At 72.9% G+C, this 56,648-nt stretch carries 51 protein-coding genes (1 of these 51 running past the window's edge); 21 read left to right on the top strand and 30 right to left on the bottom strand.

The features are described from left to right. Window positions 1–436: 436 nt before the first annotated feature. The 4 genes from ACIBAD_RS31800 (at window position 437) to ACIBAD_RS31815 (ending at window position 3,928) form a co-directional block, all read left to right on the top strand. Window positions 437–1,423, top strand: coding sequence for a hypothetical protein (locus ACIBAD_RS31800; protein WP_398910148.1), 987 nt, complete (start codon window positions 437–439; stop codon window positions 1,421–1,423). A gap of 23 nt (window positions 1,424–1,446) precedes the next feature. Beyond that, the gene (locus tag ACIBAD_RS31805) at window positions 1,447–2,634 is read left to right on the top strand and encodes a CHAT domain-containing protein (protein ID WP_398910150.1); all 1,188 of its coding nucleotides are present in this window, start codon (window positions 1,447–1,449) and stop codon (window positions 2,632–2,634) included. 116 nt (window positions 2,635–2,750) lie between these two features. Then, window positions 2,751–3,293, top strand: a complete 543-nt coding sequence (locus tag ACIBAD_RS31810; protein WP_398910152.1) for a DUF4232 domain-containing protein — start codon at window positions 2,751–2,753, stop codon at window positions 3,291–3,293. 101 nt (window positions 3,294–3,394) lie between these two features. Then, window positions 3,395–3,928 (top strand): hypothetical protein, encoded by a 534-nt coding sequence (locus tag ACIBAD_RS31815; protein ID WP_134067902.1) that lies wholly within the window; start codon window positions 3,395–3,397, stop codon window positions 3,926–3,928. A gap of 460 nt (window positions 3,929–4,388) precedes the next feature. On the opposite strand, the gene ACIBAD_RS31820 is transcribed toward ACIBAD_RS31815, so the two are convergent. Beyond that, window positions 4,389–5,039, bottom strand: a complete 651-nt coding sequence (locus ACIBAD_RS31820) for a hypothetical protein (RefSeq protein WP_398910155.1) — start codon at window positions 5,037–5,039, stop codon at window positions 4,389–4,391. A gap of 104 nt (window positions 5,040–5,143) precedes the next feature. Continuing rightward, window positions 5,144–5,389 carry a hypothetical protein gene (locus ACIBAD_RS31825; protein WP_134067900.1) on the bottom strand — a complete coding sequence of 82 codons (246 nt, stop codon included), beginning with the start codon at window positions 5,387–5,389 and terminating at the stop codon, window positions 5,144–5,146. A 40-nt stretch (window positions 5,390–5,429) separates the two neighbouring features. Here ACIBAD_RS31825 and ACIBAD_RS31830 point away from each other — a divergent pair, with 40 nt between their 5' ends. Further along, window positions 5,430–5,711 (top strand): hypothetical protein, encoded by a 282-nt coding sequence (locus ACIBAD_RS31830; protein WP_398910157.1) that lies wholly within the window; start codon window positions 5,430–5,432, stop codon window positions 5,709–5,711. On the opposite strand, the gene ACIBAD_RS31835 is transcribed toward ACIBAD_RS31830, so the two are convergent. From ACIBAD_RS31835 to nadE, 4 genes are all read right to left on the bottom strand, one after another. Continuing rightward, entirely contained in the window at window positions 5,705–6,184 is a 480-nt protein-coding gene (locus ACIBAD_RS31835) for a hypothetical protein (protein WP_208328876.1), read from the bottom strand. The two genes, ACIBAD_RS31830 and ACIBAD_RS31835, sit on opposite strands and share 7 nt — an antisense overlap. A gap of 155 nt (window positions 6,185–6,339) precedes the next feature. Continuing rightward, window positions 6,340–7,059 (bottom strand): hypothetical protein, encoded by a 720-nt coding sequence (locus ACIBAD_RS31840; protein ID WP_134067898.1) that lies wholly within the window; start codon window positions 7,057–7,059, stop codon window positions 6,340–6,342. Between the two features lie 124 nt (window positions 7,060–7,183). Continuing rightward, the gene (locus tag ACIBAD_RS31845) at window positions 7,184–8,218 is read right to left on the bottom strand and encodes a serine hydrolase domain-containing protein (protein WP_398910160.1); all 1,035 of its coding nucleotides are present in this window, start codon (window positions 8,216–8,218) and stop codon (window positions 7,184–7,186) included. A gap of 460 nt (window positions 8,219–8,678) precedes the next feature. Next, a complete protein-coding gene (gene nadE, locus ACIBAD_RS31850) occupies window positions 8,679–9,509 on the bottom strand; it encodes an ammonia-dependent NAD(+) synthetase (protein ID WP_398910161.1) in 831 nt (276 codons plus the stop codon). 170 nt (window positions 9,510–9,679) lie between these two features. Here nadE and ACIBAD_RS31855 point away from each other — a divergent pair, with 170 nt between their 5' ends. Further along, window positions 9,680–10,102 carry a hypothetical protein gene (locus ACIBAD_RS31855; RefSeq protein ID WP_134067896.1) on the top strand — a complete coding sequence of 141 codons (423 nt, stop codon included), beginning with the start codon at window positions 9,680–9,682 and terminating at the stop codon, window positions 10,100–10,102. Window positions 10,103–10,131: 29 nt separating this feature from the next. Here the strand turns inward: ACIBAD_RS31855 and ACIBAD_RS31860 are convergent, their stop codons facing one another. Continuing rightward, on the bottom strand, window positions 10,132–10,770 hold the full coding sequence (locus ACIBAD_RS31860; RefSeq protein WP_398910163.1) for a TetR/AcrR family transcriptional regulator: 639 nt from the start codon (window positions 10,768–10,770) through the stop codon (window positions 10,132–10,134). 123 nt (window positions 10,771–10,893) lie between these two features. On the opposite strand from ACIBAD_RS31860, the gene ACIBAD_RS31865 reads away from it, so the two are divergent. Together ACIBAD_RS31865 and ACIBAD_RS31870 are read left to right on the top strand one after the other, a co-directional pair. After that, complete coding sequence (locus ACIBAD_RS31865; protein WP_398910165.1) at window positions 10,894–13,137, top strand: MMPL family transporter; 2,244 nt, start codon at window positions 10,894–10,896, stop codon at window positions 13,135–13,137. Then, window positions 13,134–13,931, top strand: a complete 798-nt coding sequence (locus ACIBAD_RS31870; protein ID WP_134067893.1) for a DUF2993 domain-containing protein — start codon at window positions 13,134–13,136, stop codon at window positions 13,929–13,931. The genes ACIBAD_RS31865 and ACIBAD_RS31870 overlap by 4 nt, the downstream gene beginning before the upstream one ends. A 76-nt stretch (window positions 13,932–14,007) precedes the next feature. Here ACIBAD_RS31870 and ACIBAD_RS31875 read toward each other — a convergent pair whose 3' ends face one another. Further along, complete coding sequence (locus tag ACIBAD_RS31875) at window positions 14,008–14,799, bottom strand: SDR family NAD(P)-dependent oxidoreductase (protein WP_398910168.1); 792 nt, start codon at window positions 14,797–14,799, stop codon at window positions 14,008–14,010. Window positions 14,800–14,900: 101 nt separating this feature from the next. After that, on the bottom strand, window positions 14,901–15,482 hold the full coding sequence (locus tag ACIBAD_RS31880; RefSeq protein WP_398910170.1) for a TetR/AcrR family transcriptional regulator: 582 nt from the start codon (window positions 15,480–15,482) through the stop codon (window positions 14,901–14,903). A gap of 58 nt (window positions 15,483–15,540) precedes the next feature. Here ACIBAD_RS31880 and ACIBAD_RS31885 point away from each other — a divergent pair, with 58 nt between their 5' ends. Continuing rightward, window positions 15,541–16,482 (top strand): NAD-dependent epimerase/dehydratase family protein, encoded by a 942-nt coding sequence (locus ACIBAD_RS31885; protein WP_398910172.1) that lies wholly within the window; start codon window positions 15,541–15,543, stop codon window positions 16,480–16,482. A 24-nt stretch (window positions 16,483–16,506) separates the two neighbouring features. On the opposite strand, the gene ACIBAD_RS31890 is transcribed toward ACIBAD_RS31885, so the two are convergent. Beyond that, window positions 16,507–16,974 carry a helix-turn-helix domain-containing protein gene (locus tag ACIBAD_RS31890; protein ID WP_134067890.1) on the bottom strand — a complete coding sequence of 156 codons (468 nt, stop codon included), beginning with the start codon at window positions 16,972–16,974 and terminating at the stop codon, window positions 16,507–16,509. Between the two features lie 493 nt (window positions 16,975–17,467). Between ACIBAD_RS31890 and argG the strand changes: the two genes are divergently transcribed. The 3 genes from argG to ACIBAD_RS31905 all read left to right on the top strand — a co-directional run bounded on the left by argG (window position 17,468) and on the right by ACIBAD_RS31905 (window position 22,068). After that, complete coding sequence (argG, locus tag ACIBAD_RS31895; protein ID WP_134067889.1) at window positions 17,468–18,916, top strand: argininosuccinate synthase; 1,449 nt, start codon at window positions 17,468–17,470, stop codon at window positions 18,914–18,916. A 147-nt stretch (window positions 18,917–19,063) separates the two neighbouring features. Beyond that, the gene (locus tag ACIBAD_RS31900) at window positions 19,064–20,797 is read left to right on the top strand and encodes a protein kinase (protein ID WP_398910175.1); all 1,734 of its coding nucleotides are present in this window, start codon (window positions 19,064–19,066) and stop codon (window positions 20,795–20,797) included. 83 nt (window positions 20,798–20,880) lie between these two features. After that, the gene (locus tag ACIBAD_RS31905) at window positions 20,881–22,068 is read left to right on the top strand and encodes an epoxide hydrolase family protein (protein ID WP_398910176.1); all 1,188 of its coding nucleotides are present in this window, start codon (window positions 20,881–20,883) and stop codon (window positions 22,066–22,068) included. Here the strand turns inward: ACIBAD_RS31905 and ACIBAD_RS31910 are convergent. After that, window positions 22,035–22,982 (bottom strand): helix-turn-helix domain-containing protein, encoded by a 948-nt coding sequence (locus ACIBAD_RS31910; RefSeq protein ID WP_398910178.1) that lies wholly within the window; start codon window positions 22,980–22,982, stop codon window positions 22,035–22,037. The genes ACIBAD_RS31905 and ACIBAD_RS31910 overlap by 34 nt on opposite strands. Window positions 22,983–23,079: 97 nt before the next feature. Between ACIBAD_RS31910 and ACIBAD_RS31915 the strand changes: the two genes are divergently transcribed. Beyond that, window positions 23,080–24,141, top strand: a complete 1,062-nt coding sequence (locus tag ACIBAD_RS31915) for a saccharopine dehydrogenase family protein (protein ID WP_398910180.1) — start codon at window positions 23,080–23,082, stop codon at window positions 24,139–24,141. A 71-nt stretch (window positions 24,142–24,212) separates the two neighbouring features. Here the strand turns inward: ACIBAD_RS31915 and ACIBAD_RS31920 are convergent, their stop codons facing one another. From ACIBAD_RS31920 to ACIBAD_RS31945, 6 genes are all read right to left on the bottom strand, one after another. Continuing rightward, window positions 24,213–25,625: a M1 family metallopeptidase gene (locus ACIBAD_RS31920; RefSeq protein WP_398910182.1), complete on the bottom strand. Its 1,413-nt coding sequence runs from the start codon at window positions 25,623–25,625 to the stop codon at window positions 24,213–24,215. 37 nt (window positions 25,626–25,662) lie between these two features. Beyond that, window positions 25,663–29,571 (bottom strand): Pls/PosA family non-ribosomal peptide synthetase, encoded by a 3,909-nt coding sequence (locus tag ACIBAD_RS31925; RefSeq protein WP_398910184.1) that lies wholly within the window; start codon window positions 29,569–29,571, stop codon window positions 25,663–25,665. A gap of 536 nt (window positions 29,572–30,107) precedes the next feature. Continuing rightward, window positions 30,108–30,656, bottom strand: coding sequence for a DinB family protein (locus ACIBAD_RS31930; RefSeq protein ID WP_134067882.1), 549 nt, complete (start codon window positions 30,654–30,656; stop codon window positions 30,108–30,110). Window positions 30,657–30,771: 115 nt separating this feature from the next. Further along, window positions 30,772–31,248: a C40 family peptidase gene (locus tag ACIBAD_RS31935; RefSeq protein ID WP_134073995.1), complete on the bottom strand. Its 477-nt coding sequence runs from the start codon at window positions 31,246–31,248 to the stop codon at window positions 30,772–30,774. Window positions 31,249–31,511: 263 nt separating this feature from the next. After that, complete coding sequence (gene thpR / locus ACIBAD_RS31940) at window positions 31,512–32,108, bottom strand: RNA 2',3'-cyclic phosphodiesterase (RefSeq protein ID WP_398910186.1); 597 nt, start codon at window positions 32,106–32,108, stop codon at window positions 31,512–31,514. Window positions 32,109–32,813: 705 nt separating this feature from the next. Then, a complete protein-coding gene (locus ACIBAD_RS31945; protein ID WP_398910188.1) occupies window positions 32,814–33,611 on the bottom strand; it encodes a hypothetical protein in 798 nt (265 codons plus the stop codon). 96 nt (window positions 33,612–33,707) lie between these two features. Here ACIBAD_RS31945 and ACIBAD_RS31950 point away from each other — a divergent pair, with 96 nt between their 5' ends. Next, window positions 33,708–34,133, top strand: coding sequence for a VOC family protein (locus ACIBAD_RS31950; RefSeq protein ID WP_134067878.1), 426 nt, complete (start codon window positions 33,708–33,710; stop codon window positions 34,131–34,133). Between the two features lie 106 nt (window positions 34,134–34,239). On the opposite strand, the gene ACIBAD_RS31955 is transcribed toward ACIBAD_RS31950, so the two are convergent. Further along, window positions 34,240–34,914: a class F sortase gene (locus ACIBAD_RS31955; protein ID WP_398910190.1), complete on the bottom strand. Its 675-nt coding sequence runs from the start codon at window positions 34,912–34,914 to the stop codon at window positions 34,240–34,242. After that, window positions 34,911–35,744, bottom strand: a complete 834-nt coding sequence (locus ACIBAD_RS31960; protein ID WP_134067876.1) for a hypothetical protein — start codon at window positions 35,742–35,744, stop codon at window positions 34,911–34,913. Before ACIBAD_RS31960 ends, ACIBAD_RS31955 begins: the two co-directional genes overlap by 4 nt. 456 nt (window positions 35,745–36,200) lie before the next feature. Between ACIBAD_RS31960 and ACIBAD_RS31965 the strand changes: the two genes are divergently transcribed. From ACIBAD_RS31965 to ACIBAD_RS31980, 4 genes are all read left to right on the top strand, one after another. After that, window positions 36,201–38,768: a discoidin domain-containing protein gene (locus ACIBAD_RS31965; protein WP_398910193.1), complete on the top strand. Its 2,568-nt coding sequence runs from the start codon at window positions 36,201–36,203 to the stop codon at window positions 38,766–38,768. A gap of 134 nt (window positions 38,769–38,902) precedes the next feature. Continuing rightward, entirely contained in the window at window positions 38,903–40,519 is a 1,617-nt protein-coding gene (locus tag ACIBAD_RS31970; protein ID WP_398910195.1) for a serine/threonine-protein kinase, read from the top strand. A 62-nt stretch (window positions 40,520–40,581) separates the two neighbouring features. After that, a complete protein-coding gene (locus ACIBAD_RS31975) occupies window positions 40,582–41,202 on the top strand; it encodes a GNAT family N-acetyltransferase (RefSeq protein ID WP_398910197.1) in 621 nt (206 codons plus the stop codon). A 256-nt stretch (window positions 41,203–41,458) separates the two neighbouring features. After that, window positions 41,459–42,574, top strand: coding sequence for a substrate-binding domain-containing protein (locus ACIBAD_RS31980; RefSeq protein ID WP_134067873.1), 1,116 nt, complete (start codon window positions 41,459–41,461; stop codon window positions 42,572–42,574). Window positions 42,575–42,611: 37 nt separating this feature from the next. Here ACIBAD_RS31980 and ACIBAD_RS31985 read toward each other — a convergent pair whose 3' ends face one another. Genes ACIBAD_RS31985 through ACIBAD_RS32010 form a run of 6 tightly spaced genes read right to left on the bottom strand, consistent with a single transcriptional unit; the run spans window position 42,612 to window position 49,022 of the window. Next, window positions 42,612–44,084: a sensor histidine kinase gene (locus ACIBAD_RS31985; protein ID WP_398910199.1), complete on the bottom strand. Its 1,473-nt coding sequence runs from the start codon at window positions 44,082–44,084 to the stop codon at window positions 42,612–42,614. Next, window positions 44,084–44,818: a response regulator transcription factor gene (locus ACIBAD_RS31990; RefSeq protein ID WP_134067871.1), complete on the bottom strand. Its 735-nt coding sequence runs from the start codon at window positions 44,816–44,818 to the stop codon at window positions 44,084–44,086. Before ACIBAD_RS31990 ends, ACIBAD_RS31985 begins: the two co-directional genes overlap by 1 nt. A 19-nt stretch (window positions 44,819–44,837) precedes the next feature. Next, entirely contained in the window at window positions 44,838–45,659 is an 822-nt protein-coding gene (locus tag ACIBAD_RS31995) for a hypothetical protein (protein WP_398910202.1), read from the bottom strand. Between the two features lie 32 nt (window positions 45,660–45,691). Further along, a complete protein-coding gene (locus tag ACIBAD_RS32000) occupies window positions 45,692–46,915 on the bottom strand; it encodes an ABC transporter permease (protein ID WP_398910204.1) in 1,224 nt (407 codons plus the stop codon). After that, window positions 46,912–47,700, bottom strand: a complete 789-nt coding sequence (locus ACIBAD_RS32005) for an ABC transporter ATP-binding protein (RefSeq protein WP_398910206.1) — start codon at window positions 47,698–47,700, stop codon at window positions 46,912–46,914. The genes ACIBAD_RS32000 and ACIBAD_RS32005 overlap by 4 nt, the downstream gene beginning before the upstream one ends. Then, window positions 47,697–49,022, bottom strand: coding sequence for an efflux RND transporter periplasmic adaptor subunit (locus ACIBAD_RS32010; protein ID WP_398910208.1), 1,326 nt, complete (start codon window positions 49,020–49,022; stop codon window positions 47,697–47,699). The genes ACIBAD_RS32005 and ACIBAD_RS32010 overlap by 4 nt, the downstream gene beginning before the upstream one ends. Window positions 49,023–49,286: 264 nt before the next feature. Here ACIBAD_RS32010 and ACIBAD_RS32015 point away from each other — a divergent pair, with 264 nt between their 5' ends. Beyond that, window positions 49,287–49,874, top strand: a complete 588-nt coding sequence (locus ACIBAD_RS32015) for a hypothetical protein (RefSeq protein WP_398910210.1) — start codon at window positions 49,287–49,289, stop codon at window positions 49,872–49,874. Window positions 49,875–49,983: 109 nt separating this feature from the next. Here the strand turns inward: ACIBAD_RS32015 and ACIBAD_RS32020 are convergent, their stop codons facing one another. The 4 genes from ACIBAD_RS32020 to ACIBAD_RS32035 form a co-directional block, all read right to left on the bottom strand. Continuing rightward, complete coding sequence (locus ACIBAD_RS32020) at window positions 49,984–50,469, bottom strand: lamin tail domain-containing protein (protein ID WP_398910212.1); 486 nt, start codon at window positions 50,467–50,469, stop codon at window positions 49,984–49,986. 339 nt (window positions 50,470–50,808) lie between these two features. Continuing rightward, complete coding sequence (locus ACIBAD_RS32025; protein WP_398910214.1) at window positions 50,809–52,251, bottom strand: MFS transporter; 1,443 nt, start codon at window positions 52,249–52,251, stop codon at window positions 50,809–50,811. Window positions 52,252–52,392: 141 nt separating this feature from the next. Then, a complete protein-coding gene (locus ACIBAD_RS32030) occupies window positions 52,393–52,758 on the bottom strand; it encodes a VOC family protein (RefSeq protein ID WP_134067865.1) in 366 nt (121 codons plus the stop codon). A 73-nt stretch (window positions 52,759–52,831) separates the two neighbouring features. Continuing rightward, window positions 52,832–53,227 (bottom strand): hypothetical protein, encoded by a 396-nt coding sequence (locus ACIBAD_RS32035; RefSeq protein WP_134067864.1) that lies wholly within the window; start codon window positions 53,225–53,227, stop codon window positions 52,832–52,834. Window positions 53,228–53,532: 305 nt separating this feature from the next. Here ACIBAD_RS32035 and ACIBAD_RS32040 point away from each other — a divergent pair, with 305 nt between their 5' ends. Together ACIBAD_RS32040 and ACIBAD_RS32045 are read left to right on the top strand one after the other, a co-directional pair. Then, a complete protein-coding gene (locus ACIBAD_RS32040; RefSeq protein WP_398910217.1) occupies window positions 53,533–54,321 on the top strand; it encodes an ATP-grasp domain-containing protein in 789 nt (262 codons plus the stop codon). A 12-nt stretch (window positions 54,322–54,333) separates the two neighbouring features. Continuing rightward, entirely contained in the window at window positions 54,334–54,849 is a 516-nt protein-coding gene (locus ACIBAD_RS32045) for a GNAT family N-acetyltransferase (RefSeq protein ID WP_398910219.1), read from the top strand. A 74-nt stretch (window positions 54,850–54,923) separates the two neighbouring features. On the opposite strand, the gene helR is transcribed toward ACIBAD_RS32045, so the two are convergent. Beyond that, window positions 54,924–56,648: the 3' portion of an RNA polymerase recycling motor ATPase HelR gene (gene helR, locus ACIBAD_RS32050; RefSeq protein WP_398910260.1), read on the bottom strand. The gene runs 447 nt beyond the window's last position; only the last 1,725 of its 2,172 coding nucleotides appear in the window; its start codon lies beyond the right edge, outside the window; the stop codon is at window positions 54,924–54,926.

Raw genomic sequence — 56,648 nt, forward strand, 5'->3', positions numbered from 1 at the left:
TGCACACCTACAATCACCACCGCGGACACACCGCGCTCGCAGGCAAACCACCCGCCAGCCGCGTCCCCAACCTCACTGGGCAATACACCTAGGGCGGCGCCGGCCTCCCGCGTCAGCGGGCCGGTCGGGTCCAGCCCGGGGGCCCGCGAGCTCGCGGTGCACGTCTTCCAGTACGGCGTCGTCACCGGTCGGACCGCGGCGCGGGCGCCCGCGGACCGCGTCCGCGTTCGCACGCCCGACCCCCAGCTCGCACGCCGTCTCCTCGGCCTCCGCCCTGTCCTCCCCGGCTCGGTGTCCCGGTGTCGCGTCGCTGCCGCTGTCGCGGAGGGTATCCGGGGAACTACCCGCCGGTGCGGGGATCGTAGGACTAGCATCACCCGACGTGAGTCATCCGGGGGACCCAGCGCACACCGTACGGCCGGCCGCAGAGACGGCGATGGACGCAATGGCGGCGCGGCTGCGGCGTGTTGCCGAACTGCACGACATGACACCGGTATTGGAGGCCGAGGCCCTGCGCGAAGCGCGGCGGCTGGCGGAGCTGCTGTCCGGTGGCGACGACATCGCCGTCCGCCATCTGCTCGGCTGGTTCCACTGGTTCCGCCACCAGGCGTTGGCCGTACGGACGGACCGGGTACCGGACCAGGAGCCGAGACAGGAGCGGGGCCGAGGCCTGGGGCAGGGACAGGACCGGGACCGGGACCGGCCGGACCTGCGGATCGCCGTGCAGGCGCTCACCGCGTGTTTCCTGGCCGGCGACGACAACCTGCCGGAACCGCTCGTGCCCGTCCTCGCGGAGCACGCGGCCGGGTACGCCGTGCAACTTCTCGCGGACCTGGGCGAGTCGGACGACCAGGCCCGCCTCTTCGGCATGGCGAACCTGTGGCAGCGCATCGCGGAGGCCGTGCCCGTCGGGCATCCCCACCGCGCCGTCCACCTGACCGCCCTCGGCAACGTGCTGCGGATCAAATGGCGGCGGGGCGGCCCCCCGGCCGATCTCGACGCCGCGATCGAGCATTTCCGGGAAGCCTTGTCGGCGGTCTCCGGGGAGCCCGGCCGCGCCATGTACCTCTACAACCTCGGAGACGCACTGGGCGCGCGGTTCGACCGGTCGGGAGCGACGGAGGACCTCGACAGCGCCATCGCCCTGCTCGAGGAGGCGGTGCGGGAGGCCCCCGACGACGGCCTCTACCGCGCGCTGGTCCTGACCGGGCTAGGCAGTGCGCTGCGCGCCCGCTACGAGCGGGCCGGCACGCTGCCGGATCTGGACGGCGCCATAGACAGGTACCGGGAAGCGGCGTCCGTGTTCCCCGTGGACCAGCCCGGCAGCGCCGAGATCCTGTCCGGCCTGGGGAACGTCCTGCGGCTCCGCTTCGAACACACGCATGTCACCGGGGACTTGGACGCGGCCGTGGACGCGGGCTGACAAGCCGTGGACACGGCCGCGCCGTGTTCCTGTCGAACCTCGGCATCGCGCTCGACGAACTCCGCGCCGAGGCGGCCCACGGGCCGATCGTGGTGTGCAACGTCAGCGGCTACCGCAGCGACTCGCTGCTGCTCACGGCTGAGGGCATCACCAGCCTCCCGCTGCCCCGGCTCGACCGGGCCACCGTGATCGACCGGATCAACGCCTTCCGCCTGGTACAGAACACGGCGCTCGCGGGGACCGACCCGGCCGAGCGGGAGCAGGCGCAGGTCGTACTCGTCGACGCCCTCGCGTGGTTGTGGGACGCCGCAGCCGGCCCCGGTACTTGGAGGCGCTGGGGCACAAGGGCCCGCCTCTGCCCGACGCGAGGGTGCCCAGGTCCTGCCCCGTGTGTGGTGGGCGCCGGGCGGACTGCTGGGACTCCTGCCGCTGCATGCCGCCGGCCATCACACGGACGCGCCGCAGGACCGTACCGGCGCACCGTGATGGACCGGGTCGTCTCCTCCCACACCCCGACCGTACGCGCGCTGCGCCGCGCCCGCGAACGCGGTCGGTCCCTCGGCGCGGGCGCGGGCGCCGGCGCCGGCGCCACGGCGACCGCCGCTGCCGGGCGGGAGCTGATCGTGGCCATGCCGACCACGCCCGGCCTGCCCGGGGGAGGCCGGCTGCGCTTCGCCGACGCCGAGGCCGCCGTGCTGGAGGACCGGTTCGCGCACCGCGTCGTCCTCGGGGAGCGGGACCGGGCGGGGGAAGACGCCGCACCCACGAAGGCCAACGTACCGGCGCACCTGCCCCGCTGCGCGATCGCGCACTTCGCCTGCCACGGGACCGGCGATCCCGCCGACCCCTCGCAGAGCCGGCTCCTGCTCCGCGACCACGCGGAGGACCCGCTCACCGTCAAGAGCCTGGACGCGGTCGCCCTCGACCATGCGAGGCTGGCCTACCTCTCCGCCTGCCGTACGGCGGCCGGCGACACCGCCGCTCTGTCCGACGAGGCCATCCACCTCACGTCCGCGTTCCAGCTCGCCGGCTTCCCCCATGTCATCGGCACGCTGTGGGAGATCGACGACCAGACCGCCGTACACATCGCCCGGGCCTTCTACGACGGACTCGCGACGGATTCGGGGGCCGTCGACCCGGACCGGGCCGGGCGCCCTGCACGCCGCCGTACGCCGGATCCGGGACGGCGACGGCCTGCCGCCCGGCCATGACCGCAGGCGGGCCCCGCTCCTGTGGGCCGCCCATCTCCACGCGGGGGCGTGAGCCGCCCGCGCCGACGGCGCGGGTTGGTGGGACGCTGGGAGGGGCGAACCGTGGAGGACAACCCATGAAACGCGCAACGCGATGCGTCGCGATCAAGGCCTCTTCCGTATTCCTGCTGGCAGGCTTCGCATCCGGAACCCTGATGGCCGGTTCCGGGGCCGCTGTCGGCGCGGACGAGCCGCGCCGGGCGGCGGCGGCCCCGTGCACGGGCACCCAGGTCGTCGCGAACAGCGCACAGCCGACCGGGTCCGCCCAGGTACGGATCACGGTGACCAACAAGGGGAAGAAGCCGTGCGTACTGAACGGCTTCCCGACGGTGGCGCTCGCGGGCCAGGGCTCGCCGGACAAGAACAAGCCGCTCCAGGTGGTCCGGGTCGGCAAGTCGGGTCCGGTGCAGCTGGCGGCCGGAGGCAGGGCCTCGTCTCAGCTCACCTTCACGCCCGTGCTGGGCGAGGCGGACGGCTACTGCGCCTCCGGCGCGGATCCCTTCGTCGCGCCGTCGATCGTGGTGGGCGTGGCGGGCGGGCGCTACCAGCTGGCGCCCAGCGACGGCAGTGAGTTCGCACTCTGCGGCAACACCGTTCGCGCGACCGCCTTCCGGGCGTAGCGCCCCGGACGCCCGAGCAGGATGCGGCCGGTGTCGGTGCGTTGATATAGCGTGCGCACGTCAAACAATGTACAGTGCACACGCTCACGGGGGATTCCCGCATGACCTACCCGCCCCAGCCGGGCCCCGGCCCCTACGGCCAGCCCGCCCCGCACGCCCAGCAGCCGCCGCAGGGCTACCCGCCTCAGCCGGGGTACGGACAGCCCCAGCAGCCGGGCCAGCCGCCGTACGGGGCCCCGCCGCAGCAGTACCCCTACCCGCAGCAGCAGTTCGCCGCCCCGCCCGCGCCGCCGCGCAAGCGCATGGGGGTCATGAAGATCCTGAAGATCATCGTCGCCGTGGTCGTCGTCATCGCCGCCGCGGTGGGCTACTACGCCAGCCGCGACGACGCCGACAAGGCGAAGGTCGGAGACTGCCTGACGAACAAGGGCAACACCGTGAGCCCCGACCTCCAGGTGGTGAAGTGCGGTGGCGCGACCGCCCAGTACAAGGTGGTCAAGGTGATTCCCGACAGCCTCGACACGAACCAGTGCAAGGGTGTGTCGGACATCGGATACGAGGAGCAGATGCGGGGCTCCCGGCGCAGCTCGGGCAAGCAGTTCGTCCTGTGCATAGACGAGCTCAAGAAGAGCTGACCCCACGCCACCCCCGAGCCGCGGCCTTCCGACAGGCCGCGGCTCGCGCTCGCGCTCATGCCCCGTTGAGCTCGCCGCCAGGGTCGGGCGGGCTTCCTCGGCCGCGTTGGGCCGGCGGTTCGGGCAGAAGCCGACCAGCAGGACCACCACGCCGATCAGGGCGCATCCCGCCGTCCAGAGTGCGCCGACGTGCGTGGCATGGATGAAGGCGGCGTCGGCCGCCCGGGCGAGTCGCGGATCGTGTGTCGCGGCCGCGACGTGGCGGGCGAGCTCCGCCGAGACCCGGGCCTGGTCCCGCACCGGATCCGGAAGGCCCGGCAGAGAGCCCCCGATCGCGCGCCGGTAGACGATCGACGTGATCGTGCAGCCCGCCGCGATCCCCAGCACGCTGCCGGTCTGGCGCTGACCGCGCCGGCCCGCTCCAGGGGCAGGGAACCCAGTACGGCACCGGTGACCGACGCTAGTGACCCGTCGTGCGGAGCCACTGCATCGTGGTGACGAGCTCTTCGCCGAAGTCCTCGCAGAGCGCGAGCAACTCGCGGCCCGTGGATGAGTCGAGCAGCCCTGCGGAATCGGGGAGAACCCCGAGAGCACCGTGGCAGGCGGTCTCGACAGCGCAGTGGCGCGACGCGAAATAGCCCTCGCTCGCCCGGTCCGGCAGGTCGGCGAGGTACTGACGGTGGGCTTTCTCCGAGGGGTGAGAAGAGAAGGAGCCCTCGACGAGACCGTCGAGGTAGTTCGCCAGGCCGGCCGAGGCTTCCACCACTCGCTCGACTTCGTCCACGCCAGCCTTCTCCAGCAGTTCGCCAAAGGTCAGCAGGCTGCTGATGGTCTCCAACTGGAAGAGCTGGACCGTGTCCGGGTCGACCTCAGACGTGAAGAGCGGGGCCGTGCACAGCTCGGCGATCGCTCGCCGGTATGCGCGATCCGACTGTTCACCAGCGGGTGATGCTGCCAGTCGGAACAGCGACTCCAGCACAGACTGGTCGACGCCCCACTCCGCATCCCATTCGAACGCGAGTATCGGGGCGCGCCACCGCCACAGGGCGAGGGCGGCCGCCTGACGCTGGTGGAGGGGCTTCAGGTCCGCCAACCGCTCGATCCGCACCACGTTCTTGGTCAGCCCTTCTGATGTACGGTCCCCGCCGCCCGCTTCACCTCGGGACACTGTAGAAGCCGCCGATGGACCACGTGACCGCCAGGACGTTGCCTGGCCTAATCGAGGCGGTGGACCTGCGGGCTGCGGAAGTTCGGAACGTACCGCGCGCTGGAGTCGAGGCCGTGCACGACCACCCGGTGCACCAGTGTGTACGCGCCGGTGGCCCACTGGACGCGCTCCCGGCCGTGCGGCGGCGGGAGGCCGAGCCGGAGGCCGGACTGGCCCCGGAGCAGCGCGATGCGGTCACCGCCTGCCAGGCGCCGGGGGAGGGCCGCTGAGCCGGTCGGGGGAGCGGCAGTCACGGTGGGGGCGGCCCGTCGTTTCCCGGATATGACTGATTTGATGGTCCAGATTCCGGCCGACTGGCTGGCCCGGGTGTTCCTCTCGCTCCGCCGCGGCTCGTCGCAGGACGCGCAGGTCTCGGCGGCGGAGCTCCAGCCGTTCACCGAGAAGCCCGGGCAGCGGATTCCGGTGCCGCGGGCGACCGTACTGCGCACCGAGCTGGCGCTGAGGGAAGAGCTCGAACGCGCCCAGGAGGCCGAGCGGCGGGCCAGGCTGTCGGAGGAGGCCGACTACCTGATCAGCGCCCGCCTCGGCGGACAGGCCGGTCGCGCCGGTCAGTAGACCAGCTTGTACGTCACGTCCTTGGGTACCGGGGGCGGAGCGGTGTCGGTGTAGAGGAGCCGGATGCTGGTGTAGCGCTGCACGTCCGGGTGGTCGGGCCAGGGCCTCGGGTTGCTCAGGGTCACCTTGACCGGGTACGCCCGGAAGCGGCCCGCCGCGCAGTACGGGGTGCAGTCGTTCACCATGTCGGTGCCGGTGGCCCTCGCGGTCCGCTGCCCCCAGGTGTCCCAGCGCAGCCGGATGAGGCGGTTGTTCCCGTCGCCGCAGGCCAGCAGGTACTCCCGGGGGCGCACCTGGCCCTTCGAGAAGCAGTCGACGACCACGACCGGATTCGGGTCCATGACGGCCCGGGTCGGCTGCGCGGAAGCGGGTACGGCGCCTGCCGCGAGGGCCGCGGCCGCGCACAGCAGGGTGGCCGTCCGCGCCCGGGTTCGGGTGGCGGGAGCGGTCCCGGCGACTCGTGAAGCGTCCACGCAGCCCTCCTCGCATCGGCGGCGGGGTTCTGGTGCCGCCTCGTGGCTACAACCGTCCCCAGCTTCGCTCATCCGGCCGAACCCCGCACCCGCTGAGCCGGGGCCGCCGGGGTCAGGGGCGCGCTTCTCCGCCGGTTCGGGTGCGCCGGTCCGGCTCAGGAGATGGCGTACCACTGGCTGGCCCAGCCGGTGTTGATGGTGCTGGTGGACTGCTCGCCGAGGTTCACGGTGGCAGGCAGGGAGGTCTGGCCGGTCAGGACGGTGCTGTAGCGGAGGTTCGGCGGGGTCAGGCCCGCGTTCACCGAGATCCCGGCGCCCGTGGACTTGAGGGTGAGGGCGTTGGTGGCCCAGGTGCCGTTGAGGAGCAGGGCGATGAAGTAGGTTCCCGGGGCTGCGGTGAAGGGCTTGGCGAGGGGGAACGGCTTGGCGATGGCGTCGGTCATCAGCAGCGGGGAGATGTCCGCGGTGGACGCGCGCAGGGTGCCGTTCGCGTCGTAGACGCCGAGGTAGTTCTGGGAGAGCTGGGCGCCCGGGTCGATGCCGGCGAGCCCGAGCCAGATGTTGGACCAGGTGATCTGCTCGCGCAGCACGATCCGTACGAGGGTGACCCGTCCGGCGACCCCGGCGGCGGACTGGGCGGTGACGTGCCCGGCGTCGTTGGGGTCGCCCGTCCAGGCGAGGAGGTTCTGGTCCTGCGGCCGGGGGCCCTCGAACGCCGGTCCGCCGCCCGGCGTGACGGGAGCGGGCGCCGCGGCGCTGCTGCCGCCGCCCTTGCCCTCCGGGGTACCGCCGGACGCCGTGCAGCCGGTCAGGAGGAGCACCGCCACGAGCGCGGCGGCGAGGCCGGCGGAGACGGTGGTGGTACGGGTGCGCATGGTCCCCCCATGAAATGCGGAAATTCGGAAATGCGGATTCAGCAATGCGGATGTGCCGAAGGAGGCCATGGTCACACGGACCCCTCCCACCCCTCGCGCGAGCCCCCGTGCCGGCGCCCGGGGACTACGGCGGGGGCTGCTTCGCCTCGGTGCCCACCGGAGCGGGCCAGAGGTGGCCCGGGGTCACGATGGAGGTGACCGCGTGCCCGATCATGCTGGACAGGTTCTTGCCCCGGTAGTCGATGTCGCTATTGACGAGCGCCACCGGGGTGGCCTTTTCGGCGGGGAGTTGGGCGGTGATCGTCTCGTAGCCGGGCAGTTCCCCGTTGTGGCCGAGCCGGCCGTCCGCCAGCGCGGGGGCCCAGGTGTGCAGGTCGTCGAGGTCGGAGACGATCGCGCCGGCGGCCCGGGCCCAGGAGGGGTTCCAGTTCGTGGCGTCGGCGACCGTGCCCTTCGGGGTGAAGTCGGTGTACCCGTGGGCGTGCGGGTCGGGCACGGCGCCGTCGCCGGGCAGGGAGGTGTCGTCCAACTTCAGCGGCGCGAACACGTGCTCCCGCAGGTAGTCGGCGAGGCTCTGCCCGCTGGCCTTCTCGACCACCATCCCGAGCAGGATGGTGTTCGTGTTGCTGTACTGCCACTTGGCGCCGGGCGGGAAGTTCGGAGGATGGCGGAAGGCCACGTCCACGAGCCGGCGCGGGGTGTACGTGCGCTGCGGGCCGGCGCGCACACCCGCCAGCCACGTCTTGTCGGTCGTGTAGTCGAAGAGGCCGCTGCGCATCTCCGCGAGTTGGCGCAGCGTGACCGAGTCCGCGCCGGGGACGCAGGAGACGTACCGCGAGATGGGGCCGTCGAGTCCGGCCTTGCCCTGGTCGACCAGTTGGAGGACGGATGTGACGGTGAAGGTCTTGGTGACGCTGCCGATCCGCGAGTAGAGGTCGGACTTCATGGGCGTGCCGGTCTGCTTGTCCGCGACGCCGAAGGACTCCTCGTACACGCCGCGGCCGGGGATCCACAGGCCAATGTCGAGGCCCGGCATACCGGTCTGCTCCATGATCTTCGTGATCGCCGCGTCCAGCCTATGCACGGTGGCGGGATCGAAGTCCGCGCGTACGGCGGCGGGACCGGTACCCGCGCACAGGGCGGTAAACAGCAACCCCACCCCGGCCGGCACGCCGGACCCGGCGCCCACGCGACAGCCCACGCGACAAACGGCACCTGCCCATGACCGGTCACCCTGCGGCAGGCCCGACGACGAGCCTCCCGAGCCCCGGAGGCGCTCCCTTTCATCGTAGGAGCGCCCCCGGCCCACAGCGGTTCCCCGCGCCCCGGGGAAAGCCTGCCAGCCGCGTTGCCAGTAGGCGCAGGCGTGCGCCGTGGGGGCCGCACCGCCGCTCTGGGTGGTGGGACACGGGACCGGGTCGTCACTCGGTGCCGCACGTTCCCACCGCTTCGGCTCCGACGTGGCGCCCGGCGAGTCGTCGAGGTGGAGCGTGTACGCGCCGCCGGCCAGTACGAGCGCGACCCAGCCCGCCACGCCCCAACGCCAGACCTGTCGCGGCACTGCCGCCCCCTGCCCCGCTCCGGATGACCGACGAGCCGACGGGTGGTACGGGTGGTCGTTACGGCGCGATCGGGAGTCGGCGCTTGTGGTCGGTCAGGCGGTAGCGGCGGACGATCGTGTCGAAGGCGCGCTCGTCGACCGGCTTGCCCTCCAGGAAGTCGTCGATGTCGTCGTACGTGACACCCAGCGCGTCCTCGTCGGCCTTGCCCGGGTCCAGGGTCTCCAGGTCTGCCGTCGGGGTCTTCCAGACCAGCTCCGCAGGGGCGCCCAGGACGTCAGCCACGGCGCGCACCCGGCGCTTGGTGAGGCCGGTCAGCGGGACCAGGTCGGCCGCGCCGTCGCCGAACTTCGTGAAGAAGCCGGAGACGGCCTCGGCCGCGTGGTCGGTGCCGACGACCAGGCCGTCGTGGGCGCCGGCCACCGCGTACTGGGCGATCATGCGCTGGCGGGCCTTGATGTTGCCCTGCACGAAGTCCTGGTGGTGGGCGTCCTGGAAAACGGTGCCGCCGGCGAGTGCGGCCTCCAGCGCGGCGTCGCTGGCGGGCTTCACGTCCACCGTCAGCACCCGGTCCGCCTTGATGAAGCCGAGGGCCAGCTGGGCGTCCTTCTCGTCGGCCTGGACGCCGTACGGCAGCCGCATCGCGTAGAACGTCGCCTCGTGGTCGGCCTCGCGGGCCCGCTCCACGGCGAGCTGGCACAGCCGTCCGGCCGTGGTGGAGTCCACGCCGCCGCTGATGCCGAGGACCAGGGAGCGCAGGCCGGTGGAGGTGAGACGCTCGGTCAGGAAGGCCACCCGTCGCTCGATCTCCCTGTGCGCGTCGAAGGTCTCCGACACCTGGAGTTCCCGGGCGATCTCCTGCTGCAGAACGGTGGACGCCGGCCGGCTCACGGCTGCTCCTCTGGTCGATGGTGATGCATGGGGTGCGCTGCCCTGCCGACCCTAGTCGAACTCCTCCGGCGGCTCGAAAGCGGCCGGGCTTGACGGACACCCCCGAAGTTATGACACTCAAAGTGCAAGATGTTGGGTGTCGTGTGACCCCGGAGGGTCAGGAGGCAGTCGTGTCGGAGCGCCGGATCTACGTCATCGCGGGGGCCGTCATGGGCGTGGTCTGGGCGTGGGGCTCGGGCACGCCCGCCTGGGAGCACGCACTGCGCCTCCTCGTGCTGGTCGCGTGTGCCGCGGTCGCGATGGCGCTGGCGCACCGCCGACGGGCCCGCCTCGGCCGGCCGGCCGACCGCCGCCTGCACTCCGGCCTGCTGCTCGCCAAGGTGCTGCTGGTCGCGGCGGCCCTGCTCCTCGACCAGCTGCTCGGCCTGTGGGTCTCCGAGCCGAGCCTGGTCACCGCGGCCGTCCTGTTCGCCGGCATCGCTGCGGGCGGACCCGCCCTGCACCGGCGGCTCGCGCGGGACGGGGGCGGTGCGGGGGGCGGGCGGCCCGCGCCGTCGGATCGCCGCGTCCTGACCGGAGCCGACGCGGAATAGGCGCCCTTGGCGGGTGCCCGGGGGCGCCCTTACGGCCGGTGGGTCTGCGCGGCCGGATCCGTGCTGGCCAGCAGGGCGTGGACGGCCGTCTCCATCGTCCGGGCGGCCGCCTCGACGCTCAGGCCGCTGCTGCGCCAGTGGTACCAGGCGCCCCAGGTGGTCACCGCGTCCAGCCCGTGGAGGACCTCGGTCCTGCGCTCGGCGGGCAGCCGGTCGAGCTCCTCGCGGAAGATGTCGGCCAGTCGGCCCCGGGCGAAGTCCAGGACCTGCCGGGTGACCTCTCTGATCCGGTCCCCGTTCTGCTCCAGTCGCATCAGCGCGAGCTGGGCCGGCGTGATCCACTCCAGGATCCGCGAGCGCTGTTCCGTGAGCGCGGCGACCCGTGCGGCTCTCGGGCCGTCGGTCGGCAGGGGCCTGGTCTGCTCCATGAGCTGCTCCAGGCGCCGCGCGATCGCCGTCTCCACCAGCTGGGACATGTCGGCGTAGTGGTGGAAGACCAGGCGGCGGGAGACCCCCGCGCGTTCGGCGACGCGGTCCGCCGGGAAGTGCGACTCGCCCTCGTCGAGCAGGGACAGCACCGCATCCGCGATCTTCACGCGGGACTGGCGGCTGCGCTCGGCGCGGCCGTCCGCGAGTCGTCCCTCTGACTGCCCCGACGACTGCTGCACGTTGACCCCTCCCGGTCTCACTCGTCGCCATTGTCGCAAAGGGGGGCGCGCGTTGATTTAATTGCACCGTGAGTGCAATGATGGCGAGAACGAGCCACGCCGGACGAGGGGGATCCCGTACGCATGTTCGCCACCCTGGGGCGCTGGTGCGCCCGACGGCCGAAGCGGGTCGTCGCCGCCTGGTTCCTGCTGCTGGTGGGCCTGGCCGCGGCGGTGGGCGTGCTGGGCAGTGCCACCACCGAGGCGGTCTCCATACCCGGCAGCGACAGCCAGGCCGCCCATGACGCCGCCCGCGCGTTCGCGGACCCGGCCTCCGGCCGCCAGCCCCTCGTCCTGCACACGCCCGCCGACGGCCCGCCCCTCACCTCGGAACGCGCACGCGAATCCGTCCAGGAGGCGGCCCGCGCCCTCGCCGCCGGCGACCACGTCCTCGCCGTGACCACCCCGTACGAGCCGGCCGGCAGCGCGGCCCTCGCCCCCGACGGGCACACCGCCTACCTCGCGGTCGAACTGGACCTGGCGGGCCGGGACATCACCGCCGACGTCGTCCACGACCTGATGGACGCCGCCGAACCGGCCGAGGCGGCCGGGATCGAGGTCACTCCCGGCGGCAACCTCGCCGAAGCCGCCGACAGGAAGTCCACCCGGCGCAGCGAGGTCATCGGGCTCTTCGCGGCCTTCGCCGTCCTCCACCTCGGGTTCCGCAAGCCGATCGCGGCCGCCGTACCGCTGGCCACGGCCGTCGTGGGACTCGGCATCTCGCTCGAAGTCATCGGACTCACCGGCCACTTGACGGACATGCCGTCCTCGGGCGCCACCATCGCGGCGATGATCGGCCTCGGTGTCGGCATCGACTACAGCCTCTTCTGCCTCACCCGCTTCCGCGAAGCACTCGCCGCCGGGAAGCAGATCGAGGACGCCGCCGCCCTCACGATCGGCGCCTCGGGCAAGGCGGTGGCCTTCGCCGGCACCGCGGTCACCGCGGCACTCGCCAGTCTGGCCCTCGGCGGCCTGCCGCTGCTCCGCGCGCTGGCGCTCGCCCCCGGCATCGCCGTCCTGGTCGCCGTGGCAGCCACCCTCACCCTCCTCCCCGCGCTGCTCAGCCTGCTGGGACGGCGTCTCGCCCCCGCCTCCTCCGCCCCCGCCTCCTCCGCCTCCGCCTCCGCCTCCTCCGCCTCCTTCACCGCGGACCGGCCGCAGACCTCCCCGCCGCCCGCCCGCGGCTGGGCGCGCATCGCCCGGCACGTCGCCGACCGGCCGTGGCGGTACCTGCTCGCGGGCCTGGCCTTCTTCGCCCTGCCGGCGCTCGCCGCGGCCCAGCTGTCCTTCGGGCAGCTAGACGCCGGAGACAAGTCCCCGGGTACGGCCGGCCGTACGGCCTACGACCGGCTCGCCACCGCATTCGGCCCCGGCGTCAACGGACCGCTCCAGGTGACCGGCATCCTGCCGAAGCCGGCGTCCGGACCGGCGGACCCGGCCGTCACGGCCGTCGCCGAAGCACTGAAGGACACCAGCGGCGTCGCCGCGGTCGGGCCGGCCCAGCTGAGCCGCGACGGCCGGACCGTGCGCTGGCAGGTCACGCCCACCACCGCGCCCGGCGATCCGCGCACCGCCGCCCTGGTGCACCGCCTGCGCACCGGCACCCTCCCGCCCGTCACGAAGGGCACCGGTTGGGAGGCCCACGTGGGCGGCATTCCCGCGACGCAGTCGGACCTCAACGACCGGCTCGCGCAGCGCCTGCCCGCCGTCATCGGGGTCGTCCTCGCCGTCGCCGGGCTGCTCCTCCTCCTGGCTTTCCGCTCCCCGCTGGTCGCCGCCAAGGCGGCCGTACTCAACCTCCTGTCGGTGGCCGCCGCCTACGGCGTGCTCACCGTGCTGTTCCAATGGGGCCGGGGAGCGGTGCTGCTCGGGCTCGGCGGACCCGTGCCGGTCCCGGGGTACGTACCGCTGCTCATGTTCGCGGTCCTGTTCGGGCTCTCCATGGACTACGAGGTCTTCCTCCTGAGCGCCGTGCGCGAGGCATGGCTGGCGAGCGGCGACAACCGCGGCGCGGTGATCACCGGGCTGGCGAGGACCGGAAGGATCATCACCTCCGCCGCGCTCATCATGGTGTGCGTCTTCCTCGCCTACCTCCTGTGGGACGACCCCGTCGTGAAGATGTTCGGAATCGGCCTCGCCACCGCGGTCGCCCTCGACGCCACGATCGTCCGCGGGCTCCTCGTCCCCACCACGATGGTGCTGCTCGGCAAGGCCAACTGGTGGCTCCCCTCATGGCTCGACCGGCTGCTGCCGCAGATGCACGTCGAAGGCGGCGAAGAGGACGCCGTCCGTGCCCCCTCCCTCCCCGAACCCGTGAGGAACGCATGAACCACCGCACCGCCCGGGCCGATGCCCGCGCAAAGGGCGTCGTACGCGGCGCCGCTGCACGAGGCACCGCTGTCCGCGGCCCTGCCGTGCGCCGCGCAGCCGTGCGCCGCCCGCACCGCATCGGGCGGCGGTGGGCGCTGGCCGGCGCGTGCGCGCTGCTCGCCGGTCTCGTACTCGCCGACCGGGTCGCCGCCGGTGTCGCCGAGGGCCGGATGGGCGACCGGATCGCCGCGCGGCAGAGCTCCCTGGTGGCGGCGCCGAGCGTCTCCATCGGAGGGTTCCCGTTCCTGTGGAACGCGGCGTCGGGAACCTACCCGGAGGTGACGGTCGACGGCCGGGCGCAGACGGAGGACGGGCTGCCCGTCACCGCCTCCGTCGACCTGCACGACGTGTCCAAGACGGCGGGAGGCTACGAGGCGGCCGGGGCGCGGGCGGAGTTCAAGGTCCCCCTCGACGCGCTCGCGGCGAAGCGCGGTCCCGGTGTGCGGCTGACCGGGCACGACGGGCGGCTGGAGATCACCCGGTCCGTCATGGGAGTACCGCTGGTCGTGACCGCCGCGCTCACGCTCACCGGTGACACCGTCACGCTCGAACCGGCCGCGGCGTCCTTGGCCGGGCGTCCCCTCGACCCGGCCAATCCGCAGATCGCGGCCGCGCTCAAGGCGGCGGAACGCAAAATACCGGCCCTGCCGCTCGGCCTCGTCCCGTCCGGGATCTCCGTCGACGCGGGCGCCGTCACGGTGCGCGGCGAGGCGAGGGACGTCGGCATCCCCGGTCTCCCCGGCGAGACGTGAGGAAGGGGGCGCCCCCGCTCCGCCGGGCCGCGCGCGGGCCGCCCGGGCCCGCCCTTCGCCCGGAACCGGTCGGCGCTCAGCGGCTCTTCTTCTGTGCTTCGACGATGCTCCGTACCGTGTCGTCCACCCCGGCGCGGCTCTGCACCCACTCCGAGAAGCCGGGGAACTGCCCGGCGATCGCGATGAGCACCTTCAACTCGGCCGGAGCGACGTTGACTTCGCACCGATTGCGCTCGATGGCCCGGATGACGCCCCGCGCCACCTGATCCGGCGAGGAAGTCCGCGCGCCGCCAGGGGCCTTGGCGCCGGTCGGGGCGTGCATGCCCGCGTCGCGGACGTATCCCGGCTGGACGATGGACACCCCCACGCCCGTGCCGCGCAGGTCCTGACGGAACGCCAGCGCGAAGCCGCGCAGCCCGAACTTCGTCGCGTCGTACAGCGAGGACGACTTCGTGGCGGCCTTTCCGGAGATCGAGCCGATCATCGCGATGTGGCCCCGCCCCGCGCCGACCATCCGGGGAGCGAGCAGCCGGGCGAGCATGACCGGGGCCCGCAGGTTCACGGCCAGGGCCCGATCGATCTGTTCGGGGGTGTAGTCGAGCAGGTCGCCGCTCGACGGGAGCGCGGCGTTGGCGATGAGGACGTCGGTTTCGGGGCACTCCGAGGCCAGCCGCTCGACATCGGAGGGGTCGGCGAGATCGGCGAGGACGGCCCGGGCGCCGAGCTCGTCGGCCACGGCCCTGAGCGCGTCCTCGCGGCGCCCGGTGACCACGAGCTTCGCGCCCTTCGCGGCGAGCGTGCGGGCCAGTGTGAGGCCTATGCCGCCCGTGACCCCGGTGAGGAGAACGGTTGATCCGGTGATGCGCATCCCAAACCCTCCCAGTTGTTCGTCCGAACGAACAGTGGCAGCCCGGTGGTCGAGGAGGCCAGACGCTTCACCGAACCCCAGGCGGTCAGGCGGTCAGGCGGTCACGCGGTCGGCGGTGCGGCGGCGCGCAGGCCTCCGAGGAGTGCGGCCAGATAGCGGTGGGCGGTGTCGATCCGGCCGGCGGGGTCGCCGCCGTGGACGTTCACGGCGTAGGCGATGCCGCACATGAGCGGGACCAGATCGCCCGAGGCCAGATCGGGGCGGACGGCCCCTGCCTCGCGGGCCCGGTCGAGCAGGACACGGCCGGTCGACCACAGTGCCGTCTTGAGTTCCGTGGTGTGCGGCAGGGCGTCTTCGGGTGCGGCCGTGACGGGGGCCAGGGAGGCGTCGGTGACCTGCGCTTCGAGGGTGCGGGTCAGGAAGCCCTCCAGCGCGTGCCAGGGGTCGGGGTCGGACAGTGCCTGCTCGCCGTGGGCGGTCAGGGCTTCCAGGCAGGGGGTGGCGACGGTCTCCAGCAGTGCCTCGGGCGTGGCGAAGTGCCGGTAGACGGTTCCGACGCCGAGTCCGGCGCGGCGGGCGACGTCGTTGAGCTGCAGCGGCGTGCCCTGGTCGACGAGGGTGCGGGCGACGGCGGTGATCCGGTCCCAGTTGCGGGCCGCGTCCCTGCGCAGTGGCGTCGTCATGCGGACATGGTAACTGGATGGCCCATCCGGATAGTGGTGGTCGCGCTAGTGTTCGCCCGTGAGCCTTCATGTCGTCATCGGATTCGGGCCCGCAGGGGCCGCCACCGCTCGACTCCTGGTGGAGGAGGGGCATTCGGTACGGGTCGTCACCAGATCGGGCCGCAGCGCGGAGCGCGGCATCGAGCACGTCGCGCTGGACGCCGCCGACGGCAGGCGGCTGGCCGGGGCGGCGCAGGGTGCGGCCGCGATCCACCACTGCGCCGCCCCGCCCTACCACCGCTGGGCGAGCGAATGGCCTCCGCTGGTCTCGTCCGTCTGCGCCGCAGCCGAGGAGAGCGGAGCCGTCCTGGTCTTGCTGGGCAACCTCTACGGCTACGGGCCCGTCGACGGCCCCCTGACGGAGGGGCTGCCCCTGGCGGCCACCGGAGCCAAGGGCCGGGTGCGCGCCGCCGGTTGGGCAGCGGCCCGCAAGCTCCACGAGGAGGGCCGCATCAAGGCGGTCGAGGTGCGGGCCTCGGACTTCTTCGGGCCCGGCGTGACCGACGGCGGGCACCTGGCCGGGCGGGTCGTGCCGCCGCTGCTGCGCGGCAAGTCCGTCTCCACCCTCGGCGACCCGGACGCCCCGCACAGTTGGAGCTACCTCCCCGACGTGGCCAGGGCCCTGGTCGAGGTCGCGGGCGAGGAGCGGGCGTGGGGACGCGCCTGGCACGCCCCGACCGGACCCGCGTTGTCCGTCCGGGAGATGGTGGACCGGCTCGCCGCCCGGGCGGGAACGGGGCCGGTCGCGGTGCGGCGGCTGCCGTCCGCCGTGCTGGGCGCGGCCTCGCTCTTCTCGCCGCTGCTCCGCGAACTGAAGGAGATCCGCTACCAGTTCGACCGGCCGTTCATCGTCGATTCGACGGCGTACGAGGCCGAGTTCGACGCGCGCGCCACTCCCATCGACGAGCAGGTCGGGGCGACGGTGGACTGGTGGCGTGCGCGATCTGCCGCCACCCGGTGACTCCCGGGCCGGAAGGGCGGCCTCTCACTCCGGATCCGAGGGGCCCTTGGATCCCGGGGGCTCTGCGGGGTCGGTGACGGGAGGAAGGCCCTGCAGCTGCCGGTACTGATCCATGATGGCCATGATGGCCCGCAGGTTCTCCGCCTTCATGCCGGCCGCGCGCATCGCCACCGAGCGGACTCCTGCCTGCCGCAGGGCCTCGATGGCGGCGATCTCGTCGAGCTCCGACTCGGCGGCCTCGTCGTCGAAGAAGTAGGCGACCGATACGCCGAAGAAACGGGCGAGGGCGGCCAGCAGGTCCGGTGAGGGGTTGGAGCGCTTGCCCGTCCGCAGCTGCGAGAGGTACACACCGCCGGCCTTGATCTCGGGGTTGGCCCGCTTCAGCTCCTCGGCCACCTCGGCATTGGTCCAGCGCCTGCCCTGGGGGCGAACCGTCTTGAAGAGGTCGTCCAGGCGCACCGCCAGTGCGGGCCGGTCGTCAGTCCCGGACACTGCGCATCTCCCTTCCGTCACCTCCTCGACATTGCTCTCAGCTATTTTCCAGTTTTGCAGATTAGCGGTCAGTTGACAATCTGGCTTGAGTCCGCCACCGTGGACCCGGTCGATAGCTGACAGCTAACTTTGCTTCACGGGGGTAGCCGAGTGAGTTGCCGGCCGTATCGACCCGGCCCGGGCCGGCCCCCGGGGGATGGGGGCCGGCCCCGCAGGCACGCGCCCGGGCTCTCGACCCGCTCAGCCGGCCGTGCGCCGGGCGGACGCGCTCGCGATCCGCTGCCCCGTCCAGGGGGCCCTCCATTCCGATGTCCTCTGCCGACCATGCGTGCCTCGGGGTGAATTCCGCGGGGTGACCGCCTCGGCGACGGCCGCACCGCCGCCCTCGGTGTCATCGGTGGCGCTCGTGAACATCCATGGATCCCATCGCACCCCTCGACGGCCGAGCCTTAGGCGGTTTGCATAGCCATGCGTTTCAGTGCATACTCTTCCCATGTCAAAGGTTCTCACCTCCCTGCCCGCCGGCGAGCGCGTCGGCATCGCCTTCTCGGGCGGCCTCGACACCTCCGTCGCGGTCGCGTGGATGCGCGACAAGGGTGCCGTCCCCTGCACCTACACCGCCGACATCGGCCAGTACGACGAGCCCGACATCGCGTCGGTGCCCGGCCGTGCCAAGACCTACGGTGCCGAGATCGCGCGCCTGGTCGACTGCCGGGCGGCGCTGGTCGAGGAGGGCCTGGCCGCACTCGCGTGCGGCGCGTTCCACATCCGCTCGGGCGGTCGTGCGTACTTCAACACCACGCCGCTCGGCCGCGCCGTCACCGGCACCCTGCTGGTCCGGGCGATGCTTGAGGACGACGTACAGATCTGGGGCGACGGCTCGACCTTCAAGGGCAACGACATCGAGCGGTTCTACCGCTACGGCCTGCTCGCCAACCCCCACCTGCGCATCTACAAGCCGTGGCTCGACGCCGACTTCGTCCACGAGCTCGGCGGGCGCAAGGAGATGTCCGAGTGGCTCGTCGCCCACGGGCTGCCGTACCGCGACAGCACGGAGAAGGCGTACTCCACCGACGCCAACATCTGGGGCGCCACCCACGAGGCCAAGACGCTGGAACACCTCGACACCGGCGTGGAGACCGTGCAGCCGATCATGGGCGTGCGGTTCTGGGACCCGTCGGTCGAGATCGCCGCCGAGGACGTGACCATCGGCTTCGACCAGGGCCGCCCGGTGACCATCAACGGCAAGGAGTTCCACTCCCCGGTCGACCTGGTGATGGAGGCCAACGCCATCGGCGGCCGCCACGGCATGGGCATGTCGGACCAGATCGAGAACCGGATCATCGAGGCCAAGAGCCGCGGCATCTACGAGGCGCCCGGCATGGCCCTCCTGCACGCCGCGTACGAGCGCCTCGTCAACGCGATCCACAACGAGGACACCCTCGCGCACTACCACAACGAGGGCCGCCGCCTGGGCCGGCTCATGTACGAGGGCCGCTGGCTGGACCCGCAGGCCCTGATGGTCCGCGAGTCGCTGCAGCGCTGGGTCGGTTCGGCCGTCACCGGCGAGGTGACCCTGCGGCTGCGGCGCGGCGAGGACTACTCGATCCTCAACACCACCGGCCCGGCCTTCAGCTACCACCCGGACAAGCTCTCGATGGAGCGCACCGAGGACTCCGCGTTCGGCCCGGTGGACCGGATCGGCCAGCTCACCATGCGCAACCTCGACATCGCCGACTCGCGCGCCCGTCTGGAGCAGTACGCGGGCCTCGGCATCGTCGGCACCGCGCACCCCGAGCTGATCGGCGCCGCGCAGGCGGCGGCGACCGGCCTGATCGGTGCCATGCCGGAGGGCGGCGCCGAGGCCATCGCCTCCCGCGGCGAGGTCTCCGAGGACGACGAGCTGCTCGACCGCGCGGCGATGGAGTTCGGCACCGACTGATCGGGGGACCGGCCCCGGCCCCGGGCGGTTCGCCACGTCGACACGACGTGCGGACCGCCCGTTGTGCCGTCCGCGTCCTGCGCCGATCCGAACGTGCGTGCCACTACGCTGGGCCTGCTCGGTAGGCGAGTTGGCGAACGGCGAGGGATGGGGCGTGTGGTGACGGCGGGGGAGGCGAACGGCGCGGAGCTGGTCGGCAGGTTGCTCGGCGGGCGGTACCGGGTGACCGCGATGATCGGACGCGGCGGCATGGGCGTGGTCGCCCGCGCCGTGGACGAACTGCTGAACCGGGAAGTCGCCGTCAAGGTCATGCGGGCCTACACCGACGCCTCCGCGGTCGAACTGGCCGATCTGCGCACGCGGATGCAGCGCGAGGCCCAGGCCGCCGCCCGCATCCGGCACGGCGGTGTGGTCACCGTGCACGACGTGACCGAGGAGGAGGGCCTCCCGGTCATCGTGATGGAACTCGTCGACGGTCCCTCGCTCGACGACGTACTGGAAAAGCGCGGCCCGCTCGCACCGCACGATGCCGCGGCGATCGGCGCCAAGCTGATGGACGCGCTCGACGCCGCGCACCGGGCCGGCGTCCTGCACCGCGACGTCAAACCGGCCAACGTGCTGCTGGAGCGCGACGGCCGCGTCGTGCTCACCGACTTCGGCATAGCCACCGTGCAGGCCTCGGGCGACGAGGACATGGCCAAGCTGACCCGCAGCGGCGACATCATCGGCTCCCTCGACTACCTCCCGCCGGAGCGCGCACAGGGCCGGGAACCCGGCCCCGCGTCGGACATCTGGTCGCTCGGCATGACGCTGTACGCCGCCGTCGAGGGCACGTACCCGTTCCGCCGTACGTCCGCCTGGTCCACGCTGTCGGCGATCGTCACCGAGCCGCTGCCGGAGCCCCGCCGGGCGGGAGCGCTCGCGCCCGTTCTGCTCGCCCTCATGGCGAAGGACCCGGAGAGCCGGCCCACCGCCGGCCGGGCGCGCGAGATGCTGCAGGCGGTGGCCGAGGGCAGGAGCGCGCACGGTGCGGCTCCGGCGGCCTCCGGCCCGTCGACGGCACGGTCCGCGACCGCCCCACCTGCGACCGCCCCACCCGTGGCCGGTCCGCCGCTCGCCCCCCGCACCCCGCCCGCCACCGTACGGCCCGTATCCGTACCGACCCCTCCGCCCGGCTACGGCCCCGCCCCGGTCCCGTACCCCCAGCCCGCCCCGCAACCGCCGTACCCCGGCCACCCGGCCCCCGCCCCCGGGCAGCCGGGGCCCGTCGCCCCGATGGGCGCACCGACCGCGCCCCACGCCCCCGGCCAAGGGAGCGCGTCCCGCGGACGCGTGGCCATCGCGGCGGCCGTCGCCGTCGTCCTGGCCGGAGGCGGCATCACGTACGCGGCGATGGGCAGCCACGCAGGCAAGGGCGGCCCGTCGCAGGCCCACGCCGCGCCGCCGCAGGCCACCGGCGTTCCTTCCGCCCCGCAGGGTCAGAACCCCGGGTCCGCGAAGCCGTCCAAGGACTCCGGCAAGCCCGGCAAGTCCTCGACGCCGACGCCGGGCGGGAAGAACGGCTCGACCCCCAAGGCATCGGCCCCGCCGCAGGCCGAGCCCACTCCCGTCTCGACGAGCTGCACCGGGTGGAGCCATCAGGACCGGAACCCGGGAACCCACGGCTACATGTCCGGCACCTACCACATCACCACCGGGCCCTACCAGGAATGCCCCGCCGTGGCGGTGGCCAAGTCCGGTACGAAGCTCATGTACCAGTGCTACGTCGTCAACGCGTACGGCAACAAGTGGACCTATGTCCGCGCCACCGACACGAACGCGTCCGGCTGGATGTCCAACGACAACCTCACCCGCCAGAGCGGGTCGTCGAGCCGCTGCTGACAGGGGCCTGGGCGGGGTCTCGCCGATCATGCCGGGCTCGCTGATCCGGCCTGATCGACGGGACGCCCCCTAGAATGCGCCCCATGCCGGACGCCTCCCCCCGCCCCGAGCCGTTCACCCCGCACACCGACCCCGCCGCGCTCGACGACCTCCGCGCGCGGCTGCGCGCCACGCGGTGGCCGGACGCGCCCGAGGACGCCGGCTGGTCCCTCGGGACCGACCTCGGCTACCTGCGCGAGCTCGTCGCCTACTGGGCGGACGGGTTCGACTGGACGGCGCAGGAGGCGGCTCTCGCGCGGCTGCCGCACTTCCGCGTACCGCTCCGCGGCCTGGGGATCCACTTCGTGCACGCCCGCGCCGTAGCCCCGGCCGGGGCGCCCGTACTGCCGCTGGTCCTCGGCCACGGCTGGCCGGACTCGTTCTGGCGGTACTCGAAGGTCGTCCCGCTCCTGGCCGACCCCGCGGCGCACGGCGCCGATCCCGCCGACGCGTTCGACGTGGTCGTCCCCGACATGCCGGGCTTCGGGTACTCCGAGCGCCCCACCGGCCCGCCCCTCGACGCCGTCGCCGTCGCCGGGCTGTGGGCCGAACTCATGGGGGTACTCGGGTACGAGCGGTTCGGTGCGGCGGGCGGGGACGTAGGCAGCCACGTCAGCCGCTACCTCGCGCTCGACCACCCCGACCGGGTGGCGGCCGTCCACCGCACGGACGCGGGCCTGCCGCTCTTCACCGGCGACCCGGCGGAACTCGCCCCCGAGGAGCGCGCCTGGCTGGAGGCCACCGCCGCCTGGGGTGCGAGCGAGGGCGGGTACGTCGCCATGCAGCGTACGAAACCCCAGACCGCCGCCTTCGGGCTCACCGACTCGCCGGCCGGGCTCGCCGCGTGGATCGTCGAGAAGCTCCGGGCGTGGAGCGACTGCGACGGCGACGTCGAGCGGAGCTTCACGAAGGACGAGATCCTCACGAACGTCACGCTCTACTGGCTCACGGGGACGATCGGCTCCTCCATGCGCATGTACCGCGCGAACGCCGCGATCCCGCTCGCCCAGCACGCCCGCCGGGTCGAGGTGCCGTCCGGCTTCTCGATCTTCCAAGGCGACGTGGTCCGCCCGCCGAGGGCGTGGCTGGAGCGCACGGCGAACGTCGTGTACGCGACCGAGCCGCCGCGCGGCGGCCACTTCGCGCCGTTCGAGGAGCCCGAGCTGTACGCGGAGGAGCTCCGCGCGTTCTTCCGCCCCTACCGGGCGGCGGTGCGGAACGTGCGCCGGTAGGCGTCCGGCGGCACGCCGACCGTACGGTTGAAATGGCGGCGCAGCGTGGCGTCGGTGCCCATGCCGGTGGCCGTGGCGATCGTACCGATGGTGTCGTCGGTGGTCTCCAGGAGCTCTTGGGCGCGGTGGATGCGCTGGGTCAGCAGCCAGCGCAGGGGAGTGGTGCCGGTGAGGTCGGTGAACACCCGCGCCAGGTGGCGCGAGCTCATGTTGGCCCGGCGGGCCAGGTCCTCCACGGTGAGCGGCTGGTCCAGCCGCTCCATCGTCCAGGCCAGCAGCGCACCCAGGGGGTGGTCGCGCGGCTCGGGCACCGGAGTGGCGACGAACTGGGCCTGGCCGCCCGCCCGGTGCGGCGGGACGACCAGGCGGCGCGCGACCTGGTTGGCGACGGCCGAGCCGTGGTCGAGCCGGACCAGGTGCAGGCACAGGTCCATCGCGGCGGCCTTTCCGGCCGAGGTGAGCACGCTGCCGTCGTCCACGTAGAGCACGTCCGGATCGACCTCGACCCGGGGATACTTGGCGGCCAGCGCGGCGGCGTGCAGCCAGTGCGTGGTGGCCCGGCGCCCGTCCAGCAGACCCGCCGCCGCCAGTACGAACGCGCCCGTGCACAGGGAGGCCACCCGGGCGCCCGCCTCGTGGGCCGCGCGTACGGCGTCGACCAGTTCGGCGGGCGGATCCGCGTCCAAGTCGGCACAGGCGGGGACGATCACCGTGTCCGCCCGCACCAACAGGTCGAGGCCCGCGTCGGGTTCGAGCCGGAAGCGGCCGCCGACGGGGACGGAATCGGGACCGCACAGGGCGAACTCGTACCAGGGATCCGCCAGATCGGACCGGTCCACACCGAACACATCGCAGGCCGCGGCGAGTTCGAAGTGCGGGACCCCGGGCGTGACGGCCAGCGCGACAAGGCTCATGTCCGAAAGTGTACGGGGCGTGGCATTACCGCTACTCCCGTCCGACGGCCCCTCACCGGCACGATGGCATCCAGTGATCAACCGAACGGGGAGCCTCATGGAATCGAATCGAGTGGCGGCGGCGGTAACGGTCTTCGGCGCGTACGGGCACACCGGGCGCTTCGTCGTCTCCGAGCTGCTGGACCGGGGGCTGACCCCGATCCTGTCCGGCCGTGACGCCGACAAGCTCCGCGCACTGGCCGCCGAACGCCCCGGACTCGACGTCCGGCCGGCATCGGCCGACGATCCGGAGGCGCTCGACCGCGCCCTGGCCGGAGCGGCCGCGGTGATCAACTGCGCCGGGCCCTTCGCAGAGACCTCCGCGCCGGTGATCGAGGCCGCCCTGCGCGCACGGATCGCCTACCTGGACGTCGCGGGCGAAGTGGAGGCCGTCGCCGACACCTTCGCCGATTTCGCGGTCAGGGCCCGGGAGGCCGGGATCGTGGTCGTGCCCGCGATGGCGTTCTACGGGGGCCTCGGCGACCTGCTCGCCACCGCCGCGCTGGGTGACGCCCCGGCGGCCGACGAGATCGACATCGCGTTCGCCCTGAGCAGTTGGCAGCCCACGGCGGGGACCCGCGGGTCGAGTCAGGTCTCGCGGCGCCGGCGCGAGGGCCGCCGGCTCGTCTACGCGGACGGCCGACTGGAGCTGCGTACCGACGCGGCTCCCACCGGGCAGTGGTCCTTCCCCGCCCCGGTCGGAGACCGGGCGGTGATCGGCGAGTTCACGACCACGGACAGCGTGACCATCGCCCACCACCTGTCCGCCCCGGACATCCGGACCTTCATGACGGTCGAGGCGGTCAAGGACGTACTGGCCCCGGACGCCGTGGCGCCGGAGCCGGTCGACGAGCGGGGCCGGTCGGCGCAGACCTTCCTCGTCGACGTCACCGTTCGCGCCGGCTCCACCCGGCGCCGCGCCGTGGCCCGAGGGCAGGACATCTACGCCGTCACCGCGCCGCTCGTCGTCGAAGCGGTCAGCCGGATCCTCACGGGACGGGTCAAGACGGTGGGCCTCGTCGCCGCGCCCGGAGAGATCTTCGACGCGCACGCCTTCCTGACCGCGCTGGCCCCGCAGCACCTCTCGTACGAGCTCGGCGCCGCCGACACGCGCGGCTGACGGAGGCCCCGGCCTCGCCCGGCCGTCCCCGCCCCCCCGCCCGGCAGGCCCCGGGTCAGGCACGCCCCAGGTCAGGCAGACGTGCGGCCCCGGCTCGGCCGGCCGTTCGTGGGCGGGTACGCGGGCTTCGCGGGCGTCGTCGCCGACGGCCGTACGGGCGGGGGCACCGGCAGCGGCGGCAGGGAGGGTTCGTACAGCCAGGCCGAGAACACGTCGTCCACCGGCTCGGCCGCGTACCGGGCCACGTGCGTGGTGAGGGTGGCGGTGCTCACCACGCCGTGCCGGTGCACCGTGGTCCAGTCGCGCAGCATGCGGAAGAACGCGCCGTCGCCCAGGGCGCAGCGGACCGCGTGCACCGCGAGCCCCCCGCGCTGGTACAGCCGGTCGTCGAACATCAGCTTGCGGCCCGGGTCGACCAGCCGCAGGTCCTGCGGCTGCGAGGCCAGCAGCCGGTGCGCGGCGGCCGCCTGCTCGTGAGCGCTGCGGCCGCCGGAGCGCTCCGACCACAGCCACTCGGCGTACTTCGCGAAGCCCTCGTTCAGCCAGATGTGCCGCCAGTCGGTGACGGTCACGCTGTTGCCGAACCACTGGTGCGCGAGCTCGTGGGCGACGAGCCGCTCCGACCCGCGGGCGCCGTCGACGTGGTTGGCGCCGAACAGGGAGAGGCCCTGGGCCTCGACCGGGACGTCGAGCTCCTCGTCGGCGACGACCACCGCGTACTCCCCGAAGGGATAGGGCCCGAACAGGTCCTCGAACAGCTGCATCATGGCGGGCTGCCGGGCGAAGTCACGGGAGAACCGCGGCAGCAGGTGCGCCGGTACGTGGCCGCTCATCGGCACCCCGCCGAGCCCGGGGTCGCCGAGCAGCACCGTCTGGTACACGCCGATGGACAGGCCGACCAGGTAGCTGGAGGTCGGTGCGGGCTGCTCGTACACCCAGGTCGTCGTGGACGCCCTGGTCGTCCGCGTGAGCAGCCGCCCGCCCGCCACCACCGTGTACGAGGAGGGCGTGTTGATCGAGATCAGGTACGAGGCCTTGTCGGCGGGCCTGTCGTTGCACGGGTACCAGGAGGGCGCGCCGACCGGCTGGCTGGCCACCAGCGCGCCGTCGGTCAGCTCCTCCCAGCCGAGCCCGCCCCAGGGGCTGCGCACCGGCTTGGGATTGCCCGCCCAGTGCACCTCCACCGTGAAGGCGGCGCCGGCGGGCAGCGGCTTGGCCGGGCGGATGCGGAGCTTGCCGCCCCGGTGGGTGTAGTGCGGGGCCCGGCCGTTGACCATGACCCGGCCTATCTTGAACTCGGCCAGGTTCAGGTGGAACTCGGCGAGCGGCGCCCGCCCGGCGATCGCGCTGATCCGGGCGGTACCGGCCAGCCGGTTGGGGCCGGGCCGGTACTCCAGAGCGAGTTCGTACCGGTGCACGCGGTAACGGGAGTCACCGTTGTCGGGGAAGTACGGGTCCGATGCCGCTGTCCTCTGGCCGTTCATTGCCGCTTCCGCTCCCTGCGCTGTGCCCGGGCCCTCGTCAGGTCCGCCATGCCTCGATCGGGTTGCCCAGCCAACGGGTGTCGGCGGGGACGGATTCCCCGGCCATCACGAGAGAGGCGGGACCCAGCGTGCTGTGGGCCCCCACCGAACTTCCGGGCAGGACGATGCCGCCCGGGCCCAGCGTGGCGCCCTCGCGGAGGACCACAGTATCCGTCCTCAAGATCCGGTCGTGGAAGAGGTGAGTCTGCAACACGCACCCGCGGTTCACGGTGACCCCGTCGCCCAGTTCCACCAGGTCGGACTCGGGCAGCCAGTAGCTCTCGCACCATACGCCCCGGCCGATCCGGGCCCCCAGTCCGCGCAGCCACAGGTTCAGCAGCGGGGTGCCGGGCACCGACCCCGCCAGCCACGGCACGGCCAGTACCTCCACGAAGGTGTCGGCCAGCTCGTTGCGCCACACGAAGCCGCTCCACAGCGGGTGCTCTCCCGCCCGGTGCCGTCCCACCAGCAGCCACTTCGCGCCCACCGAGACCGCGCCCGCGGCCACGCCGGCGGCGAGCAGGACCACCCCGGACAGCAGCGCCGTGCCCCAGACCCCCGGGCCGCCGCCCGCCGTGGCCAGCGCGCACAGCGCCGCCACCATCAGCACGGCCAGCGCGGCCGAGCAGAACACCGGCAGGAGCCGGCACAGCTCGACGAGGCCGCGGGCCCACAGCAGCCGCGCGGGCGGATCGTACGTCCGGCTCTGGTCGGAGCTCTCGGCGGACCGGGGCAGCCGGACCGGCGGCAGGCCCAGGTAGGAGCTGCCCTTCTTGGCCTTCTTCGGGGTCGCCGAGAGGACGCCCACCAGCCCGCCGTCCGGCACGCTGCGGCCGGGCGCGGTCATGCCGGAGTTGCCGAGGAACGCCCGGCGGCCGATCTCGGAGTGCCCGATGTGCATCCAGCCGCCGCCCAGCTCGTACGGGGCGGTCAGCGTGTCGTCGGCGAGGAACGCCCCCTCGCCGACGGTGGTCAGGCTCGGCAGGGCGAGCACGGTGGAGACCTCCGCGCCCCGGCCGATCTTCATGCCGAGCAGCCGCAGCCACACCGGGGTGATCAGACCGGCGTACAGCGGGAAGAGCGTCTCCCGCGCCAGGTCCATCAGCTGGGTGACCGTCCAGGCCTGCCAGCCGATCCGGCTGTGCGTCGGATGGGTTCCGGTGCGCAGGCCGAGGCTGAGCAGGCGTACGGAGGCCAGCAGCAGGGCCGCGTACGTGAACCCGTAGGCGAGCGCCCCGGGCACCACGGCGATCAGGGCCCCGCGCAGGGCCTCGGCCAGCCCGGCGCCGGAGGGCACGAACCGGCTCACCACGAGCAGCGCGGGCACGGTGGCGAGCACCGGCAGCGCGTTGAGCCCGACGCCGGCCGCCCCGTAGGCGGCCCGCCAGAAGGGCCCGCGCTGCGGGCGCTCCTTGGGCCAGTTGTGCTTGGCCTTGCCGAGCTTGACGGCGGGCGCACCGGCCCAGCGCTGCCCGGTGGGGACCGTCCCGACCACGGCGGAGCCGGGGGCCACCTCGGCCCGCTTGCCGACCCGCGCACCGGGGAAGAGCAGACTCCGGGTGCCGACCACCGCGCCCGCGCCCACCTTGATCGGGCCGATCACCAGCCGGTCGCCGTCCAGCCAGTGCCCGCAGAGGTCCACCTCGGACTCCACGGCGCAGCCGCGGCCCAGCTTGAGCATGCCCGTCACCGGAGGCAGCGAGTGCAGGTCCACCTCGGGGCCGACCTTGGCGCCGAGGGCCCGCGCGTACCGCTCCAGCCAGGAACCGGTGAGCGAGGTCGCGCCCACGTACTCGGCCAGCCGCTCGGCCGTCCACAGCCTCAGGTGCACGCTTCCGCCGCGCGGGTGGCGCCCCGCCTTCACCCCGCGCAGCAGCAGGCGCGCGCCGCCGGCCGCGATCACGAGGCGGCCGGGAGGGCTGAAGAGCAGCGCCGCACCGGGGACGACCAGCCACCACGAGGCGGTCGGCGCCCACGGGTAGGCACCGAACCAGTGGAGCGCGTTGCCCAGCGCCAGCAGGGCCACGCTCCAGCGCAGGCCCACCAGGGTGAACAGCGGGAGCAGCAGGAGTGACTGCACGGCCTTGGACCGCAGCGGAACGGGCGTGACGACCCGGGCCGCCTCGTCTTCCCGTACGGACTTCTCCAGCCGCCGGGCCAGCTTGCGCAGGACGGGCTGCTGGTAGATGTCGAGGACGGCCGCACGCGGGTAGCGGGTGCGCAGGCGGGTGGTGAGCTGGGCGGCGGCGAGGCTGTTGCCGCCGATCGCGAAGAAGTCGTCGGCGGCGCCCGTGACGGCGACCCCGAGGGTCTCGGTCCACTGCTCGGCGAGCCAGGCCTCGGTGCCGTACAGCTGCTCGGTGGGGCCGGTGGTCTCCAGCTCGGGCAGCGGCCAGGGCAGCGCGTTGCGGTCGACCTTGCCGGAGGTGCGGGTCGGCAGCTCGTCGACGGGCGCGAGCAGCGGTACGAGGGCCGCGGGGAGCTCGGCGCGCAGCCGCTCGACGGCCGCCGCGTGGTCCCAGCCCTCCTGGGCGACCAGGTAGCCGACCAGTAGCTGGTTGCCGCTGCGCGCCGTACGGACGGCCGCGGCCGCGCCGGCGACGCCGGGCAGGGCCTGGAGCGCCGCGTCCACCTCACCGAGCTCGATCCGGCGGCCGCCGAGCTTGATCTGCTCGTCGCTGCGGCCGAGGAAGACCAGGCCTTCCGGTTCCGCGCGGACGAGGTCGCCGCTGCGGTAGGCGCGCTCCCAGCCGAGGGGTTCCAGCGGGGCGTACTTCTCGGCGTCCTTCTCCGGGTCGAGGTAGCGGGCCAGGCCGACCCCGCCGATCACGAGCTGGCCGCTGCCGCCCATCGGCACCGGCTCGCCGGACTCGTCGACCACGGCCAGCTCCCAGCCGTTCAGCGGGAGGCCGATCCGGATCGGCTCCTCGCCGGTCAGGAGCGAGGCGCAGGCGACGACGGTGGCCTCGGTGGGCCCGTACGTGTTCCACACCTCGCGGCCCTCGGTGACCAGGCGCTGGGTCAGCTCGGGCGGGCAGGCCTCGCCGCCGAAGATCAGCAGCCGGACCTCGTCGAGGGTCTCGGGCTCCCAGAGCGCGGCCAGGGTCGGCACCGTGGAGACCACCGTGATCTCCTGCTCCACCAGCCAGGGGCCGAGGTCGGCGCCGCTGCGGACCTGGGAGCGGGGGACGGGCACGAGGCACGCGCCGTAGCGCCAGGCCAGCCACATCTCCTCGCAGGAGGCGTCGAAGGCGACGGACAGGCCGGCCATGACCCGGTCGCCGGGTCCGATGGGCTCGTCGGTCAGGAACAGCGCGGCCTCGGCGTCCACGAACGCGGCGGCGCTGCGGTGGCTGACGGCGACGCCCTTGGGTTTGCCGGTGGAGCCGGAGGTGAAGATGATCCACGCGTCGTGCTCGGGTCCGGGGCGCGCGGCGGACACGGGGACGTCCGGCAGGCCGGTGACGTCGACGCGCTGTCCGCCGCCCAGCACGGCCCGTACGCCGGCCTCGCCGAAGACCAGCTCGGCCCGCTCGTCGGGGTCCTCGGCATCGACCGGGACATAGGCGGCGCCCGTGGCGAGTACGGCGAGAATGGCCACATACAGTTCATTGGTCCCGGACGGCACGCGGACGCCGACCCGGTCGCCGAGCCCCACGCCGGCCGCCGCGAGCGCGCGCCGGCGGCGTTCGACCTCGACGGCCAGCGCCCGGTAGGTCAGCTGGGCGGAGCCGTCGTCCAGGGCGGGCTCGTCGGGGTACGCCCGTACGGACGCCTCGAAGATGTCGACGAGGGTGCGCGTGGGGGCGGCGGGCCCCGCGGAGAACCGGGCGGATTTGCCGGACTCCTCGGGCACGTCGCTGTCGTCGAGCAAGGTCAGGTCACCGCGCTCAGGTGTGGCTGCCATCGGCCCTCGCGTCTCGCTCCCGGGGGGACATCCGGGTCGCCGGCGGAGCCCAGGTCTGCCCGGGTTGTTCCGGTCCGGCGTCGAACAACCCGCCATTCTAGTGCGGCATCAAGAGTTTTCTCGCTGAAGGCTCGGCCCGTGGCGGAGAAGGACCGGTCCGGCCCACGCGCGCCGATCATGGCCTTCGGGCGGGTACGGGGTGGTCAGGACGGTGCCGAGCCGGTGATGACGGTGACGGTGTGGCTGAGGGTGGAGTCCCGCCGTGGGGTCGCGCCAGCGGACGCCGATGTGGCCGTCGGGGCGGATGAGCAGCGCACCGGCGGGCCGACGCCGCAGCGGTCGGCGTGCCACGGCGCGGCGGCCCTGCCGCCCACGGCTGCCGCTACGCGGTCGAGGCCTCGCCTTCCCCGTCCGCGGCTACGAGGAGGCGCTCCCCATCCACCCGCACGAGGAGGGCGCGGCCCGGTAGCGGGCCGCGTTCCACGCGCTCGGCCGCCCCCCTCACCGCAGGGGAGGGGAGCTGTCTGCCGGGCAGTTCACCGCCCCGTGGAGCCGTCGATGCACTCGCGCAGCAGGTCGGCGTGCCCGTTGTGCCGGGCGTATTCCGCGATCATGTCCACCATGATGCGGCGCAGGGAGATCGGCTCGCCGGTGCTCTTGCGGATGCCCGTGGCGTCCGGCGACACCGCGGCGGCGGTGATCTGCCGGGACCGCTCGCACTCCGCCCGCCATACGGCGAAGGCTTCGGCGGCGTCGCCGTCCAGGCTCTCGAAGTCCTGGTCGGGGTCGTCGTCGGAGTAGTGGAGCATCGGGACGTCCTCGCCGGCGAACTGGATCCGGAACCACCAGCGCTCGACACCGGCCAGGTGCCGTACCAGTCCGTGCAGGGACAGGGTGGACGGCGGCACGGCCTTCGCGGACAGCTGCTCCTGGGACAGGCCGGCGCACTTGAGCTCGAAGGTCTCCCGGTACCAGTCCAGGGTGGCTTCCAGCGTCTCCCGCTCGCTGCCCGCGAAGGGGGGAGTGCGGCGGGTGTCACCGCTCCACCGGGGCGAGTGGTGCCGGGGGGCGGGTGGGCCGGCCATCGTGTGCCTTCCTGGTCGGGGACGACGCGCGTCTGGAGGCGGACCGCGACGTGGAGGGAGCTGGTCCTGGACCCCGGTTTCCAGGGCGAGGCAGCGGAGGAGGCCGAGCTGCCGCTCAGGTGGCGCGAGTGTAGCGGACGTTTCCGCTCCAAATGCGTTCGAGGCGTACGCGCGAGCCCGGCCGCGGGGCGTGCCAGATCTTGTCATGGCCTGCGTAGATTCCCACGTGTCCTATGGTCGCGCCTGCGGGGAAGAACACGAGATCGCCCGGTACGCGCTGAACACGGCCGATGTGGCGAGTGTGTTCGTACTGCTCGTCGGCGGTGCGGGGAAGCACCCGGCCGGCCTTTCGGAAGGCGTAGAGCGTGAGGCCCGAGCAATCGAATTCCCTCGGCCCCGTCGCTCCGTACACGTAGGGGGCACCCCGCTTTGATGCGGCGATCGCGACGGCCTTGGCGCCGTAGGGCGAGGCAGCCTGGGCCTCGGCGGCGGGGCCGGTGAAGCTGGCCAGGGAGATTATGACGGAGAACGTGAGCACTGTGGCGATACGGCGTGTCTCCAACTGGGCGGTGGAGCGTTTTCGGTTGTCCATCCTGATGGAGCTCAATCGTGATACCTCCGCATTGTGTTGCTGAAGCAGCCCCGGTTGAGGTTCTGTGTCGGTGACATTGCGTATTGGCTTTCGACGGCGGACCAGTTTTGTCTGATCTACGCGAAGTTGCTGCCATCGGACACGGCTTCGAGGATCTCAGTTGAGTAAAATTGTCCGAGTTTATACGCATGAGTTATTTTCCGCGTCGGCGGGCGGGGCGTGCTCCATACGGGGGCATTCGGCGGCGCAGCCCCGGTCCGGGCTCAACGCTTGCCGGTGAATTCCCAGGACCGGATGTCGCGGTAGTGGATCGGGCCGGGGCCGCGGCCTATGTTGCTGCCGACCAGGTGCAGGCGTGCGGCCGGCCAAGTGCGGCCGGCGAACGCGGTGAGCGTGGCCGCGACTTCCAAGGTGCTGGACTGGTCGCTGCGTCGGGCGCGGGCCAGTGTCAAGTGCGGCCGCAGCGGCCGGTCTTCGAAGGCGATGCCGCACTCCCTGACGGCGGTGCGGACGTGGGAGGTGAGCAGGTGCAGCCCCTCGATCTCGCCGTCGATCCCGCTCCAGAGGACCCGCTGGTCGAAGTGTCCGCTGCCGCGCAGGGCCAGTTCAAGGGGCCGGTGCGCCGCCGCGAGGGCGGCGAGCGGCGGCTGCAGGAGCGGGACCGTGGCGACGGGCAGTTCGCCGAGGAAGGCGAGCGTGATGTGCCAGTCCTCGATGCGGTTCCACCGCATGCCCGGGTAGGCGCGGTAGGAGGGCCGTAGTTCCCGTGCCAGCTCCTCCTTGGCTTCGTCGGGCGGGGCGAGGGCGATGAACACGCGGACGGTCGCGGGTGCGGGCGGGGGCTGGATCTGATCGTTCACGAGGGACTTCGTACCGCACCCCGGCGACCGAGTCACCTTCCGCCCCTGCTCCCGCCTGCGCCGGGCATGGCGGGCGTCGTGCAGGATCCGGGGCAGGTGCCAGTCGTCCGCCGCGTGCAGCCGCAGCGCGCCGGGGCAGCTGACACCACGCCTGTACCCGTGCGGGGCGGCCGTATCCGCCCCCGCCTCATGACACCGGCGCCCCGGCCCTCTACCCGGCCGTCCGGTCCAGCGGCAACCGGGCGGCGCCCGCTGCCCGTCGGTACGGATCCCGCCGGCCAGGGCGCTCGCCCGTGGGCAGGTCTCGGGAGCCAGACGAGGCGGCCACCCGGCGGAACACACATGGTGGTTGACCTCGCCGGAGGCGAAGCAGTCGCCCTGGTCGTAGACCAGCGACAAGTCGGCCCATCCGCCGGAGACGAGTACGCGGGCGGTCCCTGCGCGGGCATCGGCGCCTTCCCGGTCACCGTTCCCCTCACGACGGAGGAAGTCGGGCGGCGCGCACCTCTCCAGCTCCGCGCCGCGTGCCCGCACTTGCGCTGCGAGCCCCACCATCGGCTCGACGTGCCCGCACTACCCGTGCGCCATCGACACCACACGCATCCGCGACGTGCACCCCCACAACTTCCGGTCTGCAACGGTGATTCCGCTGCACGACCGGGTCGGGGCCGCGAACACCCGCATCCCGCCTCCGCGGGCCCCGGATCAGTGGTGCGCGGTCAAGCGCTTCGTGAGCACGCCTCCACCGACGATCAGGGCCACGCCGAGCCACCACACGTTCCCGTCGAAGATCAGGACGGCGATCCCGATCGGCACCAGCAGTCCCGCCAGGGGTACGAACATCCCGGCGGGGTCCGGCGGCTCCGGGCCGGGCCGGCCCGCCTCGCGCAGTGCCCGGGCGCGTGCGACGTCCGGGTACCAGTCGGTGAAGCGCAGGGCCGCCACGATGGCCAGGATCTGGATGATCCATCCGGTCCAGATGTTGTTCGGGTTGTGCAGCACCAGGTCCCCGTACGCGCCCGCGATGGCGGCCACCAGGAACGCCAGCCCCCACACCCCGGTGATGAGGTAGTTGGTCCGCAGGAACGCGGGCGTGTCCCAGACCTCCGGATCGACCCGCTCCCGCGCGTACTGGAGGGTGAACGGCATGCGGACCGCCATGGAGCCGAAGGCGATCAGGGCGAGCGCGATGTTGGACACCTCGCCGGCGTACGTTTCCAGCCATCGGCGGGTGCCGTCGCTCGCGAGGATGCCCACGACGGCGAGGACCGTGAAGAAGGCCAGGTCGGCGAGTTCCAGCAGTTTCCACGAACTGCCCGGGTTGATGATCCGCCCGGCCGCGACCAGCACCACCGTCGTCGCCAGGGCGAGTACGACCGCGATCTCGAACCTGCCCGGCCCGACCACGAGCGAGAAGATGATCCACGGAGCCATGCCGATGACGGGGTTCTCCAGGAATCCCGCGACAGCACCGCGGGCCGTGGTGGGCCCTTCGGTCTTCATCCTTCCAGGGTGCGCGAGCGCGGCCCACGCGGCCATTCGGGGGCACCGGTGCGGGGGAGGGGCGCGGCCGTCCACGGCTCGCGGCACAGTGGAGGCATGGACGCTGACGACCGGAACACCCTGGCCCGCGCACGCGTGGCGACCCGCCTTCCGGCCCGGGACCTGGACCGGGCGCGGCGGTTCTACGCCGAGCGGCTCGGTCTGGAGCCCGTCGACGAGCGGCCCGGCGGGCTGCTGTACCGGTGCGGGGACACGGAGTTCGTGCTGTTCGAGTCGACGGGGGCCTCGCCCGGCACCTTCACCCAGATGGCGTTGACGGTCGACGACATCGAGGCGGTCGTGTCGGAGCTGCGACGGCGCGGGGTGGTCTTCGAAGAAGTCGACGTTCCCGGGTTCCGTACGGAGGGCGGGATCGCCGAGATCGAAGGGAACTACCCGAGCAAGGGAGCCCGGGGCGAACGCGGCGCCTGGTTCCGCGACAGCGAGGGCAACCTGCTGGGCATCGGAGAGCCCGTCGTCTGAGCGGTGCGGCGGGCAGTCCGCCGACGTCAGCCGGAAGAAGCCGATCGGGACGACACGGGGCGTGCCGTCCTTCGCGGCGTATGCGAGGCCGTTCACCATGCGCCGGCTACGCGGTGCCCGTCATGCGGGCGAAGACGACCACGTTGCTGTCGTAGTAGTGCTTCTTCGGGTCGAAGTCGCCGCCGCAGGTGACCAGGCGGAGGCCTGCGTAGTCGAGGTTCTTGTAGACCTCGAGGGTGGGGAAGTCGGCCTTCGGGTACTCGGCGACGCGTTCCACCGTGAACGTGGCCGTCTTGGCGTCGCGCCGGGCCACCTTGATGGTGTCACCGGCCTTCATCGTCTTCAGCTTCTCGAACACGGCCGCCGCCCCGTTCCACGTGACGTGGCCGGCGATCACGGCCGGGCCCTGGGAACCGGGCGTGGGGCCCGGCTCGTACCAGCCCGCGAGGCCGGGGTCCTTCGGGGTCTGCATCGTTCCGTCGGGGTTCTGGCGCAAGGTCTCGAGGGTGCTGGAGAGGCCGAGGGACGGGATGTCGATCTTCTGCGGTTCCGACCGGGCCAGGGCGGGCTGCGCCTGCGCCCCGTCCTTCGGGGAAGCGTGGTGACCGCTCGCGGATGCCGCCGGGGCCGGATCGCTTCCCGCGGCGGCCCGCGCCGGGGCGGCGGGCGCCGCGGGGCTCCCCTGGCCCGCGCATCCCGCGAGCACGAGCGTGGCGAGGGTCAGGGTGGCGGCGGCCAGGGCGCGGCGCACGGTCCGAGCGGGGGTCCGTCCGACATTCATGCGGCGGCGCCCTTGGTCTCCGTACGGACCGGGGCCGACGCGGCGCGTCGCCGTGCGAGGAACACCACGCCGGCCGCCGCCGCGGACACGGCGAGGGCCGCCCCGGCCGGCAGGGTCGCGCTCTGCGGCGCGCCGGCGCCCGCATCGACACCGCCGCCCGTCTCGATGCCGCCGACCGGCAGGGAACCCACCGACGCGCCCATGACCATTCCGCAGTTGGTCGGAGCCGTCGCCTCCTGGGGCAGCTTCGGGTCCAGCTCGCTCTTGCCGGCCCCCTGGACGTCGTACGTGCCGTTGTGGTTGCGGTCGATACCGTGCTGCACGATGTGCAGGTCCTTGATGTGGTCGACCACGTCCTGCGCGACCGTGATCGTCCGCTTGTACGAGAGCTTGCCCTGCTTGTCGGCGACGGGCATCCGGTCCACGGCGAGACCGCTGGCCGGCTTGGTGTCTCCGGAGGTGGTGAGCGAGATGTTGATGTCGCCGTAGTCGACGGTGGCCTCGGTGTTGCTGAGGACCCCGTCGCGGTCGGTGTCGTCACTGGCGTCGGGGCACGTGAAGTCGTGCCCCTTGGTCGAGCCGTGCAGGTGCTGGGCCGAGGGCTGGCCGGGCACCATGCCCTCGGACTGGATCTGCACGGTCAGCTGGTTGCCCTTGAGGCTCAGCATGGCGGTACCCCGGGATCCGGAGTCGTTGAGCTGCGCGAGGTCGATCTGGTACGCCTTCCCTCCCTCCGCGGCGAGAGCCGGGCAGGCCAGCCCGAGGGTCAGGAACACGGCGGCGGGCCCGGCGGCGAGTACCACGAGGCGACCAGTGCGCTTGGCTGTCACATTCGCTCCTGTTCCGCGGCTCCCGGGAGGGGAACCGCAGATCGTACGGGGGTGAAGCGAGCTCCCGGGGAGGGGCTCGCTGCTACTTCGGAGCGCGGACGCCCATGGATGGGTGCCTCTTCGAAAAAACCTCGCGAACGCCGAACCGCCCCGCACGACGGGCTGTCGGAGCTGTGCCGCGGCGGCGCGCAGGGCCGCCGCGAAGGCGGGCCGTTTTTGAGTCGGCCGAGGCGTAGACGGCCGCGGCGTCCACCACCGCGGCAGCACCCGGGTCGAGGCGGACGGGCGGGTCCAGGTGCAGGGCCGCGTTCAGCGGGCCTCCCGCCGAACAGGCCACCGCCCCCGCCTGGCACCCGCTATGCGGCTTCGCGCCAACTCTCGCTGCTTTCAGATGAGTTCATAGCGCGCTGGCCTATGTTCTGTGGCGTATGCGCCAGTTCACCCCAGGAGGTCAGATTGCAGCACAGGCGACGCTTCCTCGCCTTTCCCCGCGCGTTACGCCGCTCCCATCTCCTCATAGCCTTCGGCCTCGGCTCACTGCTGATCGGTCTGATGCCATGGCTCGGGGCCGGCGGTCCGGCGGCGGCCGGGCGGGCGCCCGGGCCGCGGCCCGCGCCCGTTCCCTTCGACCAGCAGACCGCGCAGCAGTCACCGCACCACGGCGTCGCGCCCGCGAACGCCATGGAGCCCACGGCTCCGGTGCTCGACCGGACCGGCTGGACCGCCACGGCCGGTGACGAGGAGACCACCGGTGAGAACGGGCGCGCGGCCAACGTGCTCGACGGCAACACCGGCACCATCTGGCACAGCAAATGGACCGGCACCCCCGCCCCGCTGCCCCACGCCATCACCATCGACATGCACCGCACCGTCGTCGTCTCGGCACTCGTCTACCTCCCCCGCACCGACGGAGCCAACGGCCGCATCGGCGAGTACGGCATCAGCGTCAGCACGGACGGACAGAACTGGGCGGCGGCGAGCCCCGTGGCCACGGGCACGCTCGCGGACGACGGCAGTGCCAAGACCCTCGGGTTCGCCCCGCAAGGGGCCCGGTTCGTACGGCTGACCGCGGTCACCGAGGCCGGCGGCCGCGGCCCATGGACCTCGGCCGCCGAGATCAACCTGCTCGGCGACCCCGGCACGCCCGCCGCCACCGTCGACCTCCCCCGGACCGGCTGGACGGCCACGGCCAGTGACGAGGAGACCGGCGGCGAGGACGGCCGGGCGGCCAACGTGCTCGACGGCAACGCCAACACCCTCTGGCACAGCAGGTGGTCGGGTGCCCCCACCCCCCTGCCGCACAGCATCACCATCGACATGCACCGCACGGCGGCGGTCTCCGCCCTCGTCTACCACCCCCGCCTGGACTGGGCCAACGGCCGGGCCGGTGCCTACACCGTCACCACCAGCACCGACGGCACGACCTTCGGCACGCCGGTCGCCGCGGGCGCCTGGCGCGACGACGACACGGTCAAGACCGCCACCTTCATCCGTACCGAGACCGCGCGCTACGTACGGCTGACCGTGACCACCGAGGCCGGGGCCCGCGGCCCGTGGACCTCGGCCGGGGAGATCCGCCTCAGCGGACCGGCCAGCCCGGCCGTCCACGGCTCCTGGGACCGGATAACCGGCTTCCCCCTGGTGCCCGTCGCCACGGCCGCCCTGCCCGGCGACAAACTGCTCGCCTGGTCCGCGTACGCGGTCGACCGCTTCGGCGGCAGCAACGGATACACCCAGACCGCGATCCTGGACCTGAAGACCGGCAAGGTCACGCAGCGCCGCATCGACAACACCGGCCACGACATGTTCTGTCCCGGCATAGCGATGCTGGCCGACGGCCGCGTGCTCGTCACCGGCGGGAGCAACGCCGAAAAGGCGAGCATCTACGACCCGGCCACCGACGAGTGGTCCGCCACCACCAGCATGAACATCGCCCGCGGCTACCAGGCCATGACCCTGCTCTCCACCGGCGAGGCCTTCGTCCTGGGCGGATCCTGGAGCGGAACGGGGGGCACCGACAAGGCCGGTGAAGCCTGGTCGCCGGACACCCGTACGTGGCGGCAGCTCCCCGGGGTCTCGGCCGTACCGGCGTTGACCGCCGACCCCGCCGGACCCTACCGGGCCGACAACCACATGTGGCTGTACGCCACTTCGGGCGGCAAGGTACTGCAGCTGGGCCCGAGCAGGCAGATGAACTGGATCTCCACCACCGGCCGGGGCGGCATCACGGCCGCCGGGACCCGGGCCGACAGCCAGGACGCCATGACCGGCAACGCCGTCGCGTACGACATCGGGAAACTGCTCACCCTCGGCGGCTCGCCCGCCTACGAGAAGACCCCGGCCACCCGGCGCGCCTACACCGTGAACGTCTCGGGGGGCCAGGAGGTGCAGGCCGCCCGTACCGGGGACATGGAGCACGCCCGCGCCTTCAGCAACAGCGTCGTCCTGCCCGACGGCAAGGTGGCCGTCTTCGGCGGACAGGCCTATCCGGTGCCCTTCAGCGACGCGACGTCGGTGCTGGCGCCCGAGCTGTGGGATCCGGCGACCGGCCGCTTCACCCCGCTCGCCACCATGGCCATCCCGCGCAACTACCACAGCGTGGCCAACCTGTTGCCGGACGGGCGGATCTTCTCGGGCGGCGGCGGCCTGTGCGGCGACTGCGCGACCAACCACGCCGACGGAGCCGTCTTCACACCGCCGTACCTGCTCAACGCGGACGGATCGCCGAAGCCCCGTCCCGCCATCACCGGTGGCGTCCCCTCCAGGGCGGCCCCCGGCGCGTCGCTGACGGTGAGCACCCAGGCCCCGGTGGCGTCCTTCGTCCTGATGCGGGCCGCAGCCGCGACCCACTCCACGGACAACGACCAGCGGCGGGTCCCCCTCGTCTCCACCGCCACGGGAACCGGCGCGTACACGGTGTCCGTACCGGCGGACACCGGAGTGGTGCTGCCGGGCAACTACATGCTCTTCGCCCTCGACGCCCAAGGCGTCCCGAGCATCGCGAAGTTCATCACCATCTCCTGACCCCGCGAGCGGTGTCCGGTGGCCGCCGGGCCGACCGGACACCGCTCGCGGCAGGGACTCGTCCGATAAGTTGACCCACCGGACGGTCCGTTCGCCGCGGACCGGTACGACGTTCGTGGGGGACGGGGGAGTCGGTGGAGTCTTTGCGGCCTGGTGACCTGCCGGAGATCGGCGGGTACCGCCTGCTCGCGCGGCTCGGCGAGGGTGGCATGGGCGAGGTGTTCCTGGCCCGGACGCCGTCCGGCCGACCGCTGGCCCTCAAGACCGTGCACCGGGAGCTGAGCCTGGAGCCGGACTTCGCCGAACGGTTCGCCCGTGAGATACGCACCAACGACCGCGTACGCGGCCCGTGGACGGTCTCGGTGGTGGACTTCAGCCCGCCGGGGGTGCTGCCGCAGTGGCTGGCGACGGAGTACATCGCCGCGCCGTCGCTCGGCGACTGGGTCCGCCGCGCCGGGCCGCTGCCGGAACCGGCCCTGTGGTGCCTGGCCCGGGAGCTGTCGGCCGCGCTGGTCACCGTAGGGGCGGCGGGCGTCGTACACCGCGACATCAAGCCGGCGAACGTGCTGCTCGGTCCCGAGCGGCCCTACCTCATCGACTTCGGGATCGCCCGCGCCGTACGCGACCCCCGCCATACGCAGACGGGCGCGGTCATCGGCACGCCCGGCTTCCTCGCGCCGGAGCAGGCGATCGGCGCCGTGGCACAGGCGCCGGCCGACGTGTTCTCGCTGGCCGCGGTCCTCGTGTACGCGGCGACCGGGCGCGGTCCCTTCCTGACGGGCGGCGAGGAGCTGTCGCTGCCCGCGCTCCTCTACCGGATCGTGCACGACGAGCCCGTGCTGGACGGTGTGCCGGAACCGCTCCTCGCGCTGGTACGGGACTGCCTGGCCAAGGACCCGGCCGCGCGGCCGGCGGCAGAGGACGTCCGGGCTCGGCTCGGCGCGGCGGCGGAGGGGGACTGGAGCGCGGCGGCGCCGCCGGCCCTGGTCGCGGAAGCCGGCCGCCGGGAGGCCGAGCTCCGGCGACTGCTGACCGCGTCGCCGCCGCCTACGGGAGCCCCGGCAGCCCCGGCCCCAGTCCCGGCCGCAGTCCCGGGGACCGGCGCAGCGACGCCGGTTCCCCCGCCCCCGCCGTTCGCCCCCGCAGCCCCGGCGAGCGGGTCCGGGTGGGCCTCCGGGCGGCGCCTGGTCATCGGGGTGGCCGCCGGTGCCGCTGCACTCGCGGTGGCCGTCACGCTCGCGATCGTGCTGCCGAACGGCGATGACGGCCGCCGAGGCGGATCTTCCGCCGCCTCGCACCCACCGTCCGGGTCCTCGCCCGCGCCGTCGTCCTCCGCAGCGCCCACGGCCGGGTCCTTGCCGCAGGCGTGGGTCGGCACGTGGTCCGGCACCGGGCCCGGGACGCCGAACGCCGACGGGATCACCCGGGCGAGGACGGGTGAGTTCGCGGTCACGGTCACGCTGAACGCCGGGGCCGCGGGTGAGATCGTCGGCAAGCAGGTCAGTGACGTCAAGGAGGTCTCCTCCGGGCGTGATCTGGGCTGCACCGAGGCCCTCAAACTCCAGCAGATCAAGGGGAACACCGCGGTCTTCGCGGCGGTGACCAGCCACCCGACCGACCGGGCGGCCTCCTTCGACTGCCCCCAGGGCAACCTGTACGTGCTGACGCTGGAGTCGGCGGACCGGCTGACGCTCGAATCGGAAGGCGCCCAGTCGGCGGGCGCCCCGGAGGCCCTGACCCGCAACCGCTGAACCCGGCAGCCCCGGCGGCGCACCCGGCCCTGGCTCCGGCGTCGAAGATCATCGGGTGCAGAATGACCCGTATGTCGATGACAAACACGCCGAAAACGGCGACGATTGACGACGCGTCACGGATCGGCCTCACCCTGGCCCTCGCGTTCGACGACGACCCGATGATGCGCTGGTTCTTCCCCGACGAGGCCTCGCGCGAAACGGGGCTGGGCCGGTACTTCAGCACGATCTTCACCCGGCAGTACGTGCGCCACGGCGTCTGCGAGTACACCGACGCGGCAGCCGCCTTCTGGGTTCCGCCGGGCGCGCAGGACAAGGCCGTGCCCGACGCCGAGACCATCGAGGAGCTCTCGGAAATCCTGGGCGACCGGGCTCCCCTGTTCCGGCGGGCCGCGGAGGCGGCCGCCGGAGAGGGGCCCCAGGAGCCGCACTGGTATCTGGCCGTGGTCGGCGCGGATCCCGCCGCCCAGGGCCGGGGCCACGGAGCCGCCCTCCTGCGCTCGGGCCTCGCCAAGGCCGACGCGGCCGGTCTTCCGGTCTACCTGGAATCCTCCAAGCCGGCCAACCTCCCCTTCTACGAGCACTTCGGGTTCACCGTGCTCGGCGAGGTCCAACTCCCGGGCGGCGGCCCGACCCTCTGGGCGATGCGCCGCGAGCCGGTGCGCCGACCCGCCGGCGACTGAGGACATTCACGACGGGAGGCGTCGACGGCTCGCCGTCGGCGCCTCCTCGGAACGCCGGGCCTTTCCGCCGGTACCACTTCATGACTTGAACTCTCGCAGCAGTGTCAATCGTGCAGAAAAGGCGTGCTAATCACCGAATTACGTCGATGCGGAGCGTGATGGCAACGTTGCCATCACGTTAACAATTCACTTCTTGACGGAGGCGTCGGCGCCGAGTTGACTGCGTCTATCTCGGCCGCACGGACACGGCCTGCTCATGGAGGTTTACGTCGTGAACACGCATCTCGGTCGGGTCGTCGTAGCTGTCACCGCTGCTGCGGTATCCGCCTCGCTCACCGCCTGCGGCAGTACGGAGGGCGCCGGGTCCGGCGACTCCGCCAAGAGCGAGGCCATCAAGGTCGGCCTCCTGCTGCCGGAGGACCAGACCGCGCGCTACGAGAAGTTCGACAAGCCGCTGATCGAGAAGGAAATCGCCAAATTCACGCGCGGTAAGGGCCAAGTGGTCTACGCCAATGCCAAGCAGGATGCGGCCGCCCAGAACGCCCAGGTCGAGGCGATGATCACCCGTAAGGTGAATGTCCTCATCATCGACGCGGTGGACGCGAAGGCCATTGCCGGCTCGGTCAAGAAGGCCAAGGACGCCGGTATTCCGGTCATCGCCTACGACCGCCTCGCCGAAGGCCCGATCGACGCCTACACCTCCTTCGACAACGAAGACGTGGGCAAGGTCCAGGGCAAGGCCCTGCTGGAGGCGCTCGGCGACAAGGCCGGCTCCGGCCAGATCGTCATGATGAACGGCTCGGTCACCGACCCCAACGCCAAGGGCTTCAAGTCCGGTGCGCACTTCGTCCTGGACGGCAAGGTGGCCATCGGCAAGGAGTACGACACCGTCGACTGGAAGCCCGAGAACGCCAACAGCAACATGGCGGCCGCGCTCTCCGCGCTGGGCAAGGGCAAGATCATCGGCGTCTACTCCGCCAACGACGGCATGGCGGGCGGCATCATCTCCGCCCTCAAGGCCGCCGGAGTCTCCGCCCTTCCGCCGGTCACCGGCCAGGACGCCGAACTCGCCGGCGTGCAGCGGATCGTGGCGGGCGAGCAGTACATGACCGTCTACAAGCGCTACGCCCCCGAGGCCGCAGCCGCCGCGGAGATGGCCGTCGCCCTCGCCCAGGGCGAGAAGATCGACGGCCTGATCAACCAGATCGTCGACAGCCCGACCACCAAGGGCGTGCCGTCCGTGCTCGTCCCGGGCGTCGCGCTGACCAAGAGCAACGTCCGGTCGACCGTGGTCGAGGACGGTGTCTACACCATCGCCGAGATCTGCACCGACAGGTACAGGGCCGCCTGCGAGGAGATCGGCCTGAAGTAGCCGAAGCGGCCCGACGCGGTCCGAATCAGACCTGGCGTCAGTGGGCGGCGGACTCCAGGCGGACGCGGAAGAGGGCTCCGCTGCCCGGCGTGGTCTCCAGTTCCAGACCGCCGCCGTGGGCCCGTACGAGCGCCGAGGCGATCGCCAGGCCGAGCCCCGCCCCGCCGCCCGCCTGCCGGCTCCGGGAGGCGTCCACCCGGTAGAACCTCTCGAAGACCCGGGCCGCCTGCTCCGGGGTGAGGCCCGGACCGGAGTCGGCCACCTCGATCACCTCGCCGCCGCCCGCACTCCCCACCCCGATGCGCACCGGCGAACCCGCCGGCGTGTGCGCGACGGCGTTGCCGACCAGGTTGGCGATCACCTGGCGCAGCCGCGCCTCGTCGCCGCACACCGGTGCCGGACCGGGCGGGCCGACGCCGCCCGGACCGGTCAGCGTCACCTCGCGCGTCGGGTCCAGCGCCCGGGTGTCGTGCAGCGCGTCCACGGCGAGGGTGCGCAGGTCCATCGGGGCCAGCTCCAGGGGGCGCTGCTCGTCCATCCGGACCAGGGTCAGCAGGTCCTCGACCAGACCGCCGAGCCGCACCGCCTCGCTCTCGATGCGGGCCATCGTCCGCTTCACGTCCGCCTCGTCGGCGAGCGCGCCCATCCGGTACAGCTCCGCGAAGCCCCGGATACCGGCCAGCGGCGTACGGAGCTCGTGACTGGCGTCGGCGACGAAGCGCCGCATCTGCTCCTCCGATGCGGCGCGGACCGCGAACGCCGACTCGATCTGCGCGAGCATGCCGTTGAGCGCGCTGGTCAGCCGACCGGTCTCGGTATGCGGTGAGGCGTCCGGCATCCGGTACGAGAGCGGTCGCCCGGCCGAGATCTCCGCCGCGGTCTCCTCGATCCGCCGCAGCGGGCGCAGCCCGGCCCCTACCGCGAACCAGCCGGCAGCGGCGAGCAGCACCGACACCACGACGCCGATGAGCTCGAAGGCGGTGGCCAGGTGGTCCAGGGTGGAGGAGACGTCGTCCAGCGGGGCCGCCACCACGACCCCGGCGGGCAGGGTCGGATCGGCGCTGCCCACGGGCACGATCAGCACCCACCAGGTGCCGTCGCCGTGGTCGCTGGGGACCTCGAACGCCCGCCCGAGCCTGGCCCGCAGCTGCGCTCCGTCCATCGCAGGCCACAGCGGGCCCGGATCACCGGCCGAGACGGGCTCCCGGAACTGGTCGGACACCCTGCCGTCGGCGTCGGCGAACGCCACCACGTACTGGCTCGGCAGCCAGGCCCGGCCCGGCCCGCCGCCCGGCCGCCCGAGGTGCGACTGCGGGGTGCCCTCGGCCCGGACCCGGTACGCCACCGAGTCCCCGTACCGTTCGAGCTGCTGGTCCACCCGCCCCACCAACTGCGCGCGCACCGAGCCGAGGACGACGGTGTCGCTGACGGCCAGCCCGAGCGCGACCAGCGCGATCGAGAGCAGCACGAGCCGGGAGCGCAGCGAGAGGCCCGCGAGCCGCAGCGCCATCAGCTCTGCGGGCGGCGCAGGACGTACCCGACGCCGCGCACGGTGTGGATGAGTTTGACGGCGCCGTCCGCGCCCGAGTCCACCTTGCGGCGCACGTACGAGATGTACGACTCGACGATGCTGAGGTCGCCGCCGAAGTCGTACGCCCACACGTGCTCCAGGATCTGCATCTTGGAGACGACGCGATCGGCATGGGTCATCAGGTACGCGAGCAGTTTGAACTCGGTGGGGGAGAGGGAGACGGGCCGGCCGCCGCGCAGCACCTGGTGGCCCACCGGATCCAGTTCGAGGTCGCCCGCGACCAGGCGGCCCTCACCCGTCGGGGCGCCGGTGCGGCGCAGGATCGCGCGGATCCGGGCGATCAGCTCCTCCAGGCTGAAGGGCTTGGTGACGTAGTCGTCGCCGCCGGCCGTGAGGCCGCTGATCTTGTCGTCCACGCCGTCCTTCGCGGTGAGGAACAGCACCGGCAGGTGGTCGGCCCCGGATCCGCTGCCGGCGCCGACCGCCTCGCGCAGACGGCGTACGACGGCGAATCCGCTGATGTCGGGCAGCATCACGTCGAGCACCACCAGGTCGGGCCGCTCCTCGGCGACCGCCGCCAGGGCGTCGGCGCCGTTCGCCGCCGAGGTGACCCGGAAGCCGACGAACCGCAGCGAGGCGGAGAGCAGCTCCCGGATGTTCGGCTCGTCGTCGACGACGAGCAGGCTCGCCCCGGGCGGCGTGACCGTGTCCATGGGGTCCTCCCTCTCGTGCTCAGCCCCGGCCGCCGCCTGCGCCTGTGAATCCGCCGCCTGCGAATCCGCCCGCGCCGCCCTGGGCGACGGTCGTCGCGGCGACATCGCCGGCGGGGGTCTGGCTGCCGCGCACGGTGACGGTCTGACCCGGCTGGAGGTCGGACACCTTGCCGCTCTTGGCCTGGGTGATCTGGGTGTTGGTGTCGGTGGTGACTTTGACGACGTTGCCCTGGACGTCGGTGACGTAGAGGGTGGTGCCGTCGACGAGCTTCACCGTACCGGTGGTCACGCCGGCCCCGGCGCCCGGGCCGCCCGTCGCTCCGCCGAAGCCCTGCCGAGGGCCGCTCTGCCCGCTTCCGGTCCCGCTTCCGGTCCCGGCTCCGGTTCCGGCGCGGCCCCGTCCGGTGGCTCCCTGCCCCTGGCCGGTGGCCCCGTTGCCCGCCTGGGCGGAGCCGGTACGTCCTTGGCCGCCCGCCCCGGCCGCGAAGTTCCGGCCTCCGGATCCGGCCCCGGGCGAGCCCTGGAGGTGGCTCTTCTCGACCAGGGCGCCCCCGGTGAACGCGAGTCCGGCCACCACCCCGCCCGAGAGGAGCAGGGTCAGCCAGGGCAGCCGCGGCCGGGGCGGGGCGGCGAGCTCCGCCGAGACGTCCCGGGTGTCCGGGGGTTCGGAAAGGATCCCCTCGGGATCGCCGCCGGGGCCCTGCGCGGCGGGGTGTTCCACGATCAGCTCCTCCGGGAAGTCCTCCCCGGCAGCCGATGAGGTGAACACCTCGGCGAACGGCGCGTACCGGTCGCCGCCGGCCGCGGGCTGCTTCTCCAGTTCTGTGCGGCGTCGTGCCATGTCAGCTTCTCCCTGTTCCCGCGTGTGTCGGCTCACTCGTGCCGCAGTGCTTCGATGGGCCGCAGGCTCGCGGCCCGGTTGGCCGGGTACCCGCCGAAGAACAGCCCGATCAGCACCGCGATGGCGAAGGCGCCGACGACCGACTCCGGTATGACGACCGGCTTGATGCCGACGATGGTGAAGTGCGAGCCGATCAGCCCGGCCGCGACGCCGAGCCCGCCGCCGATCAGCGAGAGCAGGGTCGACTCGGCGAGGAACTGGCCGAGGATGACGCCCCGGGGCGCCCCGATCGCCTTGCGGATGCCGATCTCACGGGTCCGCTCCGTCACCGTGACCAGCATGATGTTGGTGATCCCGATGCCTCCGACCAGCAGGGAGATCGCGGCCACCGCGCCCAGCAGCACGGTGAACGTCTTGTTCGTCGACGCCTGGGTGGTCAGCAGCGATGCCTGGCTGGACACCCGGAAGTCGAGGGCGGCCGGGTCCTTGATGCCGTGCCGCCCCATCAGGACGGTGGTGATCTCGCTCTGCGCCGCGGCCGTCGCGTCCGCGGACGTGGCCTCGACGAGGACCTGGCTGACCGAGCCGAAGCCGGTGAAGGCGTTCTGCACGGTGGGCAGCGGCGCGACCACCACGTCGTCCGGGTCCTGGAAACCGGTGCCGCCCTTGGCGGCGAGGACCCCGACGACGGTGAACGGCGTACCGCCGAGCACCATCTTCCTGCCGACCGGATCGGCGGTGCCGAACAGGTCGGCGGCGGTCGTCGAGCCGATGACGGCGACCTTCCGGGACGCCAGCACGTCGTCGCCGCTGAAGTAGTCGCCCTTGGCCACCTTGCTGTTCGAGGCCTTGAAGTACGCCGGGTACGTGCCGACGACCTGGCCGACCGTGTGCGAGGAGCCCTCGTAGAGGGCGCTCTGCGAAGTGGTGACCTCGGGCGCGACCGACTCGACGTGCGGCGCCGCCGAGGGGTCGGCGAGCGCCCGCGCGTCCTCGACGGTCAGCGGCTTCGTGCCGCTCGCGGTGGCGGAGCCGGAGCGCGAGCCTCCGAAGCCGCTGCCGGAGGAGACGGTCAGGGCGTTGGTGCCGAGCTTCTCGATGGAGTCCTTCACTGCCTGCGAAGAGCCGTTGCCCACGGCCAGGAGCAGGATCACCGCCGCGACGCCGATCAGCACCCCCAGCATCGTCAGCGCGGAGCGCACCTTGTTCGCCGCGAGGCCGCCCAGGGCGAAGCGCAGCGTCTGGAGCGGGTTCACCGCAGCCCTCCGGCCACGGCGTGCGCCGCCGACTCGGACATCGCGGGAGGGGGACCGCCGACGGGCGCCTGCCGGACGTCCTCGACGATCTGCCCGTCCACCAGGCGCAGCACCCGCTTGGCGTGCCGGGCCACCTCGTCCTCGTGCGTGATCAGGACGACGGTACGGCCCGAGGCGTTGAGCCTGTCCACGAGGGCCAAGACCTCCTCGGTGCTGTGGCTGTCCAGATTCCCGGTCGGTTCGTCGGCGAGCAGCATCGCGGGCGCGGTGACGAGGGCGCGGGCCACGGCCACGCGCTGCTGCTGGCCGCCGGAGAGTTCGTTGGGCCGGTGGTCCAAACGGTCGGCCAGGCCCACCAGGGTGAGCGCGGCCACCGCGCGCCGGCGCCGCTCCGCGGCCTTCACCCCGGCGTACGCCAGCGGCAGTTCCACCTGGGCGACGGCGCTGGTGCGGGGCACCAGGTTGAAGGACTGGAAGACGAAGCCGATCTTGCGGTTGCGGACCAGCGAGAGCTGGTGCTCGTCCAGGCCGCCCACGTCGATCCCGTCCAGGAGGTAGCGGCCCGACGTGGGGACGTCCAGGCAGCCGAGGATGTTCATCAGCGTCGACTTGCCCGAACCCGAGCTGCCCATGACGGCGACGAAGTCGCCTTGTTCCACGAGGAGTTCGATACCGGGTCGGCGGCCCGTGGCGGGATCGCGCGGCCCGCCGAGCGCACGTACGGCGGACTCGCCGTGGCCGTACGTCTTGAACAGCGCGCGCACCTCGATCACCGGCGGCGTCATCCGCGCCCACCCCCGCCCCCGCCGGTGCGGAGGCCGCCACCGCCGGTCCCGCGGTTGCGGGCGGCGCCCGCTCCGGCGCCACCGGGGAAGGCGCCGGAAGGGAAGCCCCCGTTGCCGGTCGAGGACACCGCGGCCAACTGCACCTGCTCGCCCTCGGTCAGCCCGCTGAGGATCTGCTCGGTGCTGTCGCCTTCGAGGCCGACGGTGACCGGCGTCCGGACGGTGGTGCCGTCCCCCTTGACCACGGTGACGGTACGGTTCGCACCGGTCCCGGACACGGCGGCGGTCGGAACCGAGAGGGCGCCGGACGCCTCGCCGACGACGACCTGGATCGCGGCGCTGAGACCGCTGCGCAGGTCGTCGGTGGGGCTCGTGACGGTGAGGGCGGCCGCGTACTGCACGGCGCTCCCGCCGCCCGAGTTGCCGCCGCCGGAGGAGGAGCCGCTGCCGGTGGGCAGGGAACTGACTGACAGGACCTGCGCGTTGAGGACCTTGCCCGCCATCGCGTTGAGCGTGACCGTGGCGGGCTGGCCCGGCTTCAGCTTGAGGGCGTCGGCCTCCGAGAAGTTCGCCGTCACCTGCATGCCGGACGGGTTGGTGAGGACCACGAACCCGGAGAGGGAGGCCGGGGAAGCGGCGTTGGCGGAGGCGGAGTTGGCGCCGGAACCGCCGCTGCCGCCGCCCGTGGCGCCGCTGCCGTTCGTACCGGAGACCGCGTCGCCCACCTTCGCAGAGACGGATGCGACCGTTCCGGCCGCCGGTGCGTGCAGTACGGTCCCGTCGACGGCGCGCTGCGCGGCGTCCACGGCGTTCTGCGCCTGGGTGAGCTGGGCGCGGGCCTGGGCCACCTGGACCGGGTCCACGGTCGGCGTCGGGTCCGGCGCGGTACCGCCCCGCGTCGACGACGATCCGCTGCCCGAGGCCGAACTCGTCTGACCGGACTCGGCCTTGGTGGCGTTCGCCTGGGCCGCTGTCAGCGCGGCCCGGGCCTGGGCGAGCGTCTCCGTCGCGGCGGTCGCATCGACCTTCCCGAGCAGCTGTCCCTTGGTGACCTTGTCTCCCGGCTTGACGTCGACCTCGGTGAGCCGCCCGCCGGTGGTGAAGTTCACCCCGGCATCGCTCGGCGAGCTCAGTGACCCCGAGCCGGACACGGTCGCGAGGACGGTGCCCTTGGTGACCGCGACGGTCCGCGCGCCGCCGCGCGCCGGACCGCCGTCGCCACTGGTCACCGCCGCGTACGCGCCGCCGGCGCCCGCGAGGACCGCCACCGAGAGCACCGAGTTGATCAGGACGGCCCTGCGCCGCCGTGGGAGCACCTTCATGGGCGGGATCCTGGCCACCCGCACTTTGGGGGCTCTGGGAGCTTCCTGGGAGTTCCCTGGGAACGCCCCGCCCCGCCGGAGCGGGCATAGCGCCCGATCCGGTGCGTACTGCCCGCACTCCGTCCACCCCCGGGGCGAGGGGACCCGCGCACGGTCAGGAAACTCCCAGGGGACAGTCGGGTCGCCCCCATCTCCGTACGGTTCAGTCGCGGTCGCCGACGCGCCCGTGCCGTCGGCCGCCGACGCCCCGAGGAGACGACGGACATGCCCTGGACCACGCCCCGGCCGACCGCCGCGCTGACCGCCGTGGCCCTCGCGGCGTGCGGGCTGCTGCTCGCGGGCTGCTCATCCGGCGCGGGCGCCGCGAATGCGGCGGCCTCCGCCGCCACCTCCGCCTCGGCGGCGCCGTCACCGGACGCGAAGGCCATGGACGCGTACCGCCAGTGCCTGGCCCAGCACGGTGTCACGACGGCTCCGCGCCCGACCAGCACGCGAGGGCCCGGTGCCGGCGGCTGGGGCGGCGCGTCGGGAGGCCCTGGGCGCAGGGCGTCGGCCGACCCGCAGCGCAACGAGGCGGCCCGGGCGTGCGCGGATCTGCGCCCGCAGTTCAACGGGCGCGGCGGCGGCCCCGGTGGCGGCGACGGCAGCGCCATGAAGGCGTTCACCAGCTGCCTCAAGGACCACGGCGTGGCGCTGCCGTCGGCCACCCCGAACGCGCCGGGCGCGAGGGGTTTCCCCACCTCCGACCCGCAGTCGGCTCAGGCCTTCGAGACCTGCAAGGCCCTGCTGCCGCAGCGCGGCCAGAACACGCCGAAGCCGAGCGTGAGCCCGTCGGCCTCCGCACAGGCTTGAGCGGCGTGCCGCGGCCGGACGGCCGCGGCACGCCGCTCGTGGCGGGCCGGCGGTCCACACGGTCTTCGGTGTGCCGCCGTCCCGGTCACCCCGTCAGGGGCGGGACGGCTCAGCCGTTGCGGTGGTGGCGGCGGCCGTCCCAGGAGTCGGAGTCGAGGACGTTGCCGCGGTTGTCGCGGAGCGTGGCGCTGTCGCGCTCGTCCCACACCTGGTGGTGGCGGTCCTGGTAGACGTCGTGGCGGGTGTCACGGCCCTGGCCGGTGTGGACCTTGACGCTGGAGCGGCCGTCCAGGCGGAAGTCCTTGAACTGGTAGCGGTTGCCCTGACGGTCCGTGAGGGTGAAGCCGCGCAGGTTGACGCTGTGGCGGCCGGTGTTCTTCACCTCGACCCACTCCCCGTTCAGGGCGCGGGCGGAGCGGTCGTTGCGACCGGGGCTGTCGTACTGGACGTCGCCGATGACGATCGAGGACTGCGCGCCCCGGTGGTCGCGCCCGTGGTTGTCGGCGGCGGCCGCCGGCAGGGCGGCGGCGGCGACCAGGGCGCCTGCGGCCAGGAACGCGGAGACGACCCGGCGGGTGGCGAGAGAAGCAGACATGGAGATGACCCCTTCAGCTGACAGCGGCCCTCCCCGGCCGTGAAGGCGGGTGGGGTCCGAACAGTTCCCGGCGTCTTGCCGAGGAGGCACACTCTGGCCCCCCAACCACCACCAAACGCCACCAACACGGGTCGTGTTGCCCAATGCAGACATACCCGTGACTCTTGCTTGTATCGGGCACCTGTCAAGGCCGTGCTGACGCGGATCGCGGGGGCGCGCGATGCAGGCCGTGGGAGGCTTGGAGACGGAGCCTTCCTTCGTCGACGCCCGCCCCGGCGTGCGCCCGACCCGCTCTGAGCCGAATGGGTTCAGGGTTTGTAACGGGCGTTCGGTGGGGCGTCAGAGCGAGGGCAGGTTGACGGTCGGGGCGGTGCCCGGCGCCCGCTGCCTGCGGATCAGCGGGAGCAGGCCGGCCGCGCCCGCGAGCGAGAGGAGCGCCGCGACGCGCAGCACGCTCTCGATGGCCGGTCCGTCCGACGCCGCCTGCTGTTCCGAGCCGCTCAGGACCTCCAGAACGGTCGCCGCCACCGCCACGGCCATCGCGCCCAGGAGGACCAGCGACGTCAGCACCAGTCCGGAGGCAGCGGCGAGGCGGCTCGCAGGGACGTACGACTGGGTGGCCACGTTCGTCAGCGCCCAGCCGAGGCCGATTCCGAAACCCACGACCGCGAAGACGGCCGTGTACAGCGCGAGAGGTTCCGTCCAGGTCAGCACCAGGAGGCCCACGCCGCTCAGCAGCATCCCGCCCGCCATCAGCGTTTCCGGCCGACGGCGCTGGGCGAGGTGGCCGGACCAGTAGCTGGCCGCCCCGGCGCCGACGGACAGGGCGAGGAAGACCAGCCCCGCCTCCAGCGGGGAGAGGCCGCGGGCCTGCTGGAGGTAGAGCGCGGAGAGGACCGCCACCAGGCAGTACACGATGTTGGACACGGAGCCGGCCAGGGTGACCGTCACGAACGGCCTGTTGCGCAGCAGGGACAGGTCCAGCAGCGGCTCGGGAGTGCGGCGCTCGATCAGCACGAACAGGACCAGCAGGAGCGCTCCGGCGGCGAGGCAGGCCAGCGTCGCCGCGGAGGCCCAGCCCCAGTGGCCGCCCTGGTCGACCGCGATCATGATGGCGCTGAGACCGGCCGCCACGGTGACGGCTCCCGGCAGGTCCAGGCCGTGACCGGCCTCCTCGTCGCGGGTGTCGGTGACGAACCGCAGCATCAGGAGGGCCGCGACCGCGCAGAAGGGCACGTTCAGCAGGAACACCGCCCGCCAGCTGACGTGCTCGGCGAATGCGCCGCCCACGAACGGACCGAGTGCGGTGCCGATCGCGCTGAAGGCCAGCACCGTACCCACCGCGCGGCCCTGCCGGTCGTCGCGGAAGTAGGCGGTGACGACCGCCACGGCGACGGGGAAGACCATCGCGGCCGTGGCCCCCTGCACCACCCGGCCCACGACCAGCCAGACCTCGTTCTGCGCGGCGGCGCACACGACGGACACCATGGCGAAGCCGACCAGGCCCCAGACGATGACGGTGCGGCGTCCGTGGACGTCGGCCGCCCTGCCGCCCGTGATCATCAGCGCGCCCAGGGTCAGCATGTAGCCGCTGACCAGCCACTGCAGATCGGTGGTCGGTGTGGAGAAGTCCCGGGCGATCACGGGCAGCATCAGGTTGAGGGCGAACCAGTCCATCTGGACGAGGAGCATCGACAGCGAGGCTGCGGCGATGACCGCCCGGTCCCGGCCCGAGAACAGCCGCCGGCGGGGCGAGCCGGATCCCACGTTGCCCACGCCCATGAACCCGTCCCGTCCACAGCCCCCGGCGCCCCCTCCCACCAGCATGCGCCCGCCCGCCCCGCCGGGCACCCGGGGCCGCGAGCCCCGGGGCGGGACCCGGGGCGGGACCCGGAGCGAACCGGGCGGACCCGGGGAGGGACCCTAGGCCGGATCCTGGGCGGGCTCCCACAACTCGACCCGGTTGCCCTCGGGATCGGTGACCCAGCCGAACCGGCCCACACCCTCCATGTCCTGCGTCTCCTCGGCCACGTCCGCGCCCTTGGCACGCAATTGCGCGAGCATCGCGTCCAGATCGCGGACCCGGAAGTTGAGCATGGTCTGCTGGGCGCCGGACCCGAAGTAGTCGGTCCCGGACTCGAACGTCGCGAACACCGTGGGTCCGGCTCCCTGCCGCCACAGGCCGTGCTCATCGGCGTCCAGGCCCAAGCACTCGCGATACCAGGCGTTCAGGGCCGCCGGATCGGCCGCCCGCATGAAGTAACCACCGATTCCCGTCACACGTTCCATGCGGCCATCTTCCCAGCCCGGCGGCCGGGCGGGACGGCGCCGCACGGCGCAGCGCCGCCCCCACCGGGACCCGTCAGGGGATCAGGACGCAGTGGTTCTCGATCACCCTGCCACTGCGATCCAGACCACCGCAGATCGCCAGCCGCGGGTACGCCCTGAACTCGCGGTTGACCACGAACCGGGCCTGCGAAACGCCGGCCTTGCTGTTCCGGTAGTCGCCGACGAAGGCCCGCAGTGTCCCGGGCAGCCCGTCCCTGGTGGTGACGGTGATGTCCTGGACGTAGTCACGCCCCTGGTACGCGGTGGCCACGCAGATGTAGGTTCCGCACGTGGCCTTGACCTCGGCGCTCGCCGGCGCAGCGGTCACCAGCGCCATGGCGGAGGCCGCCGTGAGAGCCGCCGCCACCGTCGCCGACCGGCGCCGTGCGGGTGTCACCGACCGAACCGTCTTCTGTCGTACGAGGTGCATGGGATCCCCTCCGAGTTGCCCTTGCCGACTGCCCTACGTGTCCACCGTGTCACGTTCCGTTCCGCAGTGGCATGAGGCAACGGTGAACATGCGGTGAGGAGGCTGAGGATCCGCGGATACGGTATCCGCCGGCTCCTCGCGCGCGAGGAACGCGCGGGCATGAGGTGACCCAGGACCCGATGACGCCTCCTGGAACGGGGCGTGGTGGACGGGCAGAAGGAGCGCCCGGCCGCCCGGCGCGCGACTTGGCCCCCCGGCCCCATGGTCCGAGCGGCCCCCCGCGGTCCCCTTGTACGCTCGCCGGCATGGATGACCGCGCCGCGCCCACCCTGCTCGTGAACCCGCCCCGCACCACCACGGCGGAACTCCTCGCGCAGGCGGCGGCGTGGCGCGGACACGACGTCGTCGCCCACGCCGAGCGGGCCGAGGGCCGCGAGACGTACTGGTACGGAGGCCCGCTCGCCGCCGACGTCCTCGCCGGCCGGCTCGGCCTCGGGCTCCTCGAACCCGCCGACGACTGGCTGGCGACGGTGCCGCCTCCTCTCCTGCGGCGCTCCGTGCGCCTCACGACGCTCGCCGAAGCCCGGTCCCTGCGGGACCCCGCTTTCGTCAAACCGCCCTCCGCCAAGATCGACCGGCTCCCGGCCGCGGTGTACGAGGACGGCAGCGCACTGCCGGCCGCCCTCGACGCGGCCACCCCGGTACTCGTCAGCGGCGTCGTGGAGTTCGCGGCCGAGTACAGGCTGTTCGTGCTCGACGGGGCCGTCGCCGCCGGCAGCCGCTACGCCGTGTACGGGCGCCCCGATCCCGCACCGCTGGACGCGCCCGCCCGAGCCTTCGCCCGCGAGGTGCTCGAAGCCACGGCCGACGGGCTGCCCAGCGCCGTGTGCGTCGACGTCGGCCGGCTCACCGACGGCGGCTGGGCGGTCGTCGAGGCCAACATGCCGTGGTTCGCGCACTGCTACGCGGCCGAGCCCGACGCCGTCCTCGACGTCGTACTCCGCGCCGCGGGCCCGCTGGCCCGCGTGGCCGACCGGGACCTGCCGTTCGTCCGCGCGGCCCGGACCCGGCCCAAGGAGCCGGCGGCCCGCTGAGATACTGCCGCCATGAACGCGAGTACGAAGGCGGACGGGATACGGCCGGTCCGGCAGGTGCCGCAGGCGCGGTCGGGCCGTCCCGTGCAATGGTCCCTGCGTTCCGCCGGACCGGCGGACGTCGAGACGATCGTCGAGCTGAGGGCGATCGTGATGCGCCCGGACCTGGAGCGGCTGGGCCGGTTCGACGAACACCGGGTCCGGCAGCGGCTGCGGGATTCCTTCTCCCCGCAGTACACGTCGGTCATCGTGGCCGAGGGGGCCTCCGCGGGCAGCGTCACCCTGCGCCCGGCCGAGGAAGGCTGGTGGCTGGAGCACTTCTATCTCGCACCGGGCCTGCACGGCCGAGGCCTCGGATCGGCCGTCCTGCGCTCTCTGCTGCGGCGCACCGACCGTGAAGGCGTGCCCGTGCGCCTGAACGTCCTGCAGGGCAGCGCCGCCCAACGGCTGTACGAGCGGCACGGCTTCACCGCGGTGGCCGAGGACACGGTCGACGTCTTCATGCTGCGCCCGCCGGGCACCTGCTGACGTACCGGGCGCGACGCGGGCAGCACCCCCGGCGGCCCCCGTCCCGCAGCGCACGGCGGGGCCGCCCGCGGGCCTCAGGAACTCGTGAGGACGACGAGCCGCCGGGTCGCCCGGGTCATCGCCACATAGCGGTCGACCGCTCCCTCGACGCCCTCGCCGAACGCCTCCGGGTCGACGAGGACGACCAGGTCGAACTCCAGGCCCTTCGACAGCCCCGGGGTCAGCGACCGGACGCGGGACGTCGCCCGGAAGGAGGGATCGCCGATGACGCAGGCGGTCCCGTCGGCATTCGCGGCGAGCCACGTGTCGAGGACGGAGTCCAGATCCGCGACGGATCCGTGCACGACGGGAATACCGCTGCCGCGGATGGAAGTCGGCACGTTGGCATCGGGCAGTACGGCCCGGATGACCGGCTCCGCCTCTGCCATGACCTCTTCCGGCGTGCGGTAGTTGATGCTCAGGGAGGCCACCTCGATCCGGTCGAGCCCGACCCGCTCCAGCCGCTCCCGCCACGACTCCGTGAACCCGTGCCTGGCCTGCGCCCGGTCACCGACGATCGTGAAGCTCCGGGACGGGCAGCGCAGCAGCAGCATCTGCCACTCCGCGTCGGTCAGTTCCTGGGCCTCGTCCACGACGATGTGTGCGAACGGACCGGCGAGCCGGTCCGGGTCGGCGCTCGGCAGGGCGCTCTCGTCGACCAGACTGTCCTGGAGGTCCCGGCCGCGCAGCATCCTCACCGCGCCCTCGCTGTCGTCGCCGGCCGAGTTGAAGTCGGCGGCCGCGAGGATGTCGTCGATGACGCCGGCCATGCGTTCGCGTTCGGCGGCGACGGCCGCGTCGTACCGGTGCTTGCGCCGGGCCGCCTCCGGGTCGCCCAGCCGCTGCCGCGCCGCGTCGAGGAGCGGCAGGTCGGACACTGTCCAGGCCTGCGCGTCCGCGCGCTGCAGCTTCCGTACGTCCTCGCGGTCGAGCCAGGGGGCGCACAGCCGCAGGTAGGCGGGCACCGACCACAGGTCTCCGACGAGGTCGGCCGCATCGAGCAGCGGCCACGCGCGGTTGAGGGTCGTGACCAGCTCCTCGTCGTGCAGCAGCGCCCTCCGGAGCCGGTCGGGCGAGACCTCGTCGTCATCGTCGTCGAGCTTGTCCATCAGGATCGTGAGCAGCCCGTCCCAGATCTGCTCGCGCGCCTCGTTGTGCGGGACGCCGGCCGCCTCTTCGAACGCCTCGGTCCAGTCGGCGGGGCTCAGCCACAGCTCGGCCCAGGGGGTGGACACCGTCATGCCTTCGGTGGGCGGCTCCTCGTAGATCCTGACGGCCTTCTCGATCGCCTTCACCATGTCCGCGGTCGACTTCAGGAGCGCCACGTCGGGGTCGGTCTCGACCCGGGCTCCCGCTCCCTCGGGGAGCAGGTCGCGCACGGTGCAGGTCTGTACGCCCTCCTCGCCGAGGCTGGGGAGGACGTCGGCGACGTAGTTCAGGTACGGCTGGTGCGGACCGACGAACAGGACGCCGCCGCGACGGTGTCCCAGGCGCGGGTCGGAGTAGAGGAGGTGGGCGGTGCGGTGCAGGGCCACGACGGTCTTGCCCGTTCCCGGACCGCCGTCGACGACGAGGGCGCCGCGGGAACCCGCGCGGATGATGGCGTCCTGGTCGGCCTGGATGGTCCCGAGCACGTCCCGCATCCGGGGCGAACGGGTGCTGCCCAGGCTGGCGATGAAGGCGGACTGGTCGTCGAGCGCGGCGTGCCCTTCGAACCCGTCGGCCGTGAACACCTCGTCCCAGTAGTCGCCGATCCGGCC

It is taken from the genome of Streptomyces sp. NPDC051109 (genome assembly GCF_044455885.1).
GTDB lineage: Bacteria > Actinomycetota > Actinomycetes > Streptomycetales > Streptomycetaceae > Streptomyces.

Bases quoted from the DNA above. Each gene is read 5' to 3' on its own strand.
- ACIBAD_RS31800 (WP_398910148.1), top strand. From the start codon at position 437: ATGGACGCAATGGCGGCGCGGCTGCGGCGTGTTGCCGAACTGCACGAC.
- ACIBAD_RS31810 (WP_398910152.1), top strand. From the start codon at position 2,751: ATGAAACGCGCAACGCGATGCGTCGCGATCAAGGCCTCTTCCGTATTC.
- ACIBAD_RS31815 (WP_134067902.1), top strand. From the start codon at position 3,395: ATGACCTACCCGCCCCAGCCGGGCCCCGGCCCCTACGGCCAGCCCGCC.
- ACIBAD_RS31830 (WP_398910157.1), top strand. From the start codon at position 5,430: ATGGTCCAGATTCCGGCCGACTGGCTGGCCCGGGTGTTCCTCTCGCTC.
- ACIBAD_RS31840 (WP_134067898.1), bottom strand. From the start codon at position 7,059: ATGCGCACCCGTACCACCACCGTCTCCGCCGGCCTCGCCGCCGCGCTC.
- ACIBAD_RS31865 (WP_398910165.1), top strand. From the start codon at position 10,894: ATGTTCGCCACCCTGGGGCGCTGGTGCGCCCGACGGCCGAAGCGGGTC.
- ACIBAD_RS31870 (WP_134067893.1), top strand. From the start codon at position 13,134: ATGAACCACCGCACCGCCCGGGCCGATGCCCGCGCAAAGGGCGTCGTA.
- ACIBAD_RS31875 (WP_398910168.1), bottom strand. From the start codon at position 14,799: ATGCGCATCACCGGATCAACCGTTCTCCTCACCGGGGTCACGGGCGGC.
- ACIBAD_RS31880 (WP_398910170.1), bottom strand. From the start codon at position 15,482: ATGACGACGCCACTGCGCAGGGACGCGGCCCGCAACTGGGACCGGATC.
- argG (WP_134067889.1), top strand. From the start codon at position 17,468: ATGTCAAAGGTTCTCACCTCCCTGCCCGCCGGCGAGCGCGTCGGCATC.
- ACIBAD_RS31900 (WP_398910175.1), top strand. From the start codon at position 19,064: ATGGGGCGTGTGGTGACGGCGGGGGAGGCGAACGGCGCGGAGCTGGTC.
- ACIBAD_RS31905 (WP_398910176.1), top strand. From the start codon at position 20,881: ATGCCGGACGCCTCCCCCCGCCCCGAGCCGTTCACCCCGCACACCGAC.
- ACIBAD_RS31910 (WP_398910178.1), bottom strand. From the start codon at position 22,982: ATGAGCCTTGTCGCGCTGGCCGTCACGCCCGGGGTCCCGCACTTCGAA.
- ACIBAD_RS31915 (WP_398910180.1), top strand. From the start codon at position 23,080: ATGGAATCGAATCGAGTGGCGGCGGCGGTAACGGTCTTCGGCGCGTAC.
- ACIBAD_RS31920 (WP_398910182.1), bottom strand. From the start codon at position 25,625: ATGAACGGCCAGAGGACAGCGGCATCGGACCCGTACTTCCCCGACAAC.
- ACIBAD_RS31925 (WP_398910184.1), bottom strand. From the start codon at position 29,571: ATGGCAGCCACACCTGAGCGCGGTGACCTGACCTTGCTCGACGACAGC.
- ACIBAD_RS31930 (WP_134067882.1), bottom strand. From the start codon at position 30,656: ATGGCCGGCCCACCCGCCCCCCGGCACCACTCGCCCCGGTGGAGCGGT.
- ACIBAD_RS31935 (WP_134073995.1), bottom strand. From the start codon at position 31,248: ATGGACAACCGAAAACGCTCCACCGCCCAGTTGGAGACACGCCGTATC.
- ACIBAD_RS31945 (WP_398910188.1), bottom strand. From the start codon at position 33,611: ATGAAGACCGAAGGGCCCACCACGGCCCGCGGTGCTGTCGCGGGATTC.
- ACIBAD_RS31950 (WP_134067878.1), top strand. From the start codon at position 33,708: ATGGACGCTGACGACCGGAACACCCTGGCCCGCGCACGCGTGGCGACC.
- ACIBAD_RS31955 (WP_398910190.1), bottom strand. From the start codon at position 34,914: ATGAATGTCGGACGGACCCCCGCTCGGACCGTGCGCCGCGCCCTGGCC.
- ACIBAD_RS31975 (WP_398910197.1), top strand. From the start codon at position 40,582: ATGACCCGTATGTCGATGACAAACACGCCGAAAACGGCGACGATTGAC.
- ACIBAD_RS31980 (WP_134067873.1), top strand. From the start codon at position 41,459: ATGGAGGTTTACGTCGTGAACACGCATCTCGGTCGGGTCGTCGTAGCT.
- ACIBAD_RS31985 (WP_398910199.1), bottom strand. From the start codon at position 44,084: ATGGCGCTGCGGCTCGCGGGCCTCTCGCTGCGCTCCCGGCTCGTGCTG.
- ACIBAD_RS31990 (WP_134067871.1), bottom strand. From the start codon at position 44,818: ATGGACACGGTCACGCCGCCCGGGGCGAGCCTGCTCGTCGTCGACGAC.
- ACIBAD_RS31995 (WP_398910202.1), bottom strand. From the start codon at position 45,659: ATGGCACGACGCCGCACAGAACTGGAGAAGCAGCCCGCGGCCGGCGGC.
- ACIBAD_RS32005 (WP_398910206.1), bottom strand. From the start codon at position 47,700: ATGACGCCGCCGGTGATCGAGGTGCGCGCGCTGTTCAAGACGTACGGC.
- ACIBAD_RS32010 (WP_398910208.1), bottom strand. From the start codon at position 49,022: ATGAAGGTGCTCCCACGGCGGCGCAGGGCCGTCCTGATCAACTCGGTG.
- ACIBAD_RS32015 (WP_398910210.1), top strand. From the start codon at position 49,287: ATGCCCTGGACCACGCCCCGGCCGACCGCCGCGCTGACCGCCGTGGCC.
- ACIBAD_RS32020 (WP_398910212.1), bottom strand. From the start codon at position 50,469: ATGTCTGCTTCTCTCGCCACCCGCCGGGTCGTCTCCGCGTTCCTGGCC.
- ACIBAD_RS32025 (WP_398910214.1), bottom strand. From the start codon at position 52,251: ATGGGCGTGGGCAACGTGGGATCCGGCTCGCCCCGCCGGCGGCTGTTC.
- ACIBAD_RS32030 (WP_134067865.1), bottom strand. From the start codon at position 52,758: ATGGAACGTGTGACGGGAATCGGTGGTTACTTCATGCGGGCGGCCGAT.
- ACIBAD_RS32035 (WP_134067864.1), bottom strand. From the start codon at position 53,227: ATGCACCTCGTACGACAGAAGACGGTTCGGTCGGTGACACCCGCACGG.
- ACIBAD_RS32040 (WP_398910217.1), top strand. From the start codon at position 53,533: ATGGATGACCGCGCCGCGCCCACCCTGCTCGTGAACCCGCCCCGCACC.
- ACIBAD_RS32045 (WP_398910219.1), top strand. From the start codon at position 54,334: ATGAACGCGAGTACGAAGGCGGACGGGATACGGCCGGTCCGGCAGGTG.